At 41.8% G+C, this 42,029-nt stretch carries 38 protein-coding genes, 1 tRNA gene and 1 pseudogene; 21 read left to right on the forward strand and 19 right to left on the reverse strand.

Annotated features, from left to right (window positions below):
* Positions 1 to 302 precede the first annotated feature (302 nt).
* Positions 303 to 1,058: an SDR family NAD(P)-dependent oxidoreductase gene (locus V7K61_RS01385; RefSeq protein ID WP_335050282.1), complete on the forward strand. Its 756-nt coding sequence runs from the start codon at positions 303 to 305 to the stop codon at positions 1,056 to 1,058.
* 363 nt (positions 1,059 to 1,421) lie between these two features.
* Here V7K61_RS01385 and aroQ read toward each other — a convergent pair whose 3' ends face one another.
* Positions 1,422 to 2,105, reverse strand: a complete 684-nt coding sequence (gene aroQ, locus V7K61_RS01390) for a gamma subclass chorismate mutase AroQ (protein ID WP_335050284.1) — start codon at positions 2,103 to 2,105, stop codon at positions 1,422 to 1,424.
* 467 nt (positions 2,106 to 2,572) lie between these two features.
* On the opposite strand from aroQ, the gene V7K61_RS01395 reads away from it, so the two are divergent.
* The 3 genes from V7K61_RS01395 (at position 2,573) to V7K61_RS01405 (ending at position 4,315) form a co-directional block, all read left to right on the forward strand.
* Positions 2,573 to 3,061 (forward strand): GNAT family N-acetyltransferase, encoded by a 489-nt coding sequence (locus tag V7K61_RS01395; RefSeq protein WP_335050337.1) that lies wholly within the window; start codon positions 2,573 to 2,575, stop codon positions 3,059 to 3,061.
* 33 nt (positions 3,062 to 3,094) lie between these two features.
* Entirely contained in the window at positions 3,095 to 3,772 is a 678-nt protein-coding gene (locus V7K61_RS01400; RefSeq protein WP_335050286.1) for a ComF family protein, read from the forward strand.
* Between the two features lie 87 nt (positions 3,773 to 3,859).
* Positions 3,860 to 4,315, forward strand: coding sequence for a PPC domain-containing protein (locus V7K61_RS01405; RefSeq protein ID WP_335050288.1), 456 nt, complete (start codon positions 3,860 to 3,862; stop codon positions 4,313 to 4,315).
* Between the two features lie 87 nt (positions 4,316 to 4,402).
* Here V7K61_RS01405 and cobS read toward each other — a convergent pair whose 3' ends face one another.
* Positions 4,403 to 5,182 carry an adenosylcobinamide-GDP ribazoletransferase gene (gene cobS, locus V7K61_RS01410; RefSeq protein WP_335050290.1) on the reverse strand — a complete coding sequence of 260 codons (780 nt, stop codon included), beginning with the start codon at positions 5,180 to 5,182 and terminating at the stop codon, positions 4,403 to 4,405.
* A gap of 376 nt (positions 5,183 to 5,558) precedes the next feature.
* Between cobS and V7K61_RS01415 the strand changes: the two genes are divergently transcribed.
* The 5 genes from V7K61_RS01415 (at position 5,559) to psbM (ending at position 8,650) form a co-directional block, all read left to right on the forward strand.
* Positions 5,559 to 6,011, forward strand: coding sequence for a hypothetical protein (locus tag V7K61_RS01415; protein ID WP_335050292.1), 453 nt, complete (start codon positions 5,559 to 5,561; stop codon positions 6,009 to 6,011).
* A gap of 454 nt (positions 6,012 to 6,465) precedes the next feature.
* Positions 6,466 to 7,617, forward strand: coding sequence for a tRNA guanosine(34) transglycosylase Tgt (gene tgt / locus V7K61_RS01420; RefSeq protein WP_335050294.1), 1,152 nt, complete (start codon positions 6,466 to 6,468; stop codon positions 7,615 to 7,617).
* 95 nt (positions 7,618 to 7,712) lie between these two features.
* Positions 7,713 to 7,850, forward strand: a complete 138-nt coding sequence (locus tag V7K61_RS01425; RefSeq protein ID WP_006195022.1) for a photosystem II reaction center protein K — start codon at positions 7,713 to 7,715, stop codon at positions 7,848 to 7,850.
* Between the two features lie 186 nt (positions 7,851 to 8,036).
* The gene (locus V7K61_RS01430) at positions 8,037 to 8,333 is read left to right on the forward strand and encodes a 2Fe-2S iron-sulfur cluster-binding protein (protein WP_334844240.1); all 297 of its coding nucleotides are present in this window, start codon (positions 8,037 to 8,039) and stop codon (positions 8,331 to 8,333) included.
* A 200-nt stretch (positions 8,334 to 8,533) separates the two neighbouring features.
* The gene (psbM, locus tag V7K61_RS01435; RefSeq protein ID WP_084227279.1) at positions 8,534 to 8,650 is read left to right on the forward strand and encodes a photosystem II reaction center protein PsbM; all 117 of its coding nucleotides are present in this window, start codon (positions 8,534 to 8,536) and stop codon (positions 8,648 to 8,650) included.
* A gap of 176 nt (positions 8,651 to 8,826) precedes the next feature.
* Here the strand turns inward: psbM and V7K61_RS01440 are convergent, their stop codons facing one another.
* The gene (locus tag V7K61_RS01440) at positions 8,827 to 9,678 is read right to left on the reverse strand and encodes a universal stress protein (protein ID WP_335050296.1); all 852 of its coding nucleotides are present in this window, start codon (positions 9,676 to 9,678) and stop codon (positions 8,827 to 8,829) included.
* A 620-nt stretch (positions 9,679 to 10,298) separates the two neighbouring features.
* On the reverse strand, positions 10,299 to 11,870 hold the full coding sequence (locus V7K61_RS01445) for an alkaline phosphatase D family protein (RefSeq protein WP_335050298.1): 1,572 nt from the start codon (positions 11,868 to 11,870) through the stop codon (positions 10,299 to 10,301).
* 248 nt (positions 11,871 to 12,118) lie between these two features.
* Between V7K61_RS01445 and V7K61_RS01450 the strand changes: the two genes are divergently transcribed.
* Positions 12,119 to 13,132, forward strand: a complete 1,014-nt coding sequence (locus tag V7K61_RS01450) for a WD40 repeat domain-containing protein (RefSeq protein WP_335050300.1) — start codon at positions 12,119 to 12,121, stop codon at positions 13,130 to 13,132.
* Between the two features lie 68 nt (positions 13,133 to 13,200).
* On the opposite strand, the gene V7K61_RS01455 is transcribed toward V7K61_RS01450, so the two are convergent.
* The 5 genes from V7K61_RS01455 to psbZ all read right to left on the reverse strand — a co-directional run bounded on the left by V7K61_RS01455 (position 13,201) and on the right by psbZ (position 16,807).
* Positions 13,201 to 14,463 carry a glutamate-5-semialdehyde dehydrogenase gene (locus V7K61_RS01455; protein ID WP_335050302.1) on the reverse strand — a complete coding sequence of 421 codons (1,263 nt, stop codon included), beginning with the start codon at positions 14,461 to 14,463 and terminating at the stop codon, positions 13,201 to 13,203.
* A gap of 4 nt (positions 14,464 to 14,467) precedes the next feature.
* Positions 14,468 to 14,875: a hypothetical protein gene (locus V7K61_RS01460; RefSeq protein WP_094348002.1), complete on the reverse strand. Its 408-nt coding sequence runs from the start codon at positions 14,873 to 14,875 to the stop codon at positions 14,468 to 14,470.
* Positions 14,876 to 15,544: 669 nt separating this feature from the next.
* A tRNA-Gly gene (locus V7K61_RS01465) sits at positions 15,545 to 15,616 on the reverse strand.
* A gap of 232 nt (positions 15,617 to 15,848) precedes the next feature.
* The gene (gene ribH / locus V7K61_RS01470; protein WP_334717150.1) at positions 15,849 to 16,427 is read right to left on the reverse strand and encodes a 6,7-dimethyl-8-ribityllumazine synthase; all 579 of its coding nucleotides are present in this window, start codon (positions 16,425 to 16,427) and stop codon (positions 15,849 to 15,851) included.
* 191 nt (positions 16,428 to 16,618) lie between these two features.
* A complete protein-coding gene (gene psbZ, locus V7K61_RS01475; RefSeq protein WP_099103014.1) occupies positions 16,619 to 16,807 on the reverse strand; it encodes a photosystem II reaction center protein PsbZ in 189 nt (62 codons plus the stop codon).
* A gap of 153 nt (positions 16,808 to 16,960) precedes the next feature.
* Here psbZ and V7K61_RS01480 point away from each other — a divergent pair, with 153 nt between their 5' ends.
* A complete protein-coding gene (locus tag V7K61_RS01480) occupies positions 16,961 to 19,660 on the forward strand; it encodes a CBS domain-containing protein (protein ID WP_335050305.1) in 2,700 nt (899 codons plus the stop codon).
* A gap of 12 nt (positions 19,661 to 19,672) precedes the next feature.
* Here V7K61_RS01480 and V7K61_RS01485 read toward each other — a convergent pair whose 3' ends face one another.
* Complete coding sequence (locus tag V7K61_RS01485; protein WP_335050307.1) at positions 19,673 to 20,395, reverse strand: Uma2 family endonuclease; 723 nt, start codon at positions 20,393 to 20,395, stop codon at positions 19,673 to 19,675.
* 555 nt (positions 20,396 to 20,950) lie between these two features.
* Here V7K61_RS01485 and abc-f point away from each other — a divergent pair.
* From abc-f to V7K61_RS01510, 5 genes are all read left to right on the forward strand, one after another.
* On the forward strand, positions 20,951 to 22,564 hold the full coding sequence (abc-f, locus tag V7K61_RS01490) for a ribosomal protection-like ABC-F family protein (protein WP_335050309.1): 1,614 nt from the start codon (positions 20,951 to 20,953) through the stop codon (positions 22,562 to 22,564).
* A 96-nt stretch (positions 22,565 to 22,660) separates the two neighbouring features.
* Entirely contained in the window at positions 22,661 to 22,987 is a 327-nt protein-coding gene (locus V7K61_RS01495) for a DUF6825 family protein (protein ID WP_335050311.1), read from the forward strand.
* A gap of 150 nt (positions 22,988 to 23,137) precedes the next feature.
* Positions 23,138 to 24,823 carry an ABC1 kinase family protein gene (locus tag V7K61_RS01500; protein ID WP_335050313.1) on the forward strand — a complete coding sequence of 562 codons (1,686 nt, stop codon included), beginning with the start codon at positions 23,138 to 23,140 and terminating at the stop codon, positions 24,821 to 24,823.
* 16 nt (positions 24,824 to 24,839) lie between these two features.
* A complete protein-coding gene (locus V7K61_RS01505) occupies positions 24,840 to 25,577 on the forward strand; it encodes a Stp1/IreP family PP2C-type Ser/Thr phosphatase (protein WP_099101680.1) in 738 nt (245 codons plus the stop codon).
* 834 nt (positions 25,578 to 26,411) lie between these two features.
* Complete coding sequence (locus tag V7K61_RS01510) at positions 26,412 to 26,609, forward strand: NblA/ycf18 family protein (protein WP_094348015.1); 198 nt, start codon at positions 26,412 to 26,414, stop codon at positions 26,607 to 26,609.
* A gap of 463 nt (positions 26,610 to 27,072) precedes the next feature.
* Here the strand turns inward: V7K61_RS01510 and V7K61_RS01515 are convergent, their stop codons facing one another.
* The 4 genes from V7K61_RS01515 to V7K61_RS01530 form a co-directional block, all read right to left on the reverse strand.
* Positions 27,073 to 28,626, reverse strand: coding sequence for a serine/threonine-protein kinase (locus V7K61_RS01515; RefSeq protein ID WP_335050316.1), 1,554 nt, complete (start codon positions 28,624 to 28,626; stop codon positions 27,073 to 27,075).
* A gap of 467 nt (positions 28,627 to 29,093) precedes the next feature.
* Entirely contained in the window at positions 29,094 to 30,107 is a 1,014-nt protein-coding gene (locus tag V7K61_RS01520; protein WP_335050319.1) for a glycosyltransferase family 2 protein, read from the reverse strand.
* Between the two features lie 227 nt (positions 30,108 to 30,334).
* Positions 30,335 to 30,781, reverse strand: coding sequence for a hypothetical protein (locus tag V7K61_RS01525; RefSeq protein WP_094348018.1), 447 nt, complete (start codon positions 30,779 to 30,781; stop codon positions 30,335 to 30,337).
* Between the two features lie 127 nt (positions 30,782 to 30,908).
* On the reverse strand, positions 30,909 to 32,195 hold the full coding sequence (locus tag V7K61_RS01530; protein WP_335050321.1) for an anhydro-N-acetylmuramic acid kinase: 1,287 nt from the start codon (positions 32,193 to 32,195) through the stop codon (positions 30,909 to 30,911).
* A 494-nt stretch (positions 32,196 to 32,689) separates the two neighbouring features.
* Between V7K61_RS01530 and V7K61_RS01535 the strand changes: the two genes are divergently transcribed.
* Both V7K61_RS01535 and V7K61_RS01540 read left to right on the forward strand, forming a co-directional pair.
* Positions 32,690 to 33,451, forward strand: a complete 762-nt coding sequence (locus tag V7K61_RS01535; RefSeq protein ID WP_335050323.1) for an Npun_F0296 family exosortase-dependent surface protein — start codon at positions 32,690 to 32,692, stop codon at positions 33,449 to 33,451.
* Positions 33,452 to 34,101: 650 nt separating this feature from the next.
* Positions 34,102 to 35,304 carry an argininosuccinate synthase gene (locus V7K61_RS01540; RefSeq protein ID WP_335050325.1) on the forward strand — a complete coding sequence of 401 codons (1,203 nt, stop codon included), beginning with the start codon at positions 34,102 to 34,104 and terminating at the stop codon, positions 35,302 to 35,304.
* A 129-nt stretch (positions 35,305 to 35,433) separates the two neighbouring features.
* Here V7K61_RS01540 and V7K61_RS01545 read toward each other — a convergent pair whose 3' ends face one another.
* Positions 35,434 to 36,063 (reverse strand): DedA family protein, encoded by a 630-nt coding sequence (locus V7K61_RS01545; protein ID WP_335050327.1) that lies wholly within the window; start codon positions 36,061 to 36,063, stop codon positions 35,434 to 35,436.
* Between the two features lie 486 nt (positions 36,064 to 36,549).
* On the opposite strand from V7K61_RS01545, the gene V7K61_RS01550 reads away from it, so the two are divergent.
* The gene (locus V7K61_RS01550) at positions 36,550 to 36,903 is read left to right on the forward strand and encodes an STAS domain-containing protein (protein WP_094348023.1); all 354 of its coding nucleotides are present in this window, start codon (positions 36,550 to 36,552) and stop codon (positions 36,901 to 36,903) included.
* 480 nt (positions 36,904 to 37,383) lie between these two features.
* Here V7K61_RS01550 and V7K61_RS01555 read toward each other — a convergent pair whose 3' ends face one another.
* Together V7K61_RS01555 and rpsF are read right to left on the reverse strand one after the other, a co-directional pair.
* Complete coding sequence (locus tag V7K61_RS01555) at positions 37,384 to 37,944, reverse strand: Npun_F5560 family protein (protein ID WP_334928755.1); 561 nt, start codon at positions 37,942 to 37,944, stop codon at positions 37,384 to 37,386.
* 238 nt (positions 37,945 to 38,182) lie between these two features.
* A complete protein-coding gene (gene rpsF / locus V7K61_RS01560; protein ID WP_335050329.1) occupies positions 38,183 to 38,545 on the reverse strand; it encodes a 30S ribosomal protein S6 in 363 nt (120 codons plus the stop codon).
* Between the two features lie 380 nt (positions 38,546 to 38,925).
* Between rpsF and V7K61_RS01565 the strand changes: the two genes are divergently transcribed.
* Positions 38,926 to 39,699, forward strand: coding sequence for a fumarylacetoacetate hydrolase family protein (locus V7K61_RS01565; RefSeq protein WP_335050331.1), 774 nt, complete (start codon positions 38,926 to 38,928; stop codon positions 39,697 to 39,699).
* 3 nt (positions 39,700 to 39,702) lie between these two features.
* Here V7K61_RS01565 and V7K61_RS01570 read toward each other — a convergent pair whose 3' ends face one another.
* Both V7K61_RS01570 and V7K61_RS01575 read right to left on the reverse strand, forming a co-directional pair.
* On the reverse strand, positions 39,703 to 40,179 hold the full coding sequence (locus V7K61_RS01570) for a Tic20 family protein (protein WP_335050333.1): 477 nt from the start codon (positions 40,177 to 40,179) through the stop codon (positions 39,703 to 39,705).
* An 82-nt stretch (positions 40,180 to 40,261) separates the two neighbouring features.
* Positions 40,262 to 40,459: a hypothetical protein gene (locus tag V7K61_RS01575; protein WP_335050335.1), complete on the reverse strand. Its 198-nt coding sequence runs from the start codon at positions 40,457 to 40,459 to the stop codon at positions 40,262 to 40,264.
* A 589-nt stretch (positions 40,460 to 41,048) separates the two neighbouring features.
* Between V7K61_RS01575 and V7K61_RS01580 the strand changes: the two are divergent.
* Positions 41,049 to 42,029, forward strand: a pseudogene (locus V7K61_RS01580) (hypothetical protein); the annotation flags it as partial.

Here is a 42,029-nt window from a genome sequence, read left to right on the forward strand (position 1 = left end):
CTTGATTTCTGATTTTTGAATTTTTTGGCTTTGCTTGTTTTCAACTCAGCTTCCCTGAGTCATTTTCTGCTTTTTAGTCTAAAGTCCAGTATTTATTTATTAAATTTTGTTGCGAGCGATTGTTTAATATAAAAGATTTTCCAAATACTGTGAAAAGTCAATCCTTGCCACAAGACCTAGATGCCAATTGGTGTTTTGCTTCGATGTTCTAGATAGCCAAGATCCGAACGGGTGCGTTCTCGTTTTTTCGCAACCCGTTTCTGACAACTTTTTCAAACTCAACAACTACGGCACTCATAATCATGAAAAAACTAGAAGGAAAAATTGCAGTCGTTACAGGTGCATCTAAAGGAATTGGTGCCTCTATTGCCAAACATCTGGCAGCCGAAGGTGCAGCAGTTGTCGTCAATTATTCATCTAGTAAAGAAGGAGCCGATCGCGTTGTCGCCGAGATTCTCAGCGAGGGCGGTAAGGCGATCGCAGTACAGGCAAATGTTGCAAAAAAGGCAGAGATTGAACATCTTTTTGCAGAGACGCAGCAGGTATTTGGCAAGCTGGATATCTTGGTCAACAATGCCGGAATTTATGAATTTTCCCCAATCGAAGACATCACTGAAGAGCATTTCCACAAGCAGTTCGATCTGAATGTGCTGGGATTAATCCTCACCTCACAACAAGGAGTAAAGCACTTCGGATCGGCGGGCGGCAGCATCATCAATATCAGTTCAATTGTTAGCACCCTTGCGCCCGCTAACAGCTCGATCTATAGCGCCACTAAAGCGGCTGTCGATGCCGTCACGAAGTCGCTAGCCAAAGAACTGGGTTCACGCAACATCCGTGTCAATTCCATCAATCCTGGTATGGTGGAAACGGAAGGCACGCACACAGCAGGAATAACCGAAGCCAAGAGCGAAGGCCGCCAACAGATTGAAGCGCAAACCCCCCTTGGCCGCATCGGACAGCCACAGGATATCGCACCTGCCGTTGTCTTCCTCGCGTCCTCTGATTCAGCATGGATCACCGGCGAAACGCTGTACATATCGGGTGGACTTCGCTAGGTGTTCGGCGTGGTTACTTTAGCTCAATAGACATCTGGTGAAATTAATGATGCGTTACCTGAAAACTTTGTAGAGACGTTATATTTAACGTCTCTACATTCATTGTGGGAGATGTCTTAAATCATTTTGAACTATTTTTTACATAAATCTAGGACTTGACTAGCCCTTTCAAGGTGACTCGAAAAATCTCTTTTTTTTCTCTGTGTTCTCTGTGACTCTGCGGTTTAAAAGTAATTTATTTAACCACAGAGGCGCAGAGAACACAGAGGTAAGAGATGAAAGAGAAATTTGTTGAACAAAATTTTTACCCACCTTGAAAGGGCTAGTTCTAAAATCTAATTTTCAGAATAATTATCGAATTTCTCATTTAGAGAAGGAAACCACTTTGCAAGAAGCGCTTTTAAATTGCAGCAGCGGGGAAATTGCTAAGTTCTGCACTTGCCGATCGATACCATCTCCCTGAATAATCACTTGGGAACGTGACTGAATTAATTCCTGTATTTGTGGGCAACCTAGAACAGAAGTCAATTCTGTTAAAGCAAAGAGAAATTCTGTGTTTAATTTATCTAACGATGGTCGCAATGTCTGGTTTAAGTCTGGCACGTTAGCAAAAGATTTAATGCCTTGCTTTTGCCAGTTTTGAAAATCAGCGGTTTGGATGAGTTTTCCTGCTTCTATTTGTGCTTGAAAAAATGCTGCAACTCTATCGGGTTCTAAATTATGGGTTGTAGCTTGTTGCCTAACCTTTAATAGTAACTCTTGTTCGCGCTTTAGATCCTCAATCGGACGTTTTTGATTCCATTTCCAACGGGCTACATCATGTGCAATTAACAATCGCTGCTGGATTAATTGTAGTAATTTATCTACAGGTCGTTGTTGTTCTGCCCCCGTAATAGCTTGGGGATTTACTAATTTTACTGACCCAGAGTTCTGGGCAGCGAAATATAATTTTAAATTTGCAGCAACTACTGTACTACTGAAAAAAAGCCCAAAGAAAATGATGATGACAAACAACAGTGGATGCTTTCTAAAAAAACTTAAATTCATCTCAAAAAGTTTATACACCTTGCTACTTAGTAGGAATTATCAGTAAATATATAGGAATACAGTATTTTTAATCTCAAACAAAATATCTCATAGTTACTGACAAAAAGCAAATTCCGGCTGATACGGGTATTGAGGAAATACATCATCAAGTTACCTCACCATGTTCGGAAAAGTAAATGTAATAAATCGCACAATAGATTTGCTAGTATGTACAATTCTTGACGGGTTAAGGTCATAAACAATTTGTCAATCAGTAATAGTTGGCAAGAATACACCTGGTTGTGCATTGATGAGATAGGTAGATGTAGAGCCGATTTCTTTGTTAAAGATGACTTTTCTCAGTACTGGCACAATTCACGCCTTGAGATTACAGCTTGAAATGAACTCTGCAAGAATTGCTATTTGCTGAGTAAATTGGGATATAGATGCGGAAAATTTTTCTGGGTAAACTTGACCAGCAAATGGTAATGAAAAACTATTATCAAGATTTTTTAATTCGTGATTGGGTGAAAAGCGATCGCACAAGAGCCGCTGAAGTCATCAGTTATGTATTATCAGAATACGGTCTGGCTTGGGAACCCAAGGGTGCTGACCAAGATGTGCTGCGAGTAGAGGAATGTTATTTAGCTACTGGGGGAGAGTTTTGGGTAATTGAACACCAAAGTCAGTTAGTAGGTACTGGAGCATACTACCCCATACACCGAGGCGAAAAAGCTGTAGAAATCCGCAAAATGTATCTTTTACCCAGCATCAGGGGTTTAGGATTGGGGAAATATTTGTTACAACAGCTAGAAGCAGCGATCGCAAAGCGTGGTTTTCAACACATTTGGATTGAAACCGCCAGTGTTTTGGTGGAAGCAGTCAAGCTGTATGAAAGCAACGGCTACACTCCAGCAACGGGAGTAGAAACCACAAGATGCGATCGCGTGTATGTTAAGTCATTAATCAAAGACTAATGACTAACGACTAATGACAAAGGACAATTCTAAATGCACGCTTGGATTAAAAATCTCACAGGCTTACTCAATCTTTTTCTCCAATCCCATTGCCCTCTATGTCAACGCGCAACTTCCCAAGAATTCTGTCAGAACTGCATCAGACAACTGCAAAAATGTCAACGTAAAGACCCGATTTCTCTATGGCAAGAGCCTATACCTGTGTTTGGCTGGGGGGAATATGGTGGCCCAGTGAAACGAGCGATCGCAGCGATGAAATACGAAAATCAACCCCAAATAGCTCGTCCTTTGGGTCAATGGTTAGGAGAAGCATGGTTGTTAAATTCACCGATGCGGGATAGCCAACCTGTAGTAGTTCCCATCCCACTCCACGCTAGCAAACAAAAACAACGTAAATACAATCAAGCCGCACTGATAGCAAAAAGCTTCTGCGAAATAACCGGATTAAAATTGAAACTAAACGGTTTAGCAAGAGTGCGAGAAACTGAAGCGCAGTTTGGTTTGTCGGTATCTAAACGAGAAAAAAACTTGAACCAAGCTTTTGCTATTGGGCAAGAATTTCGCCATCATCCTCCAAATGTCCCAGTGCTGTTAGTGGACGACATTTATACTACTGGTGCTACTGCCAGGTCCGCTGTGCAAACACTTCGTCAGTATGGAATTGTGGTCTTAGGATTAGTAGCTGTAGCCACTGCCGTCAAAGACGGATAAATTAAGAAGCAATAGGCAAGCTTTGACTAGATAAGTACATAAATTGACCGAATTACCCTATTTTTGTAGAAAAATTGCTTGAAATGTATGAATAAAGTTTTGGCGGCAGGTTTAAAACAACTGATCATCATTCCTGCCACATTGCTGGCAATAGGCATTAGTACCAGTGCAGCTTTTGCTCAAAATAAATTGTATAGTCCAATTCCTTTATCTAACAGTACTGAAATTGACGATCGCCTTTCGGATAAAGACATTCCTACAGGTCAAGGTGGATTTGCCCGTGATTACACTGTGAAGTTGCAGAAGGGCGAGAATTTAGCAGTTGACCTATCATCGGAAAACTTTGACAGTATTATCACACTGCTGGCACCTGATGGTTCGACTTTGGCAGAAAATGATGATGGCCCTGATGGTAGTAGCAATTCCTTACTATTTACTCGCATCGTAGAGACAGGGAATTATGTTATTCGTGTCCGGTCTTTTGGAGAAACTGGGGTTGGGGCTTTTAAACTCAAAGTGACAAAGTTGCAACCGATTAAATAGAGTGCTGAGTGCTGAGTGCTGAGTGCTGAGTGCTGAGTTAGGAGTTAGGAGTTAGGAGTTAGGATTTTTAACTCCTAACTTTTCACTCTAACTTCCTACAGTGGTCAATACGCAGAGAAATAAGGCTTCAGTCCACTCAACGACTGCGCCGTAGGTATCTCCGGTGTGTCCACCTAGTTTGTGGTTGAACCATGCACCAGTTAAAGTGGCGATCGCACTTCCAACAACTATCATTGTCAGTGCGAGATATAGCTGCTGTTTATCTATCAGCCAAAGTAAACCACTCAAACTAAACAACAATAACAATCCCGGTAACAAATCTTTGTAAGAACGAATGGCTTGTTTGTGAAATGCGCCTTTACCAGTTGCTTTCAGATAAGGATATCGAGCGATCGCTAGTTGCTGTCCCCAACGTCCCCAGCCACAAGCCGCCATCAGCAATAACCAACGGTTTTCTGGCATATCCGTCAAAGCTGTTATTTTCAGTATCACCAAGGCGATCGCAGCCATTGCTCCAAAGGCTCCTGTAGCACTATCTGCCATCACCTCCAATCGCCGATCTGGGTCGCCCACTGCTAAACCATCGGCAGTATCCATTGCCCCATCTAAGTGTAATCCTCCAGTTATGGCAATCCAAACACTTACTACCAAAGCACTACGAGTTAACACGGGCATCCCCAGATAATCCATCCCCGTATCCAGAAACCCTAAAATTCCCCCGATTATCAACCCAACAAGCGAAGCAAGATGTGCTACTCCCCGAAAGTCCAATCCGTTTAAATACGGCAGTGGAATCGTTGTGTAAAATATGATACTAGCTGCCAGCTTTAACAGCAACTTTTTCCACCACTGTTGCTGTTTCGTCATCTGAATTACATTAATTTTTGGTAAATTGCTGGATAATAGTCATAATTTCGGTACAACCGACATCAGTAGACTTTAAAACTTTAAATAAGATTTACTTCCATTAAACATTCTCGTTAAAAATTTTGTTATGCTGGTCTAAGTGGCAAATAAATAATTTTGGGTACTTTTTTATACAAAAACGAGTAACTTAGGAAGTTAAAATTCCATCAGGGAGCAAAATTTGTGTTTTGTATTCGTTAACTAAAAACTTACTCCAAATTATTAGACGATTGCCCCACAAAATTGATATTTTTTTAAATGTAGGGAGTAAACAAGCTATTCAATTATGACAGTTTAGCTATGTTATTGCTCTCCTTAGCTCAATCGCAATTTTCCTATGAGTCACCATCTACCCGACACCAGGATACCAGCTCCGTGCATTATTAATACGGGCATCATTGTGAATAAGCTCGACATCCGGCGATTGCTGGCAGATTTAGGTCGAGTCCACTACATCTACACCCAAGAAGATAAGGTACTGAGCGAGGGTGAAGGGGATGTGATGGAAGTTTTTGCCAATCCGCAAAGGTCTACCTTGGTGGCTAACCGCGCGCTATATCTGAATGTTTGTAGTTTTGATTACTTGGAACTAAAACAGTCGTCGCAACAAGAAACCTACTTCGATTTGATGCAAGAAGGAGTGTGTCTGCGGTTAATTCCCCGATCGACTCCTTTACAAGAGCGACGAGAGCGAGGCTTCAATGTCAGCGCCATAGAAGCGATGATGGAACAAGTACTTTCAGCCAGGTGGGATGCAGAAATTGACGATGACTGTTCTGATTCTTTCTAAATAGCAATTATTTAGAGTATATACTCGTAAAGTTGGTAACTAGGTTAGTAGTGAATGCTTAAGTGTTCGCTAAAACTCAATTACCAATTTTGATGTTTGGTCATAATTTAGCCAAATAATATTATTTTTGCCCTAATACCATTTGGTTTTATGGCTGCTAGTACAGCAAGGCAAAAGTCAAAAGTCAAAAAGCTTTCATTTTGGGCTTTCTGGCTGTAATAGACCTCTTGCAAAAGTCCCTAACACCCCACCCCCAACCCCTCCCCGCTTGCGGGGAGGGGAGACAAAGCACAGCTTTGGCGGGGTGGGGTTCTTTCTTATTTTTGATTTATGGAAGAGGTCTAATGAAATGATAGGTTTATTTCTGCTGCGTTGTACTAGTTATGGATTTCTGAAACTCTTTACCTATTAGTGTTTCACAATCCAAAATATAAAATCTAAAATTCCAAATGGCATGAGTGCGAATTTTTCTTTTCAATGTCTTGCTTGCTGTAGTCAAACCAAAGCTAGAGCAGGAGTGTTTTTCACCCCTCACGGTCTTGTAGAAACCCCCAGATTTATGCCAGTAGGAACGCTGGCAAATGTCAAAACTATCACCCCAGCCCAGCTACGAGAGACTGGGGCGCAAATGATCTTATCCAATACTTATCATCTTCACCTACAACCAGGAGAAGCGATCGTGGCTGGGGGTGGTGGGTTGCATAAATTTATGGGTTGGAACGGCCCAATGCTCACAGATTCGGGTGGGTTTCAGGTCTTTAGCTTAAGCGAGATGCGAAAAATTACTGAAGAAGGCGTAACTTTTCGCTCACCTCATGATGGAAGAATTATTAACTTAACACCAGAGCGCTCCATTGAGATTCAAAATACTTTGGGGGCTGATGTGATTATGGCCTTTGATGAGTGTCCGCCCTACCCAGCGACTCGCCAAGAGGTAGAAACTGCAACTGAGCGCACTTACCGCTGGTTAGAACGCTGTATAACAGCTCATCAACGCAGCGATCAGGCGTTGTTTGGGATTGTGCAAGGGGGCGTGTATTTGGATTTGCGTTGCCGTGCGGCGGAAGCTTTGGCTAAGTTGGATTTGCCGGGATATGCGATTGGTGGCGTGAGTGTGGGAGAACCGCCAGAATTGATGGCTGAGATTGTCAAAGTGACAGCACCGCTTTTACCCCCAGAAAAGCCGCGTTACTTAATGGGTGTGGGTACTTACCGGGAAATGGCGATCGCGATCGCATCTGGTATAGATTTATTTGATTGCGTCATTCCCACCCGTTGGGCAAGACATGGTACAGCGATAGTCCAAGGCGGACGCTGGAATTTAAAAAATGCTAAGTTTCGTGAAGATTTTACGCCATTAGATGAAACTTGCCCGTGCTACACTTGTCAAAATTTTAGCCGTGCTTACATATCTCATTTGGTGCGATCGCAAGAAATTTTGGCTTATACCTTGTTGAGCATTCACAACATTACCGAACTAATTCGCTTTACGCAAAAAATTAGGGAAGCAATATTGAGCGATCGCTTTGTTGCAGAATTTGGTCACTGGCTCACCGAAGAAAGGGGAGATGAGAAATCAATCGAGAGTGGAAGAGCAGAGGATTAATGACAAATGACAAATGACCAATGACCAATGACCAAACCATGTTAAGATACTTCTCAATTATGAAAGCTGTGTTGGATAGGTGGATTTAAACAAACATGGAAGCAGCACTTTTATTAGCAAAACTGCCAGAAGCTTACCAAATCTTCGATCCTTTGGTAGATGTTCTCCCAGTCATCCCGGTATTCTTCTTGTTGCTTGCTTTCGTTTGGCAAGCAGCTGTGGGATTTAGATAAGTTAATCTATTTTTCAATTTATAGGACAGGTAGACTACCTGTCCTATTTTTTTGTAGCATCGTATTTGATAAAGTTAATATTTATTAATATTTTGCAATGAATTCTTATAATAAATAAGATGTTAATACAAGCTATGTCAATATGAAGCCTTGAAAGCCAAGCTTACAGTCAAGGAGAAATCAGTTATGGGTAATATCAAATTCGTTAAAGAAAATAAAGAAGTAGTGGCAGCAGATGGTGCTAATCTCCGGCTCAAGGCGATACAAAATGACATTGATATATATACATTTATTGGTAAAATGACCAATTGCGGTGGTAATGGTCAATGTGGTACTTGCGTTGTGGAGATAGTCGAAGGACTAGAAAATCTTTCCCCCCGCACAGACGTAGAAAACCGAAAATTCAAGAAAAAGCCAGAAAATTACCGTCTTGCCTGTCAAACTTTAGTGAATGGCTCAGTCAGCGTAGTCACGAAGCCTTAAGTTCTCAAATCTGTCATGTATCCAGTCAGTAGTCAAAATACTTACCAAAATTGAGTTTCCTCTCTACGAGACGCTACGCGGACATTTTGAATACTTCGACAAGCTCAGTACAAGTTTTGAATTTTGAATTGGTATAACTCTGTCATCGATAATGCTATCCTAATGTTGTTGACTGGAAATTAAAGAGAGGTTTTCTTGCCATGCAAGTTAATGACCTGGGGTTCATAGCGAGCATTTTGTTCGTACTAGTCCCTGCCGTGTTTTTACTAATTCTTTACATCCAAACTGCTAGCCGCGAAGGTGGAAAAGATAGTTAAGAGTTTGTGTATAAAATAAATAACCCCTGCACCAATAGTGTAGGGGTTTTTATTTATCAACTATCAATTTAGTGCTGTTAGCGTAGCCTGTGCTGGGTGCTGAATAGTAAAGACGAGACAAATCTTACTTCCTTACTATTTTCTTACAACAATTATTATACTCAGCACTGTTTACTTTAAGCGATTGTCCGCGCTAACAATACCGGACAAGTGGCATTGACTCGAACATAGTCAGACAAGGAAGATCCGATGAGCCTATCTATATCAACAAAACTCTTAGCGATCGATGGACGACGATCTGGAGAACCGAGCAATAATAAGTCTATATTCAACTCTTCTGCCAATCGACAAATTTCTTCACCAGGTTTGCCACTGCTGATATAAGAACGAGATTGAATGCCTAGTTTTTCAGCTTCTGCAACTGCGGCTGCTAAAACTGGATTTTTGTCTGAGTTAACCTTGGTTATTTCCGATTTTTTACCACCTAAATCTGTACTAATATTTGCCAAAATTAACTCGCCACCCGGAATATCCCGAAGTAAAAACAGTGCCAATTTCAAGCAATTTTTTGCTGAGTCAGAGTTATCTATTGCCACCATAACTCGCTTAATTCTTTTAACATAAATGTCATCTTTTACCAGCAGCATGGGGCGAGAAGATAGCTGAAAAACATACTGACTGACTGAGTTCGATAAAATCGATTGCAGTCGCTTCAGTCCGCGTGAACCCATAATAATCAAGTCAGCGTCGATTTCATCAGCTACTTGGCAAACCACATCTTTGGGATCGCCTTCACGCAAAATTGAAGAAACTTGGCTAGGATCTAAGTTCAAAGTTTGAATAGCATTCGCCAGAATTTTACCCCCATTTTCCCATTTACTTGTCATAGTAGCAGCAGCATTTTGTGCTTGAACAACATGCAAAATCGTAACTTTTGCAGATTGAATTGAAGGGATTTCTTTCAGGGTTTTGAGCATTTCTTCTGCGTGTCCCAATCCCGATACAGCCAGCAAAATTCTTCTGATCATCTTACGTAATTTTTGTGAAGTTTACTTTTGTTTTCGCTGTTGGTACTTGGCTTTGGTCGGATTTTTACCACCTTGTTTGACAGCCTAGTTAGTAAGTTGGCACAAATAAACTTTATTTTTTAGTATTTAACACTCAAACAAATGGCAAAGGATAAAAAACTAAACAAATGTTTAAGTTTGTTTGCACTTAGTCACTTAAACTTTCAACTAGACTTCAACTATTCAGCATACTCTCAATTTAGTCTGATGAACTTAATAAATTATGATGTCAGTTATTATTTTTAATCTATGTTTACTTTTGTTAATTAGAAGTTAGTTAAGTATTGCAAATAAATCCCAAAATAATTCTATAGTAAGATTGATTCAGTATAAGCTTTAATAGGCGAACGCTTCCCACTTGAATAGTCTACACTCCACCTGAATTTTTCATATCCTCCGCCTTTTTTAAGTCTTTTGTAGTTTTGGGAACTCAGATAGCATTGCTATATCCGAACATTCGCAAAATGTGGGATAAAAACATCTGAATTAGGATATTGTTATGGTCGAAATTATATTTAATATTATATTGAAACCCTCCAAATAGAATCTGGAGGGTTTGTTTGATTGGTTATGAGATTTGCTTAATTTAGATGTGCCCCTGGTTGTCCGTTTTGGACTACAAAGGAAGTTAGGGTTTTGACTGAGGCATTTATATCAACGATGCTTGATACAACGCGATAGTCACTTTGCCAGCGTTTTGGAGTCAGGTTGCAGCGGACGTATCCTCGGTAAGCACCGTCAAAGAACTTAGTATGGGGATTATTAATTAGGGCTGCTTGAGATGGAGCGATGAATGAGGTGGGAAAGTCAGAGGTAATTGAAGTTCCTACGAACTCAGTACCTACCGTCGGTGAGTTTGGGTTATTAAAGTCAAGCTTTAGGTCGTGTACCCAACTAGAATGGATGTCTCCACTAATTACCACTGGATTAGAGGGTTGGCGCTGGTTGAGAAAACTCAAAAGCCGGTTACGTGCAGCTACGTAACCGTCCCACTGATCCACATTGAAGACACCGACACCTGGACTACTATTGAAATTGTACTCGGCTAGCATGGTCTGTTGAGCAATCACATTCCAGCGCGATCGCGATTGGTCTAAGCCTTTTCGTAGCCACTGCTCTTGTTCTAAGCCTGTCATCGTAGCATTTGTATCAAAAACTTGGGCACAGCGAGGCTTCAGTCCATCGTCACAAGGTTGATTAGTGCGGTACTGCCTCGTATCTAATACATTAAACTCAGCTAAATTACCGAATGTGAACCGTCGATAAAGCAGCGCGTCTGGGCCTTTGGGCAATGAAGACTGACGCAGCGGCATGTGTTCGTAGTAAGCCTGATACGCATTGGCTCGCCGTTTTCTAAAAGCCTCTTGGGTTTGGTTGTCTTCCGGGATTAAGTTGGCGTAGTTGTTGTCAACTTCATGATCGTCCCAAGTGACAATCCAGGGAAAAGCCGCATGAGCAGCTCGAAGATTTGGGTCAGTTTTGTACAGGGCGTGGCGATCGCGGTAGTCTTTAAGAGTGATAATTTCTGGACTATTATGCTGGCGGGGCCCACCAGATTGTGGCCCGTATTCATAGATGTAGTCACCTAAATGAACCACAAGGTCAAGATTTTCCTCAGCTAAATGCCGATAAGCCGTATAGTAGCCATTTTGCCAGTCTTGACAGGAGACAAAAGCAAAGTTCAGTTGTTGGATATAGCTATAAGATGCTGGTGCAGTACGAGTCCGTCCAATGGGGCTAACTTCCTTACCTACTTGAAATTGATACCAGTACCAACGGTCAGGGTTTAGCCCACGGACATCAACGTGGACTGAGTGTGCTAACTCTGGTGTCGCTAGTACTGTTCCTCGCCGCACAACCTGTTTCATGTTTTCATCAAGGGCGACTTGCCACCGCACTGGAACATTTACTAATGGCATTCCACCTCCAGAGAGTGGATTTGGAGCCAGTCGTGTCCAGATAACAACACCATCCGGTAAAGGATCGCCAGAAGCAACACCAAGACTGAACGGATAGCCAGAAAACCTTGAGTTAGCCAATACCGGATGCCATTGGCTAGCGATTGTTAACCCTGTTAAGAATCCTGCACCCAACAAAAAATCCCGCCGTCTGCAACGATTTGCTAGCAGGCGCGTACCATCCATAAGTTCCATATTCACCCCTTCCCAGATGTAAATACAGTTGGCAAATTTTAGGAGGGTCAATTGCCAAAAGCACAAATAATGGCTTGATTTGACTTGTTTCCTAATTGCTGCTCAACCAAACACAAGGAACCTACCAAACCAGGATCAAGTAGAAATTAAGATTTTGTTAAGTTTAAAATTGAATTAGGGGATTGGGCATTGAAACTAGAAGAAATTTGTGGAAAATTTTGACCCACCACCAAAATAGTAAAGAATTTATGACAGTTAACAATACAGATTTGGGAGGGATTGAAAGAGTTAAGCAATTACTGGTGCATGGAAAGGTTGAACAAAAAATTGATGCCCTTCTAGATGCTTTTGAGTATGGGGAAGCTGGCTTAGACTTGATTATTGAAGCTTTAAAAAACTCAGAGGTTAATGTTCAAGAAGCAGCTTATTGGCTACTTCAGGAAAGTACAGAACCAAGAGCTAAACTGGCATTACAGGCATACAACCCCTATTTATTTTTTGAGTATCTTTTTACTATTGAAAGGTATACAGATGAAGTTCGCAGTATAGCTTGTGTAGATATAAGCCAAGAGTTGCAAACCGTAGTTACTTGTAATTATAACAACATAATTCAAGTGTGGAATATGCAAACACAACAAGTAATATGCACATTCCAGCCAGAAGCAACGAAGAAATTTGATCAAATCGCGATTGCACCCAACAATAGCGTTTTAGGACTTTGGAATTGTAATGATTATGCTGAAGTGTGGGATCTAAAAACAAAAGAAAAAATCTTCACTACACATCGGCGCTCAGATTGGTTTTGGTATATTGCCTTTAGCCCAGATGGTCAATCATTTTTAAATGCTGTTGACGGAGAAATTTTTGAATTGTGGGATATACAAGTAAAAGGAATAATTTCCTATATTTATATGTCTGATCTGGGTCATAATTTTATCTATTCAAATTCGCAAGTTTTAGTAACTCAAGAAAAAGATTTTGACCAAAAATATAAAATATGGGATTGGCAAACACAACAAGTAATTTGCACCTTAAGCCTTTCAGGGTATATGCCTGTAATTACTGTCAGCCGCGATCAACGCTTTTTATTTAGTGGTAGTCGAGAAAATGGAATTATCAAAGTGTGGAGTATTCTTACAGGACATGAACTTTGTAGTCTCACAAGCCATTCATCGCCAATTACTCGCCTTGCAATTAGCTCAAATGGACAGAGACTATTTATTTGGAGTGGAGACAGCACCGTTGAGGTGTGGGGGATTTAATTATTCAAGGTGATTTGAGATAGTTTTACTTCAAAATTCAGAATTCTACTGGATAAATTACGAATTATTTAAAACCTACCATTTCCCTGAACAATGTGCTTAACGGTGGTCAAGGTTTCCAGGCTGATAAATCCTCGGCGATGACCTTTTTGATTAGACATACCGAGAAATACTGAATCTCCCCGCGAAGGGTTGCGGGAAAAACGCGGGGAAGTATTGATGTAGGTAGAAGCACTGTTAACTCCTAAAGCAAACTGCCGACTTTCCTGGTAAGATTCAGTCACGATAGAGTCAGCATGACCACTGCTGTATTCATTAATCCAAGCGATCGCAGCCTCTAAGCTATCCACTAGTTTAAAAGCTACTGTCCTCGTTAAATAAGGGTTTCCCCATTCGCCTTCTTTTACCAGCTGCAACTGGGGAAAGGCTTGGACTAGTTCTGCATCCCCTTTAATTTCAAAGCCTTTTTCCATCAAGCTGTTCCATAAAACTGCTAAAGAGGATGGCAAGGCTTGACGATGAATTAGTACTTTTTCAATGGCGTTGACTTGATCGGGTTCACTTTGATGGCTATTAAGAATCATCAAGCGCACCATTTCTAAGCTACTATTCAGCGACCAATAAAGGTAACAATTACCCATCGCCGACTTTAAAACTGGGCAAGTTGACTGTCGGACTACCTGCTGCACTAAGCTAGAACGTCCGTAGGGAATCACTAAATTCACGTACTGGTCTTGGGTAACTAGATCCCGAACTGAAGCACCATGTTCTGCTGTGATCAGTTCTAGACAGCCCGGAGCTAGTCCAACTTCTGCGATCGCATTTTGCAGTGCCTCAGCGATAGCGGCGTTGGAATGGCTAGCTTCGGTACTGCCTTTGAGAATTATACAATTACCAGTTTTGATACAAAAACCCGCTGCGATCGCCCCTAAATCGGGAAACGCCTCATAAATAAATCCAATCACTCCCAAAGGCATTAACTGGGTGTAACTCTGGGAATCTTCTAGTTGATAATCAGCGGTTCTAACGCGTCGCAGCGGATCTGATAATTCCCCCAACCGTTTTAAAATGTCTACTGTCATCTCTAGCCTGGTGGGAGTCAGCTTCAGCCAGTCCAATATCAATTCAGGCACTGCCATTTCCCGACTGGCTTCTAAATCCAAGGTATTGGCTTCTAGAATGTCGTCAAATGAGCGCTCAATCGCCTGTGCCATTGCCAATACTGCACGACTCCGGTCTGCTCCCTTTGTGATCCCCAACTTTAGGGAAGCTTGATAGGCTCGTTGGGCACTAGTAATCGGTTCGGGGTGGTCATCCAATTCAACAGTCATTGAGTTAACGTCTGTAGGTAAGCCAGACCATTAGTGCTGGTAAGATAGCCAATAGCACCGCCACCATTGCCCAAGCAATAATGCTGGAACCATTTGCCAATCGCAGTGCTAATGGCAGCCATATAATCACTAGCACGAAAATAATCCCCAGCGCTATAGGCAAATAGCTTTCTCCCAAGCGGGGATGGACAACATGCCAACTATTTCCCATCCAACGCCAAGCCCGTTTGTAGGGATAGGTGGTGGAAAGCTGTTCTAGGACATGACCATTATCTTCTACAACAAAGATTTGCTGACAGCGATCGCAACCAAATGCTTCTGTCAGTGTAATCGGAATTAACTGACCCCGGCGACGACAGGGACAGGGGTATTCGGTATTGAAATCGATTTTTTCGGGTTTTTGAGATTGCACAAGCGTTCTAATAACTTGAGCGTGTTTTACACGAACTGCGAGAATATAATGCCTTAGAGGCTTCTGTCTTTATATACATAGAAAGGTGATACAAACATTGCCCTGATTAAAAATAGTAGATGCCGCTAACTTTAAGTATACTAGTTGCCAAATTAGTACAGAGTTATCTATTTGTAATCTTTCCCCATAGCTGGCGATCTTGTTTAAAAATTTCCTTCTCTTCATCTGTCGCTTTTAAGGTAATGTGGTTGCGTTTTTGGGGATTTATTATGCTGACACACCTGGTACAATTTTAAGCATAGGTGGCAACCACTCCTAAAGCAAATCCTTTGGGAAGGCTACGCTCGTAAACAACACACATCAACAAACCCGCTAATTTCTCTTTGGGTCACTGTCACTATATATTACTATCAGTTCTCAAGGTTAGATCGGCATTATGTCCAATATCTATTCCTTGGAGTTTACAAGTGTTTATAGAGCAGGAATTACTAAAATATCTATTGTAGTGTGTAACTCTTTGTCCAAACATATAGATTGTGGCTAGTTTTTACTCACCTGTCCACATTCTGCGCAGTTTACAAGAGTGCAGAGCTAATATACGAACACTTCAACGCACCCTAAAAACACTAAACCTCTTGGAATTGTTAAATTCAAGAGGTTTTAGTTGGAAGCGGGTGACGCGATTCGAACGCGCGACATTCACCTTGGCAAGGTGACGCTCTACCACTGAGCTACACCCGCAATCAATTGCCATATATCAATATCTCAGATTTATCTGTAATTGTCAACCCCTTAATATGGTCATTAGTCATTCGTCATTGGTCATTAGTCATTCGTCATTGGTCATTAGTCATTCGTCATTGGTCATTGGTCATTAGTCATTCGTCATTGGTCATTAGTCATTAGTCATTGGTCATTGGTCATTGGTCATTAGTGAATAACAAAGGACAAAGGACAAATGACTAATGACTAACTAGCCGAGTTCTTCTGACTCCAAAGTTAAATTGCCAACGCTGGCACTTGGAAAAGCGGCTGGCAAAGACTGGCTATTACGAGAATATGGCTCTGCCAAGTTAGAACGCAGTTGCCGCATCAGGCTAGCCATTTCTAAGGCATTCAGGGCGTAATCCCAGCCATGATTACCTTTTATGCCTGCCCGTTCTAAGGCTTGCTGCATAGTATCTACTGTCAAAATGCCAAAAATTACTGGCACTCCAGTTTGAAAACTAGCGGCGGCAATGCCTTTAGAAACTTCGGCGGATACGTAATCAAAATGGGGTGTTTGTCCTCGAATGACTGCGCCAAGACAAATTACAGCATCATAACGATGGGAAAGTGCTAATTGGCGAGCTACTAAAGGTACCTCAAAACTTCCCGGAACCCAAACATAGTCCACCTGATTACCTTGGGGATTAGGGTCTACACCGTGGCGTTTTAAACAATCTTGACATCCCTCTAGCAGCTTTCCGGTAACGAGGTCATTGAATCGACCAATCACCACTGCAAACCGCAAAGGCTCCGTTTGGGTAAAAGTTCCCTCGAAAACTGCCATGACTGCCTCTTAATCAACTATACTTCTGGCCACTATACATTTTTTATTTAAATGTAGAGGAGCAGAAAAGCGCGATCAAAATAAAGTTAGTAGGAAAAAGAAAAAATTCCTTGTTTCCCTTAACCTTTGACCTTGGTTTTCTGCTCCTCTAGTTCTTATATTATGTGCCTGCGCCAGAGCGAAGCCGTCGCCTAAACGACAAAAAAGTTTAACAAACCAACTAAAAACACCAAACCAATCCAGACCCCAGAACCAACCCAGAGCAGTTTTTTAGATTCATTCCAGTTTTGGGGAGTGGCATAAGCAACCGGAACGCCCACAACCAGGACAAAAGACAACACTACTAGACCTATCAAGGCAAATTGGAATATTATGGTCATTTTTACTTCTCCCAATACAGCGAAATACTAAGGATAGAATATCCTAAAGGGCGACACTGACACTTTCTTATTATTTTTAAGCTAGCAGAAATTGCAACATTTTAGTCATTTGTCCTTTTGTCTAAGTACTAATGACTAATGGCTAATTGAAGTATGGATTTAATTCTTTGCCACACAACAGCAGATTTTGACGCATTAGGAGCGGCGGTAGGGTTAACACGCTTATTACCAGGAAGTAAGATTGTGCTGACTGGTGGTTCTCACCCTCCTGTAAGAGATTTTCTAGCATTGCATCGGGATGAATATCCGCTGATTGAACGTCGTTCGGTGAATCCAGAAAAAATTCGTTCTCTGACTGTGGTGGATACACAACAGCGCGATCGCTTGGGTAAAGCTGCTGAGTGGTTAGATTTACCCAATCTGAGAGAAATTATAGTTTATGACCATCACTTAGGGCAAGAATCAGATATTCCCGCCACGCGATCGCATATTTCTTCAGTAGGAGCTACCACAACTCTCATCGTGGAGCAATTGCAACAACAGCAAATTTCGCTCACTCCTGCTGAAGCAACTGTGATGGCTTTGGGTATCCACGTTGACACTGGCTCCTTAACGTTTGACCAGTCCACACCACGGGATGCTTTAGCTTTGGCTTGGTTGATGCAACAAGGAGCCAGTTTATCAGTAATTTCTATTTACCGTGACCCTGGCTTGTCTTTGCAATTGCAGCAGCTATTAACTGAGGCGTTGGAAAATTTAGAATATCTTTGTCTACGCGGATATACGGTTGCTTGGGTAACTCTAAAAACCGAGTCTTTTGTGCCGGGGTTGTCGAGTCTGGCATCGGAACTCGTAGAAATAACCGAAATTGATGCTCTACTGTTGGCTAATGAGTATTCTTTAGGTGAAGAGGATTCACGCTTAACTGTAATTGGGCGATCGCAAATTCCCAAAACGAATCTTAACCTATTATTCCAACCATTGGGAGGCGGGGGTCATTCGCAAGCCGCATCGCTAAATTTAAGGGGAGTTGATTCACAAGCAATATTAAAACAACTCCTTGATGGGATAAAAGCGCAAATTCCCCATCCCCCCACCGCGAGGGATTTGATGTCTTCTCCTGTCCGCACGATTCTGCCTGAAACCACAATTGCCGAAGGCCAGCGCATTTTATTACGCTATGGACACTCTGGTTTATCTGTAGTCGATACTCAAGGGCAACTAGTAGGCATTATTTCGCGCCGAGATATTGATATCGCCTTACACCACGGCTTTAGTCATGCGCCAGTCAAGGGCTACATGACAAGAAATCTTAAAACAATTACACCAGATACAACACTGCCACAAATTGAGTCGCTAATGGTGACTTATGATATCGGACGCTTACCAGTATTGGAAAATGAGCAGTTAGTTGGTATTGTCACTCGTACTGATGTCTTGCGGGAATTACATCAGGAAAGGGATGAAAACGGAGGAGGGGGAGAGGAGGAGAGACAGAAAAGTAATATTAATCTCCCGCAATTGCAAAATAAACTTGCTCCTCAGTTATGGCAATTACTCACCATCGCATCGCAAGAAGCAGAAAAACGGGGTTGGCATCTTTATCTTGTCGGGGGTGCGGTGCGGGATTTGCTATTAGCGGAAGCAACATCAGACACTTTGATGATTAAAGATATTGACTTAGTAGTTGATGGCTTTCACAAATCAGCAGATGTTGGCGCTGGTGTGGAACTAGCAAAAGCACTCCAACAACTTTACCCTGCGGCTCGTTTAGAAATCCACGGGGCTTTTCAAACTGCTGCTTTGTTGTGGCACAAAGACCCAGAATTAGATTCTCTTTGGGTAGATATTGCCACGGCTAGAACAGAGTTTTATCCTTATCCAGCGGCAAATCCAGAAGTTGAGGCGAGTTCCATTCGTCAAGACTTGTATCGTAGAGATTTTACCATTAATGCGATCGCCTTGCGCCTGACTTCCCCTCGTACTGGTGAGTTACTCAATTTTTTTGGTGGATTACTCGATTTACAAGCTAAACAAATTCGAGTTTTACACGCCAACAGCTTTATAGAAGACCCCACCCGCATTTACCGTGGCGTGCGCTTTGCTGTGCGCTTCGGGTTTCAGATAGAACCGCAAACTGAAGAGTTTATCCGCTATGCAATCAACAGTGGTGTTTACGATCGCACTGCTCAAGAGAATAGCAGAACTCCAGCCCTGCAAACGCGACTGAAAACAGAATTAAAACACATCCTAGAAGCCCCCTACTGGAAATCAGCTTTACAGTTACTCGATAACTTAGGGGCATTGCAATGCATCCATCCTAGCCTGAAGCTAGATGTGGAAGTCCTACAACAATTACGTTTACTAGAACGCTGTTTGCGGCGATTTGACCCGCAACCAACCCTTATCCATTGGGAAATGCGCTTAGAAACGTTAATCGCCTATTTAGAACCACAATATCGGGCGAAAGTAGCAAAAAATCTGCAACTCCAAGAAGATGGCATTAAACGCTTGCAAAACTTGGCTTCTGCCCAAACTGAGATGATGGAATCTTTGCCTAAATGTCAAAGTCCCAGTCAAGTAGTACAGCTGTTGCGAAAGTACGATTTACCAATCCTGATTTTAATCGCTGTGCAAAGTCCGCGATCGCTTAGACATCAGATTTGGGAATATTTAACTGTTTGGACTAATGTGCAGCCACTATTGAATGGTAATGATTTAAAGAAACTTGGTTACAAACCAGGGCCTCAATATCGGCAGATATTAGATGATATGCTTGCTGCTACCTTGGATGAAATAATTAAAGATAAGACTGAAGCTGAGGAATTTTTAGCGCAACACTATCCTAAATGAAATAGCTCTGGTCTAAATTGTATCTAGATCGATATTTAACTCCCGCAGTTTTGCTGCTAAACGTTCAGCCTTTTGTTCGGCTTGTTCAGCTTTTTGTTCGGCTTGTTCAGCCTTTTGTTCGGCTTGTTCTGCCGTTTCTTCCGGTGTTGGTACTAGTTGCCCATCTCGTGTAAAAAATCGCAATAAACCTTCATAAACTCCCAAATATAACCCTAGCTGATGACTCCACAAATATCCTTGTTCACTTGCTTGTAGAGGTTGATATTCTCCATCTACTAAATGAAATCCCGCAAATTCTTGTGTGTAAGGGTCAAACCAAAAATAATCGGGTGTGCGGAAGGTATCTTGATAAATTGTTTTCTTTAAACCTTTATCAGTATTAGCTGTTGAGTTAGACAAAATTTCTAGAATTACATTCGGATATTTGCCATCTTCTTCCCAGACTACCCAACTTTTACGGGTTTTACGTTCAGTTCCCAGCACAACAAAAAAGTCTGGTCCTCGGAAGTATTCTGATTTGCGTTGGCGCGGACTGTAGTAGATAGTCAGATTTCCCGCCGCATAGAAATCATTTCTATCTCGCCACAACCATTCCAGACACGTTAAAAGTAGGATTATTTGCCGTAAATGCAGTTCGCTTTCCAAGGGAGGTTCGTCACTATATAAATCACCAGGGGGAAATATAACATCTTGGCAGATGCCTTCTTGAGAATCTAATTCTTGAGCAATGGTCATAGAATGGATAGGGCATCAAGTAGTTATCAATTTATTTTAGCAGTGTTGTAGTTAGCGATCGTGTAGCGTACCGTAGGTAATCGCCTATTTTTAGGGTAAGGGTAAATAAACTATTCTGTCTTGATATTCATCGTCTTCTGATGCCAAAGCAACTATTATAAGTTCTTCTATATTTTCACCAATAATAAAACTGCTGTAAGTCTTTCTAGTAGGGCTGGGGAGTGTGGAAATAGAAAAAGCGATCGCCTCCTCGCTTTCCGAAATTCCTTCGTGCTACACTGTAGTCAATATCAAACCTCATCACAACTCCAATGAGATAGCAGAAATGAAGTAGTACCAAACACCTGTTGCATGAAAGCAACAAATGTCAACGAAGAATAAACGCAACTAGTTTGACAGGGTTACTTCACATAGTCATGTACTAAAAATATTGTCATCACTCCTATCTACATAGAACCGCTTGACGATTCTCTGCGGCTAGTTTTTTTGTGTCTAATCTACCCGCAGCTTTTGTAAATACGCGGGTGGAATTTTGCGAATTGAGGTTTGAAAATAATGCCGAAAAAATCAATATTGGTAGCTGAGAATTTAGCCTATAATCTCAGCTTAGACAGAACTTTATTTCAAGGGGTTCATGTGAATATCGACGCGGGCGATCGCATCGCTTTGGTTGGTCGCAACGGGGTAGGAAAATCAACCCTACTCAAGATACTTGCAAGTCAACTCAGCCCCAATACAGGCTCAGTTTTGCGTCATGGTATGGTCTATTATTTGCCACAAATCAGCACTATCAGACAAGAAATTACAGCAGAGACAGAGCTTAATTTTTTGATTTCTATCTCTGATGAATGGTGGAATATTGAGGAGACTTTACAAACACAATTCCACACAAATATTGACCTGTCACTACCAATTACTAACTTGAGTGGTGGAGAACTTACTAAACTATTTCTGGCAATCGGTTTAGCTCAAAAACCAAACTTGCTATTACTTGATGAGCCAACAAATCACATGGATTTGCCAGCGTTAGAAAGCTTAAAGCAGTTTCTTCAAGATTTTGCAGGTGCTTTTGTAATTGTCTCGCATAAGCCTTTTTTCCTAGACCAGGTGACAGATGTAACCTGGGAACTTACACCTGCTGGCGTGAAAATATATGGCGGTAATTTCTCACACTATCGAGAACAGAAAGAAATCGAGTTAGAGGTAGCATTGCGATCGCACGAAGCCGCCAGAAAGGAACTCAAGCGTACCCAAGCCACAGCTATGCAAGAACAGCAACGCGCAGCCCAATCTAGTCGCAACGGTCGCGCCAAGTTTCTCAATGGTAGTATTGATAGAATGGCAGCAGGACTGATTAAAACCAAAGCTGAGGCTTCTACCGGAACTGCGAAGAAGAAACATGAAGCAGCAGTAGTAAAGGCTAATCAAAAGGTTGCAGAGACAAAGGTCAAAACTACCAAAGTCACGAGTATTCAGCTAGAAGAAAAAAATCAAAAACACCGAAATCTAATTAATATCCAGGGTGCGAATCTTAGGATATCAGAGCGTCTATTGATTCAAAATATTCAACTGCATATATCATCTGGCGATCGCATAGCCATTATCGGCGCAAACGGTTCTGGTAAGTCGAGTCTGGTAAAGGCAATTTTGGGGATGGAAAACCAAACAGCGGTTTTAGAATCAGGTGAGGTTTTACTCGCACCAGCGATGAAAGCTGTATATCTCGATCAAACCTACGAATTGGTCAATCGCCAACGCACAATTCTGGAAAATATGCAAGCTGCCAATCCGAATCTCAGCTATCAGCTTTTGCGTCAACAGTTGGGACACTTTCTCTTTAAATATGATGACGTGCAGAAAAGCGCCTCTGTGCTGAGTGGGGGTGAATTGGCAAGATTAGCGATCGCTATGATCAGTATCTCAGAAATCGATCTACTGATTCTCGATGAACCAACTAATAACCTGGATATTGAAACCGTTGAACAAATGGTAAGAGGTATCAATGATTACCAAGGAGCTATTTGGGTAATTTCCCACGATATCGATTTCCTCAGCCGGATTAATATTACCCAAGGTTTCAAATTGAGCGAACAAACTTTGCAAAGGACGACTTATTTACCTAGTACACCAGAGCAATATTATCGAGAGTTGCTGGAATGCGATCAATAAAGCGATCGCCTCATGTAAATTTCTAGCTCAACAATAGAAGCCGCAAAGCATACAGGCAAGTTATAATTCTCTTGCGGTGCAACGTAACAAAAATTTATGAGTAATCCCCTTGTGCAAGCCTTTTTCGTAGGCAGAGCGGTAGCAGAAGTAGTTAATGAGCGTTTAGAGGTCGCCTTGACCGATGCTTTGAGCGATCTGGGCAAATTTGATGCAGAAGCTAGAGAGCAGCTGCGCCAGTTTACAGAAGAAGTCCTAGAGCGGGCAAATCGGGCAGCAGAATCAGCTAATGTTGGTCAAGCTACTGCAAGTACTGGGCAAGCCAGTTCTGATTCCGGTGACTTGCAAGCAGATATTGACGAATTAAGAGCAGAAATTGCCCTGTTACGAACAGAATTGCAACATTATCGCCGAACTTCTGCATAATTTTAGTCATTAGTCATTGGTCAAAAACTATGCACGAATGGCAAAGGACAAATGACAAAGGACAAATGACACTTAAGAAAGAACAGTTTAGGAATCAGAGTGTCTTTTCTTCCAAGTGATTCGGTCGCAAACCAACGGTAAACAAAGTATATGGAACAAGGTTATTCAGAGAAGGCATACCGTTGGAATCGGGAAAAATACTCTAGCAAACGGCGTTTTGTGGACATTTGGTCTTTTGTCTTGACCTTATTGTTCAAACTTTGGCTATACAACAAATCTTGGAGTTATCCAGGTGGTGTGACTGATGTAAAGCAAGCCGCAAGACGCAAAACCCAAGCGGTCTGGATTCGCAATACCCTACTAGATTTAGGGCCAACCTTTATCAAAGTTGGGCAACTGTTTTCTACCCGTGCTGATATATTCCCTGGTGAATATGTAGAAGAACTAGCCAAGTTACAAGACAAAGTACCGGCATTTAGCTATGAGCAAGTAGAAGCGATCGTTGAGAAAGAACTAGGCAAGAAAATTCCTGAACTCTTCCATAATTTTGAACCTATTCCCTTAGCTGCTGCTAGCTTGGGGCAAGTACACAAAGCTATACTACATAGTGGAGAATCAGTTGTTGTCAAGGTGCAACGTCCTGGACTCAAGAAGTTATTTGAAATAGATTTACAGATTCTCAAAGGAATTACCCGCTACTTTCAAAACCATCCCAAATGGGGACGGGGACGAGATTGGTTGGGTATTTACGAAGAATGTTGTCGCATTCTTTGGGAAGAAATTGATTATCTTAACGAAGGTCGTAACGCCGATACTTTTCGCCGGAACTTTCGCGGCTACGATTGGGTGAACGTCCCCAGAATATACTGGCGTTACGCTACTTCCAGAGTGCTGACTTTAGAATATCTTCCTGGAATTAAAATTAGCCAATACGAAGCTTTAGAAGCAGCGGGTTTAGATCGAAAAGCGATCGCTCGTCAAGGCGCTCAAGCCTACTTACTACAATTACTCAATAGTGGCTTTTTCCACGCCGATCCTCACCCAGGCAATATTGCCGTTAGTGCGAGTGGTGCTTTAATATTCTACGATTTCGGGATGATGGGGCGGATTAAAGCCAACGTCCGCGAAGGATTGATGCAAACACTGTTTGGTATTGCTCAAAAAGATGGCGATCGCGTTGTGCAATCTCTGATCGATTTAGGTGCGATCGCCCCAACTGATGATATGGGGCCAGTGCGGCGTTCCGTCCAGTATATGCTGGACAATTTCATGGATAAGCCCTTTGAAAACCAATCAGTCGCGGCAATCAGTGACGACCTTTACGAAATAGCTTATAATCAGCCATTTAGATTTCCAGCAACTTTCACTTTTGTGATGCGAGCCTTTTCTACCCTAGAAGGGGTAGGCAAAGGCTTAGATCCAGAGTTTAACTTTATGGAAGTTGCCAAACCGTATGCAATGCAACTTATGACCGATATGAATGGTTCTGAGGGGAATAGCTTTCTTAACGAATTAAGTCGCCAAGCAGCTCAGGTAAGTAGTACCGCCTTTGGTCTACCACGTAGATTAGAGGATACACTGGAGAAGCTAGAGCAGGGAGATATGCGCTTGCGCGTTCGGTCTATAGAAACCGAACGCTTGCTGCGGAGACAGAGTAGTATTCAGCTCTCAATAAGCTATGCTCTGTTAATCAGCGGTTTCACGCTTTCAGCTACTATTTTAGTGGTTAAGGATTATGTATGGTTGGCACTGCTGCCTGGTTTAATTGCAGCGGCGCTTTCAGCGATGATGATCCGATTACTTTTACGCCTCGACCGTTACGATCGTATGTATTAATTGTTGCAAAAAAATTATGAAACTTAATTTCACGGGTTTTAGCGATCCGGGACTTATTCGTTCTAATAATCAGGATGCTTACTATATAGACCCAGAAGGGCGGTTTTTTGTCGTCGCCGATGGCATGGGTGGTCATGCTGGAGGTGAAGAGGCAAGTCGGATTGCCACTGGAGAAATTCAGGCGTATTTGGTAGCAAATTGGGAAACTTCCAAGTCATCTCAAGAGTTGCTAGAGCAAGCTTTGTGGGGTGCCAATGAAGCAATTTTGCAGGATCAACAAAATCATCCCGAACGCGCCGATATGGGGACAACAGTTGTAGCAGTGATTTTTCGCTCTCCAGAGTCGCCTTGGTGCGCTCATGTTGGCGATTCACGGCTGTATCGTTTCCGAGAGTCGCACTTAGAACAGGTAACGGAAGACCACACTTGGGTAGCACGAGCAATCAAAATTGGTGACATCACCTTAGATGAAGCACGATTACATCCTTTTCGCCATGTATTATCGCGCTGTTTGGGGCGCGAAGACTTGCATCAAATTGATGTGCAACCACTAGATGTAAAAGTTGGCGATCGCTTGCTTTTATGTAGTGATGGTCTTACAGAAGAACTTGTCGAGCAGAAGATTGCTAATTGCCTCCAAGATAGTCCTTGGCTTGATAAAGCCGCCATCTCTCTTGTTGAGGCTGCCAAAGAGCATGGAGGGCACGATAACATCACAGTTGTCATCGTCTCGCTTGAAGAAAATAGTCATTAACCCTGTTTTGTCACTCTCGGAAAACAATAATCGAAGCAAGATTCTGAAACTTTTATTGAGTCAAGCTTTGAGCCTTTATTGTATAACAGTAAATGAAATTTATAGCTCAAACCTGAAAATTAAAGCTCTGAAAGGCTTTCAGTGATTGGCTTCTCCCAAAGTGATAAAAGAGGGTTAATCATTAGTCGATGCTTAGTAACTTTAAACAAATGACAAATGACAAAGGACAAAGGACAAATCTGGTAAATATACTCAGTAATTTGTTCAGCGTGAGCATTTTTCCTTTTTACAATTTGATACAAATATTTTTAGCCTCTAAAATCACCTAAAGAGGCTAAATTTGTATAAATTGGTAAATTGACATCTTGCACGTAATAAGGTAGAGCGACTATAATTCACGCTTATTACCATTAATTCCCCAACCTCCTTAAAATTTCCGTCCTCCGAAACTTCTTCCACCCTTGGGGAGACAATATCTTAGGCTTTTTAAACACAAAGACTAAGACGGGTTTTGCATAGCACCAAATATTTTCTTTAAAGGAGATTCGTGCAAAGCAGGAAGGAATGAGGGAGGTAGTTATACCTATCTAAGACCAAATAGAGCTTATTTTCCGGAATATGGTTCAGATGACTTGGGTGGTATATCAGTAGGATTAGGTGCAAGATATCAGAGCAGAAAAAGTCCACACTTTGGATGTGGGCAATCTGTCAAACAATTGTTATCTTTCTTAATACGGAGGAACAAATGTTGGACAGATATAAGTCCAAATATTATCCCATTTGATCTTCTGTGAGCGATATCACCTTTACGCGTTTGTTTTTTCGGAGTAAATTATGAATCAACCAATGAAACTATCCTTGGAACAGCAATTCAGCATCTGCTCATTTTCCACTCAGGTGCAAAATATGAGCCACGAGCAAGCTAAAGACTTTTTAGTAAAGCTCTATGAGCAAATGGTCGTGCGCGAGGCAACTTATCAAGAACTTCTGAAGCATCAGTGGGGCTTAGATTCCGGTTCCACTATGGCATAGAGTCGTTCTAATGTCGCAGTGGGCGACCTCCTTCTCTTGCTTGGTTCCAAGGAGGAAAAGAGCTGGGGATGTCGGGGCGTCAACTTCGATAAGTAATTCCACAAGATGGCGCAAAAGTTCAATTCACGAAATTAACTAAGAATGAGTAAACATTGTCTACGGCATATCTGCTGGAGTCTAGACTAACTTTAGCATTGCAGGCTAAATTTGTTGTTTGCTTTAGCCAAACTTCTTGTTGTTTAGTCTAGCGGGGAAATCACACCTGCATAAATTGACAATCCACTGGAATATTTGCACAGGAAGATTTAGAGATAATTTGGATACCACCGCTTTAACAGCTAGTGATTTCACTCTTTATACATATAACTAGAAGTTACATCTTTATATATCTTTTGTTTATAAAACGTTACATTCTTGGAGCGACCACCTATAAAACACGTAACATAACATAAAGAAATTATGCCTAGCTGGAAAGATCGTATGGAGAATCTGTATCAATACTTTCCAGTTTTGTTATAATTTGAGGCTTAATCTTTTCGTACTCGTTTTTGAGTAAACTTTTACTAATTTGCGGGTCGGCAGAGGACATCAACGTATTGCTCATTGCGACCCACTCTTGCAGTCGTTGCCGCTGGGCAGAAGCGACGCTGGAAAGTAAGATGTGGGTACAGCTATTTGGTGCTTCTCGTGCAAAGAATAAGAGGCGGTAGTAACCTGTGTGCTGTAGTAACCGAGCAATTTCTTGACCAAGGCTGGTTTTGAGATCGAGGTAATAAGGCAACCATTTAGCGCCATGCTTGCGATTGTAGATGACAGTAATCCATAGCAGCATGGGATGGGGAATAGAGATGAACAAAAATTGGTTATAGCGTGTACAGAGTAAGCGTTTTTGAATTTCCTCTTGCGGTAGCATCACCCACAAAGCTGGTAAAACCTCCCCATTGGTATGAATGGGCTGGGGAAACACAATATCGGCAATTGGTTTATTTTTGGGCCAGGAAATGGCACGAGCGATTTCATCGTTTGACCAGGATACCCGCAAATCGGCTTTGGTCTTTTGTTCAAGCTCACTGCTAGCTGTAGTAGTAGGAACGAGGGAATGGCTGGCTTGCTGAATTTTGCGCGTATGCTCAGGCTTTTCTAAAGATGCTAAAACTCTGAGGATTTCAGTAATACTTTGGGGGCGATCGCCTGCTTTTTTAGCTAGACAACTCATCACCAAATTTTCAATTTCTTTTGGTAGTTCTAATCCAGGCGCAGCGTCAGCAAAAGAACGTGGTTTTTGATAGTGATGTGTTTTATACCACGCACCAAAAGAGTGAGTTGGTGCCACCAGTGGCATTTTGCCTGTGAGCATCTCAAACATCATGACGCCCAAACTATAAATATCAGCACGGTTGTCTAATTCCTTGCCCTCCATCTGTTCGGGAGAAGAATAAGCCAATGTCCCCAAATAGAATTTTGTATGGTCGCCATCTGACTGTAATAATTTAGCAATACCAAAATCTAGAACTTTGACCAATTCTCCAAAACTGGGATCTTGAATCACCAGCATATTGCTTGGCTTAACATCGCGATGGATAATTGGACAAATAGTGCCATCAACCGGGATGCCATCATGGGCGCACTGTAACCCCAGGCTGAGTTGACGCGCCATACTGAGGAATCTTGGTAAAGGTAATCGTTGCTTGCGAATAATATTGTTCAGGCTTTGTCCTTGTAAGTATTCCATGACGTAGAACGGGGTGTTATTGTCATCTACGCCATAGTCCATAACTCGGACAATATGGATACTTTTTTGCCCTAGTAAAGCACAGGTTTTGGCTTCTCGCTCAAAGCGGTCTTGCAATCGCATCTTTTCATTTTGGATTGATAGAGCCAGAAACTTAACCGCAACAGGTACACCTCCCAACAATGTATCTTTAGCACGATAAACCCGACCCATTGCTCCAGTACCGATTAACTCTTGGAGTTGGTAGCGTTTGCTGAGTAAGCGACCAATGTTGGGGTCTGACATAGAAAATTCGACTCCAAAAGCAGGTTGTAAATGTTTGGGAGGACAAGTGCATTCAAAAATTGTGGTGTAGTTTTAGTTTGCCCAATTTTGACTAATGCGCTATCACTCTTAGCATCTCCTCTTCTCTACGAGACGTTGCTTTCTGTTGGGAGAAGACGGCACTAGTTTGGCTACACGAAACCTTACCTGCCTTTGTAGGTTAACAAACCTTTAAATTCGCATTAGTCCACGGAGGTATAGCGTTTCCCAGGCTACTGAAGTACACACGAACCTTTTATATCAAAACAAGTAGCTTTAAAAACGTACCTCACTAGATTGAGAAACGCTATAGGCTTTGTTTGTGTAATAGCGAATTATATTCGCCCAATACTTTTAAAACATTTTCTGATTACCTAACAATCTTTTTAACCTTCCAGCTAATTCTTACAATGTAAGGATGCATTATTTATTGATAAAACTATAATATCCTAAGTGGTAGTTTTTCGTTTTTTGTGTTGATTAGGATATATATCAAAACTTGATTTATTATTCATCACATAGTATTGAATTCGACGTTCGATAATACTATTGAGTCGGGACATAAAATCATAAAAGAAACCCGGATTTTTCCTAATTTCTGTGAATGCTGTTAACCATTTTCCTTGTTTTATAGGTTCTACAACTTGAAGATAAGCTAGATTTTTCTTATAGACTGAGAGATTATAAGATAGAGCACGCATTAGAGCAGGATTTTTTTTCACAATGTCTTGTTGCATGAAATAGGTAGCAGCTTTGCAAGATTGATTGAGACGTGGTAATTGGCTTTGATATACAAGAGAACCGGGGCGTGAACGGTAGAAATAATAGGGTTTTGGTTCAATAAAAAACCTAGCTCCTTTAATTAAACATTTCATATCAAGCCAAAAATCTTGACCCATCCTAATTTCATCATCGTACTCAATGCCGTGTTTAACCAGGAATTCTCGTTTGAATAGAGGCTTGCTTAGACCAAGATGCAATCCTGGTTCCCCGAAGACATCAGTTTCTACAAAATAAACGATATCAATTTGGAGAATTTTATCTATACGTTCTCCACTTTCTTGAATCAATGTACTCCAAGGAGATGTTGTACCGTCTTTGATCAAATAAACATCATCAGCAATCATGTCTGCATTTGTTTTATTTGCCAGAGACACCAGCTTTTCCAATCTTTCGGGAGCATACCAATCATCTGAATCAAGTACAGCAATCCATTCTCCTTGGGCTGCTCTGAAGGCGCGATTACGTGCCGCCGCCGCTCCAAGATTTTGCTGATTAACTATTACTTTGAGACGTTGATCGGTGAAACCTTTAGCGACTTCTACAGTTTTATCACTTGAGCCATCATCGACCACGATAACTTCAATGTCAGTCAGTGTTTGCTCTAGGGCTGACTCTATTGCCTTCCCAATATAAGTTTCAGTATTGTAAGCAGGGATAATAACGGAGACTTTAGGATTCACGAAACTGAACTCCTGACTACATGGTTAGGTAAAATACTAAAATCCTCACTATAATTTGATCATTTCTTTATTACTATACAACTCAGTAGGTCAGTGAGAATAAACGATGAGTGGTTAAAGTTGGGCAGGAGATATTAGGCGTTGGCAAACCAATGCGTTGCCAGAGTTTTTTGAACGGCAGTTTTTGGCTTAGAAGAACGTCAGTCAGCTTAAAGGCAGCGCTGCCTTTAAGCTGACTGACGTTCTAGGCTAGCTTCCATTGTATTAGTTAAAAAATGACCAGCCAAAATACCACTACTGAGGTAATATGTATCTTGCGAAATCCGGTGTAGGGTTTCAAAGCCACTACGACGCTGACGATCGCCTAGTACCCAGTAACGCTGTACGATAGTATCCAGACCAATCCAGCCTTCCCCTTCAACTTGTCCCAAAATATTATGTTGTAGTAAAAAAGTATACTGACGCTCTCCATCATGCAACCGCCCCTTATATTGCAGAGAGATTTCAGAGCGATCGCTACCTGGGAAAATAAGTTTTGTGGCCATAGTAAACCAGTTATCTCGATTCCAAGCGACCAAGGTCATACCCTTGACGCTGATTGGCATACCATTACGTTCTAGCCAATTTCCTTCCATTGCCCAGCGTCCTGGTTCCAATAAAAAAGTATGAGCCACCTTTTATTCCCTGTCTTGCTCGAGTGCCGCCAAGACTATAGTTATAGCAGTGCTAAGTTACGAGTGCTGAGTTGCGAGTAAAGAATGAAGAAATTTTTTATCTTGTTTATTTTTCCTGACTCAGCATTCAGGATTGACATTGGTGAATTTCTCCCAAAAGTACTTCTTGAGGTGCACCTGTGGCAGTAGGTAGGTTGCCAGGAATACCCAAATGTCGCCAGTAGGCTAAAACCGCGAAGGCGATCGCTTCTTTAAAATCTGCACTCAAGCCGACTTCATCTGTCGTCGAGACTGGTATTGATCCCAACAACAACTGTAACCTTTGTTTCAAATAGAGATTGCGACTACCACCACCACATAATAGTACTCGTTGTGGCATTTCTGGCAAAAAAGTGCGGTAACTATGAAAAATTGAAGCAGCTGTAAGTTCTGTGAGAGTTGCCAGTACATCAGCAGGATTGAGTTGGTATGCTTGAGCATCTTTTAAACAATGATGCAGGTAAGTCACACCAAATAACTCGCGTCCAGTGGATTTGGGTGGCGGTAGATGAAAGTAGTCTTGGTTGAGCCATTGTTCTACTAATGGATGGCTTGGAGTACCACTCGCTGCCCAATTGCCATCTTCATCATAAGTTTTAGCACCACCGCTTAAATGCTCCACCGCTAGATCCAACAGACTATTTCCTGGGCCAGTATCCCAAGCAAGAATTTTTGAGAGCCAGTCTCCATACCGAGGCGGAATATAAGCAACATTGCCAATACCACCAATATTTTGAATACAACGCCCTTCTTCAGGATGACTGAGCAAATAGGCATCTACTCTGGGCACAAGAGGCGCACCATGACCACCAATAGCGATATCAGCAACGCGGAAGTTGCTCACAGTCGCAATGTTCGTAAGATGGGCAATTAATGCACCTCGCCCTAGTTGAAGACTGTAACCCAAGGGACTGCCCGGTGCTGTTAACGGATAGCTAGGGTTTAGCCCGTGGGTAGCGATCATTTCTCTCCCCCTGCTCCCCTGCTCCTCGGTCACTGAGCGTAGCCGAAGTGCTGCTCCCCCTGCTCCCTCTTTGGGTGGTCGATGATAAACCGTTTGACCGTGGGAACCAATGAGAGTGGCTGGCTGATGACCAATTTGAATATTTTGGGCGGCTTGGGCAAAGACTTGAGCGATCGCATCATCTATTTCCGCTAATTCTGCCATTGAGATGGCAACGCCTGCACCAACTGCTAATATTCTTTCTCTAAGTTCGGCTGGATAAGGATATGTTGCCCCGGCTAGCAACTCAACTTTTAGATCCAATTCTGTGCCGGAAATCTCTACCAACGCAGCGTCTATGCCATCTACGGATGTGCCACTAATTAAACCAATAACGCGAGTAGGGACAACAGCTTTTTCAGTTGGATGCATCGATCGAGATTCTTTTGTTGATTGCAAGAGTTTAGTTTAATTCATGTTAATAGCTATGTCAAAACACTCAGGTTGCATAGTTGACTACAGAATAAAAAGTAAATAGAGCGAAGGAAGAATCTCAAAACCAATAGCAATGACCACGAATCTATTTCTATTTATCAGCAAACAAAGAATTTCAAATAGTTTTGTTTATTATCTTGATTGATCCTTAATCAGGACAACATCCGAAGATACAAATCCTTGATATATACTAGCTAACTTCACAACTTTTTTACCTTCAGATAAAGAACAGATATCCTATCCACTTTTCCGGCAAGTGAAACTACTCATTTATGTTCAAAAACAGGGCAAATTATTGGCTAAAATTAGGAATTTTCAATAAATCCAAATCCAGTAGTTTCATCCTATTGTTTCTTCTAGAAGACACTACATAATGAATCCAAGTCGCACAACGAACTTTTCAACAATTAAAAATACAGAATTTCAAAATTATGTCTCTTACCAAAATTGCTTGTATCGCTGCTCTATCTCTATCTGCAATCTCCTCATTTATCTATGCAGGTTCTGCCCAGGCTATATCCTTCCAAATAACCACTGGCATTGCAGGCCCTAATGGAGAAACTGACCAAGGTGCTTTTTCTGAGTTTACTCAACTTCCTGGTACGACAACTGTTAACTTCAATGATGGTCAAGCACCAACCACTGGTTTTGCTAAATACTCATTTGAGAATAACAGTGGAAGCAGCAGTGTGAGGTCAGATGTATGGGCACCTGCTGGGGCAAATGGTGAAGTCAATAATGGGAAGTATTTGGCAGTTTTCAACGGCGATAATGTCACAATTAACCTTGCAAGTTCCCTCAATTATTTCGGTATTGACTGGGGAGCTATTAGTTCTAGTAACGTTTTTTCCTTCTACAATGGCGATAATCTAATCAAATCATTTACAACTGAGGATGTGAACCCAGTTGCTCCAATTCGTGCATTACAGCATGGCGGTGAAGGAAATGGCTACCTTCACTTCTACTCAGATAGTAGCAACGATATTTTCAACAAGATTGTCATTACCCAAGCAGGTGGTGGTGGATTTGAAAGCGACAACCATTCTTTCCATCTAGGAACTGACAAATTTACTGGTTTTGACCCCAAGTCTGTTCCTGAGCCTAGTATTACATTAGGTATGCTGGCTGTAGGTGGTATGTTTCTACGCAAGCGTAAGAACGAGAAGTTGCAAAGTGTAAGGCAATCTCATTAAATATATCAATCTTACTTAGCTAAGTAAGATTTTCTCTACACTCTACCCTTAGTCTGTACAAGCATTTAAAAACTTAGTTAATATTAAATACAAATCAGGGTGAGCTTACTTAGGTAAACTCGCCCTAATCCTTTTGCTATTGATAATCCAATACGGTTCAGCTAAGGGCTATTGGTGTATGTAAATAATTGGTCTTTCAAGACGCGATAAATCGCATCTCTACATGAGAGTTTTGGTCTTCTCTGAACTGTATTAATTTATAATCGTACCTTCTTCTACAGTCAATGCTACGCGTAGCAAGCTTTAGAAAAATTTTTTTAACTAGACTTTTTGCATGAATCAATGAGCTTTCACCCTAAATTCCTCTCCCAAGGTTGGGAGAGGAACCTTGAAATTAGCTCCACCGATCTCAATTTTGGGAAAAGCGGTTGGGGGATGTAGCAAGATCCCACAGGGTGGGCAAATTTTACATTTTTGCAAGAGGTATACTCAATACTGCTTAGAGCTTAACCGAACTGGATTAAGAGTAAACTGTAATTCTGACTCTTAACTCCTAAATCTTCCTACAGGTTGTTGCATGAATAAAATATACATGGATTAGTTTAGATATAATAATGACTCATTCTTTGTTGTCCTAACTGGAGAAATTAATGGGTCGCGCCAAAAAGGTTGTCCTGGCATATTCTGGCGGAGTGGATACCTCAGTTTGCATCCCCTACCTGAAACAGGAGTGGGGTGTGGAAGAGGTGATTACCCTAGCAGCAGATTTAGGTCAGGGAGATGAATTAGAGCCAATCAGAGAAAAAGCTCTGAAATCGGGTGCAAGTGAATCCCTAGTGGCGGATGTCAAAGACAGCTTCGTTAAAGATTACGCCTTTGGAGCGATTCAAGCCAACGCCCTTTATGAGAATCGTTATCCTCTAGGAACCGCCCTGGCTCGTCCACTGATTGCCAAGGTATTAGTAGAAACAGCCGAAAAATATGGTGCTGATGCGATCGCTCACGGTTGCACCGGTAAAGGCAACGATCAGGTTCGCTTTGATGTCTCTGTCACCGCCTTAAACCCCAACCTGAAGATCCTCGCACCAGCCAGAGAATGGGGAATGAGTCGTGAAGAAACGATCGCTTATGGTGAGAAGTTTGGTATCCCCTCACCAGTCAAAAAATCTTCTCCTTATAGTATTGATAAGAATTTGCTCGGTCGTAGCATTGAAGCTGGTTTACTCGAAGATCCCTCATTTGAGCCACCAGAAGAAATTTATGAGATGACCAAAGCGATCGCTGATACTCCCAACGAGCCAGAGTACATCGAAATTGGTTTCCACGGTGGTATCCCTACAACCCTCAACGGCATACCCAAAAAGCCTGTTGAGCTAATTGAAGAACTCAATCAGGTGGTAGGAAATCACGGTATCGGACGGATCGATATGATTGAAAACCGTCTGGTGGGGATCAAATCGCGGGAAATCTACGAATCACCTGCGATGTTGGTGCTAATTCAGGCACATAGGGATTTAGAAAGCTTGACTTTAACGGCAGATGTCACCCATTACAAGCGTGGGATTGAAGAAACTTACAGCCAAATAGTTTACAACGGTTTGTGGTACAGTCCACTCAAAGTTGCACTCGATGCCTTTATTCAAAAGACACAAGAGCGAGTTTCTGGAACTGTACGAGTGAAGTTGTTCAAGGGCAACTCTACGATAGTTGGGCGTTCGAGTGATAATTCCCTCTACACTCCCGATTTGGCAACCTACGGAGCTGAAGACAAATTTGACCACAAAGCTGCTGAAGGCTTTATATACGTTTGGGGACTACCGACTCGCATTTGGTCACAGCAGGTTAGGGGTTGAGAGTTAGAAGTTAAGAGTTAGGAGTTAGGAGTTAGGAGTTAAAAAAGCAAAATACAAAAGTAAAAGTTAAAAAAATTCACTTTTTACTTTACTCCTCACTCCTCACTCCTCACTTAGTTTATGCTTGACTTACTCTTCTGCTGCACCTTTAACCTGGCGAGACTCCAACCACAGGGGCACAATAATTAAAGCAGCGAGGATTAGTAACGCTGCGATCGCAAATTGACCCACCCAAGCAACCAATTGTTCTAAAGAGACTACTTTACCTGCAAAAAAAGCTAATGTCACCATCAAGCTAGCCCAAGCAACTGCTCCTAAGAAGTTGTATAAAAAGAATTTTCCAAAGGGCATTTCAGCTATACCAGCTAGTGGTGCAGCAAAAACTCGTAACAATGCCAAAAAACGTCCAAAAAACACCCCTTTAGCAGCATTTTGACTAAATTGATCTTTAATACTCAGCAGCCGCACTTCAGAAATCCGAAATATGCTGCCAACTTTTACCAGAAAAGCCCAACCGCTAACTCTACCAATCCAATAGCCACAAGTGCCACCAATGACAGCACCCATGATTGCGTCACCGAGAACCAGCCAGAAATTTAGTTCATCGCTGCCAGCTAAAAACCCGCCTACTAAGGTCACGGTTTCACCAGGAAGGGGAATGCCTAAATTTTCTAGCAAAATTCCGAAAAAAATTGCCCAATACCCGTAATTATGAGCAACTTCCTGGATATTTTCTAGTGAAATCAGCTCTAAAGACATTCCGCACCGCCGTCTTTACAAATTTTTACTTTTACTATATCTTTGCTTGTTTTTGGGTGGGGTGTCAATCAAACTAATACATAGAGTCATTAAGTCATTAGTTTAATACTGAATAATCTATAGGCTTTAGTCTATGGTAAATGTTAACTTTTTACTATTAACTATACAACTTTTGGAAGTATTACCACATGTTTATAATTTATTAAAAAAAGATTAAAAATTTTATAGAAAATTTATAAACATCCGTTTAAATTGTGAAAATCTTGTAAAAGATACGGTTGATACCGAAATTGTTAGGCGCTTATGCCTATATTGATGAAAGTTATCACAAATTATACGACATGAATACTGAAATAATCTCTCTCGGCTGTAGGACTGCAATTGCCCAAATATTTGGGTAAAAGAGTCATTTCACCGTTGAAAGAGAAGAGGTATTGATGTCTTTTTCAATTTTTTGTCAAGTGTTCCAATTACCCTGTTAAATTCATGGCTTTCACACAAGAACTTCAAGTGATTTTGTTTAAACCCCAAGGAAGCATAGATTTGGAAGGCGGCAAGGCTTTGAGCGAACAGATGGCTGGAGTAGTCCCTCAAGCTTATCAACTCTGGGTTATCGACCTAGCAGAAGTTAACTTCATGGACAGCTCTGGGTTAGTTCCTTTAGTAAAAGGCTTAAAAGCTGCACGTCAGAGTGGTTGCCGCTTGGTTCTATGCAACGTACAAGCTCCTGTACGGTTGATTTTGGAACTTACCCAACTCGACACAGTGTTTGAAATTTTTCACACTTACCAAGATATTTTTACCACCGTCAAAGATAACAGTCTGGTGCTAGCAGACTAACTAATAAATCTATCTATAGAAGGATGGCGGAGTCAAGCAATATTTGCATTTTTTCACATTATCTTAAAATAACAGTCTGGTGCTAGCAGGCTGATCTTCTTTCTTGTCTAGAGAAGAATGTTGAGGTAAACTCATGGCTTTGAGCTAGGCAGTATAAATTACAGATGAATCTGCTTATTGGAAGCCATCTACCTAAAGCAGTAAATTTCAGAAATGACTAAAATTGGTCAAAGCAAATGCAACTGTTTGTGATACTCCCCAGCCTTTTAAAGACAGGGTTTTTCAAATTACTCTAAGCTAATTGTTTTATATACTGCGTAACTAGTGAAAGGAAGCAGGAGGTAAGCAAGGTTAGAATATGAGCTTTGACGTTATTTCTAACTCTATAGTTATTTTTGCCTCGATCTACTACTTGGACGCCTCCAAGATGCTTTGATGCACCAATTTCTTACCTCTTACGATTCCACCATAATGCTAATTTTAGGCATTCTGGGGAGTCGAAATATTAGTTTGTTCGGATGCTGGGCGGGGAAAATTTGGTAAATCAATACCGCTGTGACTAGCATTGCGAGTTTTGAGTGCTAAACGGTAACTCACACTTTGCAGTTCTGCTTGCAGTTGGCGATTTTCCCGTTGTAGCGTTGCTACCTTTTCTCTCACTGGCGTCATCCGCTCTTCAAACTTCCGACGGTAAATTTGAGGCAACTCTTGTACTACTTGCTCCAACATCCGAGTGCGATCGGTAAGTTCTTGAACTGACTGTCGCAATTGATAAATTTCGGAGTCACGAGTTGTAATTTGCTCTTGGTAGAACGCCACCTGCTGTTCCACAGCTTGGAGTTGTTCTTGTAAAGCGTGTAACTGGCTCAGATCGCGCTCAAATTCCGGCTGCTGAGGCATAAAACTAGTGTTACCCTTTACCAGCCGGAAGAGTTCTTGAGATAGTTGTTGTACTAATTGATCGCGAAGTTGCAACTCCTGGCGTAGCTGCGATACTTCCGTCGAGAGAACTTGAATATTAGGTGTATCAGATTGGCTCACAGTAGCTTAAAGCTCCCATTCAGAATCTTGTCCACTCTTAGGTATAACTGCGGGAGTACTACCTTTGGCAAGTATTTGTTAATTTAGCATTCCCAAACAAGTCACGAAAAAAGAAAAAGACAAAATTTTATTGAATGGGGATTGGGAATTGGGGATGATGGGGCCCTCTCTGGGGATAAGGGGTAATGGGGATTAATTATTTCTCCCTCATCTCCCTCATCTCCCCATCTCCTAAACCCTAAACTGTTGCAGGTGTAGGTGCAGCTACTTTAGTGGGCTTTTCTTTTTCCTCTTTAGGGGGTTTTTCTTCTTCAATGTCCTGCTTAACTGTCAAATAGCGAATCACTTCTTCACTCAAACGCATGGCACGTTCAAAGGGGGCGATCGCAGTTGCAGGCGCGCTGTAGTTTAATTGGATGTAAATGCCATCCCGGTGTTTTTTGATTTCGTAAGCCAGACGGCGCTTACCACGATTTTGAATTTGCATCTCCTCGGCGCCTTGATCGCGAAGCAAATTCTGATATTTCGTAACTGCTTGCTCTACCTGTTCCTCTCCGAGGTCAGGACGGAGGATGTACATTGTTTCGTAATTTGTAGTCATATTTTTCAGTTTCCTCATGGACAAAAGTGGCTGCCGATATTATTTTATACCTGACTTTTATTCAAAATTCCAGTATTAATCAACATCTGAAGCAACAAGGAACTATAATCTTACCAGTTTTCAATTTGAATCATTAGCCAAATCGCCGAAGTTTGGATTTTTTGGATGTCCCTAATGAAAACTAGGTTGGGAGGCAACCCGGATATTTCTTTCACAAGATCGATTGAGCTATCAGCTTCGCTAAGGGGTATCTTTCTTTAAGGACATCTTATAGCGATCGCTTTTTTGCTCAAGACTCAATCGGTTGGCTAAACAGCTAACTGACGATTGCTACCTGCTCACAGCTTCTAATCGCAGAAAAAAGGATATTCATCAAGGTTATGGCGCAGCGCTACGTGCGAATTCAAAATCCAGAAGGACTGATTTACTATGGGTTACTACAGCTATCCCTGAATGTGCAGGTGCTAGATGCTCCACCCTGGTTACATGGACAACCCACTGATTTAACTTTGACACCAGAAAATTACCAAATTCTGGCTCCCTGCGCTCCCTCAAAAATTGTGGCGGTGGGTAAGAATTATGCAGATCATGCAGCCGAAATGGGAACTCCAGTACCTTCTGAACCACTAATCTTTCTTAAGCCACCTACGTCGATCATTCCATCTGAGAGGGAAATTAAGTATCCTCCCCAGTCACATAGAGTTGACTATGAAGGAGAGTTAGCTTTAGTGATTGGCGATTATGCCTTTGAATGTACGCCAGAGGTAGCCCAAACCAAAATTTGGGGCTACACCATCGCCAATGACGTAACAGCACGGGATTTACAAAAACAGGATGGTCAATGGACGCGAGCCAAAGGTTTTGATACTTTCTGTCCCTTGGGGCCTTGGATTGTCCGGGAATTAAATCCAGGAGCGAGATTGCAGACTTTTGTAAATGACGACGCTAATCCAGTCCAATCTACCTGTATCGATCGGATGGTGTTTTCCCCCGATGTTTTAGTTTCCTATATCAGTCAGGTGATGACGCTACTCCCTGGTGATTTGGTGCTTACAGGTACGCCGGAGGGTGTAAGTGCTTTGCATCCAGGCGATCGCGTCCGCGTCGAAATTGAAGGTATCGGTCGCCTGGAAAATACCGTAGCAACACGTTAACTTCTAACGCACTTGCATATACACTGCATCGGAAATCGCTGGAATTTCTGCATAACGTCCGCTCACAGACTGGATGACTGAATATGCGACTGCTCCCACTATGCCGATAAAAATGGTTGTGGATAGAGTTTGGATGGCAAAACCACCGGATGGAACTAGTCCCACAACATCCATCAAAATGTTAAACAAAAAGATAATAATGTCCAAAAGGATTGCTTGCATAGTGTTAAAACGAATAAAGTGACTAATTTTTTCGTTTCTCACTACCAGCAAAAATAAAGCAAAGAAAATAATCATTCCTGCATAACGCACACTTCTGTAAAATGACCATAAAATCAGAATCGGTGCAAAAACGACTGCTAGGGGAGGAAACTGGTCTAACAAAAAAAAGCCGAAAGCTACTACCTCAACCATCGGTAGCAAATAAGGCAAGGAAGCAAAAATCCGATCTGAAACCGTTGTAGACCCGCGCCAAGACATTATGCGTTCTCCTGTGGTTAAATTTTTAATAGTTACTTGAGCTTAGGATAACGCAGTTGCTAGGTCTTGCTGAGAAATTCAACTATTCTATATGGGCGATGCGAAAGCCCATCATGCATTCATATTGGTCTGGCTGCTGTTGAGTAAGTTTGCGAATCGCTTGACCACAGCGCAGTTGACCCCCATGCCAACGGGGTTGGCCACTCCCGTCAGCGAGTAAACAAGACTGGCAAACTTGCTCAGGGGCAAGGATTTGCTCGTCCATTAAAATGACTAGCATCGAATCCCTCCTGTAAATCTTCATTGTCAACCCACATTGCACTCAGGGTAAACACGCTTTGTCGCCCTTTAAAAAGCAGTTTCAGGTAGGTTGGATACGTTTTGCGTGGTTAAGTGTTGTGATTTGCGCCTAACTTGGGCGATCGCAGAGGACACTTAAGAGCCACATCCTACCTCTTTGTAGCAAAAATGTGGGCAATTACAATTCAATAACAATTCTCAAGTGAATTTAAATTTATTGTACGTTGTGTCTATTGCAAAGTGGAAATCTTAGTAAAAAATAATACAAAGTTTTTTGCACTAAGTTGAGCAAAGACAACTAACGGTATCCATTGCATCCCTGTTAATTTAGCACTAGGATGTGTCAAACTTAATATTCAGAAAACAACAAAAGCTTTACACATAAGCAAGACGGCAACTTATTGAAATTCCCTTGAGGTGAGTAGTTAAAGTGTGGGAAGTCAAGTCAGTAAAACTGAGTTAACTTGATAGCCATTTAAGTGAGGCATTTCTAAAATACTGAGGTAAACTTGCAAGCAAGTTAATACACAATATTACTCAGCGGCTCGTCGGTCTGGGCATCACTTACAATGGAACACTGGCAATTTCTGATACAGAAACAAGGCGCTCGCTCGTGGCATATCCTAGAATCGCCAAATTTGGAAATCTTGGAAGGACAGTATAGAGTTTTGGCTCGTTCTAACCTTCTTAATACAGACGTGGAAGTGCGGGTAACTCACTCTTCAACTGAGGAAGTTCAACCAACGCGGCGAATTTTCAAGCGATCGCGTCGCACTAATTCAGAAGGCATAATGGCGGTAATTCCTTTTACGTACTTCCAACCGGGAGTTTGGGAGTTGCGGTGTTCCGGCGATTTGATGTCGGATCTGCTCGGTAAATCTTGGCAATACAGCGTGCAAGTACAAGTCTTCTCGCCGTTAGCAGAGAGAGAACCGAGGAAAAATTTAGGCTCAAGTTCACCCGACGATCGCCTAGATACTGTTTCTGAAAACTTGGAATCTAATGCCCCAGCAGAAACTGCAATTACGTTATTTACGTTTGAGAAAGCGATCGCAGTTTCTGAAGAACTAGCAATTACTACAAATGGCAACCTTGCTACTACTGTTCCACCAGATGAAGAGAACTTGGAATCTAATGCTCCAGCAGAAACTGCAATTGAGCTAGATCGAGCGATCGCAGTTTCTGAAGGACTGGCAATTACTACAAATGGCAACCTTGCTACCACTGTTGCACCAGATGAAGAGAACTTGGAATCTAGTGTCCCAGCAGAAACTGCAATTGAGCTAGATCGAGCGATCGCAGTTTCTGAAGAACTGGCAATTACTACAAATGGCAACCTTGCTACCACTGTTGCACCAGATGAAGGGAACTTGGAATCTAATGCCCCACCAGAAAATGTCATTGAGCTAGATCGAGCGATCGCAGTTTCTGAAGGATTGGCAATTACTACAGATAGCAACCTCACTGTTGCGCCAGATGAAGAGAACTTGGAATCTAATGCCCCAGCAGAAACTGCAATTGAGCTAGATCGAGCGATCGCAGTTTCTGAA

It is taken from the genome of Nostoc sp. (assembly GCF_036918015.1).
Taxonomy (GTDB): domain Bacteria; phylum Cyanobacteriota; class Cyanobacteriia; order Cyanobacteriales; family Nostocaceae; genus Nostoc.

What these genes read in the sequence shown, in the direction of transcription:
- V7K61_RS01385 (WP_335050282.1), top strand. Translation starts at nt 303, where the DNA reads ATGAAAAAACTAGAAGGAAAAATTGCAGTCGTTACAGGTGCATCTAAA.
- aroQ (WP_335050284.1), bottom strand. Translation starts at nt 2,105, where the DNA reads ATGAATTTAAGTTTTTTTAGAAAGCATCCACTGTTGTTTGTCATCATC.
- V7K61_RS01395 (WP_335050337.1), top strand. Translation starts at nt 2,573, where the DNA reads ATGAAAAACTATTATCAAGATTTTTTAATTCGTGATTGGGTGAAAAGC.
- V7K61_RS01400 (WP_335050286.1), top strand. Translation starts at nt 3,095, where the DNA reads ATGCACGCTTGGATTAAAAATCTCACAGGCTTACTCAATCTTTTTCTC.
- V7K61_RS01405 (WP_335050288.1), top strand. Translation starts at nt 3,860, where the DNA reads ATGAATAAAGTTTTGGCGGCAGGTTTAAAACAACTGATCATCATTCCT.
- cobS (WP_335050290.1), bottom strand. Translation starts at nt 5,182, where the DNA reads ATGACGAAACAGCAACAGTGGTGGAAAAAGTTGCTGTTAAAGCTGGCA.
- V7K61_RS01415 (WP_335050292.1), top strand. Translation starts at nt 5,559, where the DNA reads ATGAGTCACCATCTACCCGACACCAGGATACCAGCTCCGTGCATTATT.
- tgt (WP_335050294.1), top strand. Translation starts at nt 6,466, where the DNA reads ATGAGTGCGAATTTTTCTTTTCAATGTCTTGCTTGCTGTAGTCAAACC.
- V7K61_RS01425 (WP_006195022.1), top strand. Translation starts at nt 7,713, where the DNA reads ATGGAAGCAGCACTTTTATTAGCAAAACTGCCAGAAGCTTACCAAATC.
- V7K61_RS01430 (WP_334844240.1), top strand. Translation starts at nt 8,037, where the DNA reads ATGGGTAATATCAAATTCGTTAAAGAAAATAAAGAAGTAGTGGCAGCA.
- psbM (WP_084227279.1), top strand. Translation starts at nt 8,534, where the DNA reads ATGCAAGTTAATGACCTGGGGTTCATAGCGAGCATTTTGTTCGTACTA.
- V7K61_RS01440 (WP_335050296.1), bottom strand. Translation starts at nt 9,678, where the DNA reads ATGATCAGAAGAATTTTGCTGGCTGTATCGGGATTGGGACACGCAGAA.
- V7K61_RS01445 (WP_335050298.1), bottom strand. Translation starts at nt 11,870, where the DNA reads ATGGAACTTATGGATGGTACGCGCCTGCTAGCAAATCGTTGCAGACGG.
- V7K61_RS01450 (WP_335050300.1), top strand. Translation starts at nt 12,119, where the DNA reads ATGACAGTTAACAATACAGATTTGGGAGGGATTGAAAGAGTTAAGCAA.
- V7K61_RS01455 (WP_335050302.1), bottom strand. Translation starts at nt 14,463, where the DNA reads ATGACTGTTGAATTGGATGACCACCCCGAACCGATTACTAGTGCCCAA.
- ribH (WP_334717150.1), bottom strand. Translation starts at nt 16,427, where the DNA reads ATGGCAGTTTTCGAGGGAACTTTTACCCAAACGGAGCCTTTGCGGTTT.
- psbZ (WP_099103014.1), bottom strand. Translation starts at nt 16,807, where the DNA reads ATGACCATAATATTCCAATTTGCCTTGATAGGTCTAGTAGTGTTGTCT.
- V7K61_RS01480 (WP_335050305.1), top strand. Translation starts at nt 16,961, where the DNA reads ATGGATTTAATTCTTTGCCACACAACAGCAGATTTTGACGCATTAGGA.
- V7K61_RS01485 (WP_335050307.1), bottom strand. Translation starts at nt 20,395, where the DNA reads ATGACCATTGCTCAAGAATTAGATTCTCAAGAAGGCATCTGCCAAGAT.
- abc-f (WP_335050309.1), top strand. Translation starts at nt 20,951, where the DNA reads ATGCCGAAAAAATCAATATTGGTAGCTGAGAATTTAGCCTATAATCTC.
- V7K61_RS01495 (WP_335050311.1), top strand. Translation starts at nt 22,661, where the DNA reads ATGAGTAATCCCCTTGTGCAAGCCTTTTTCGTAGGCAGAGCGGTAGCA.
- V7K61_RS01500 (WP_335050313.1), top strand. Translation starts at nt 23,138, where the DNA reads ATGGAACAAGGTTATTCAGAGAAGGCATACCGTTGGAATCGGGAAAAA.
- V7K61_RS01505 (WP_099101680.1), top strand. Translation starts at nt 24,840, where the DNA reads ATGAAACTTAATTTCACGGGTTTTAGCGATCCGGGACTTATTCGTTCT.
- V7K61_RS01510 (WP_094348015.1), top strand. Translation starts at nt 26,412, where the DNA reads ATGAATCAACCAATGAAACTATCCTTGGAACAGCAATTCAGCATCTGC.
- V7K61_RS01515 (WP_335050316.1), bottom strand. Translation starts at nt 28,626, where the DNA reads ATGTCAGACCCCAACATTGGTCGCTTACTCAGCAAACGCTACCAACTC.
- V7K61_RS01530 (WP_335050321.1), bottom strand. Translation starts at nt 32,195, where the DNA reads ATGCATCCAACTGAAAAAGCTGTTGTCCCTACTCGCGTTATTGGTTTA.
- V7K61_RS01535 (WP_335050323.1), top strand. Translation starts at nt 32,690, where the DNA reads ATGTCTCTTACCAAAATTGCTTGTATCGCTGCTCTATCTCTATCTGCA.
- V7K61_RS01540 (WP_335050325.1), top strand. Translation starts at nt 34,102, where the DNA reads ATGGGTCGCGCCAAAAAGGTTGTCCTGGCATATTCTGGCGGAGTGGAT.
- V7K61_RS01545 (WP_335050327.1), bottom strand. Translation starts at nt 36,063, where the DNA reads ATGTCTTTAGAGCTGATTTCACTAGAAAATATCCAGGAAGTTGCTCAT.
- V7K61_RS01550 (WP_094348023.1), top strand. Translation starts at nt 36,550, where the DNA reads ATGGCTTTCACACAAGAACTTCAAGTGATTTTGTTTAAACCCCAAGGA.
- rpsF (WP_335050329.1), bottom strand. Translation starts at nt 38,545, where the DNA reads ATGACTACAAATTACGAAACAATGTACATCCTCCGTCCTGACCTCGGA.
- V7K61_RS01565 (WP_335050331.1), top strand. Translation starts at nt 38,926, where the DNA reads ATGGCGCAGCGCTACGTGCGAATTCAAAATCCAGAAGGACTGATTTAC.
- V7K61_RS01570 (WP_335050333.1), bottom strand. Translation starts at nt 40,179, where the DNA reads ATGTCTTGGCGCGGGTCTACAACGGTTTCAGATCGGATTTTTGCTTCC.
- V7K61_RS01575 (WP_335050335.1), bottom strand. Translation starts at nt 40,459, where the DNA reads ATGCTAGTCATTTTAATGGACGAGCAAATCCTTGCCCCTGAGCAAGTT.